The organism is Kitasatospora sp. NPDC059827, from assembly GCF_042731675.1.
Classification (GTDB): domain Bacteria; phylum Actinomycetota; class Actinomycetes; order Streptomycetales; family Streptomycetaceae; genus Kitasatospora.
The window spans coordinates 1-57,671 of record NZ_JBHWIV010000020.1; the positions used below are offsets into that span (position 1 = coordinate 1).

The 57,671-nt window shown below is 75.0% G+C and carries 45 protein-coding genes (1 of these 45 running past the window's edge); 25 read left to right on the forward strand and 20 right to left on the reverse strand.

Translation table 11 applies throughout. The features are described from left to right. Positions 1-102 precede the first annotated feature (102 nt). Together ACFV8H_RS15320 and ACFV8H_RS15325 are read right to left on the reverse strand one after the other, a co-directional pair. Positions 103-1,947, reverse strand: coding sequence for a peptidoglycan-binding protein (locus ACFV8H_RS15320; protein ID WP_380399865.1), 1,845 nt, complete (start codon positions 1,945-1,947; stop codon positions 103-105). Positions 1,948-2,025: 78 nt separating this feature from the next. After that, the gene (locus tag ACFV8H_RS15325) at positions 2,026-3,978 is read right to left on the reverse strand and encodes a PhoX family protein (RefSeq protein WP_380399867.1); all 1,953 of its coding nucleotides are present in this window, start codon (positions 3,976-3,978) and stop codon (positions 2,026-2,028) included. A 368-nt stretch (positions 3,979-4,346) separates the two neighbouring features. Here ACFV8H_RS15325 and ACFV8H_RS15330 point away from each other — a divergent pair, with 368 nt between their 5' ends. Further along, positions 4,347-4,742 carry a hypothetical protein gene (locus ACFV8H_RS15330; protein ID WP_380399869.1) on the forward strand — a complete coding sequence of 132 codons (396 nt, stop codon included), beginning with the start codon at positions 4,347-4,349 and terminating at the stop codon, positions 4,740-4,742. 91 nt (positions 4,743-4,833) lie between these two features. On the opposite strand, the gene ACFV8H_RS15335 is transcribed toward ACFV8H_RS15330, so the two are convergent. The 7 genes from ACFV8H_RS15335 to ACFV8H_RS15365 all read right to left on the reverse strand — a co-directional run bounded on the left by ACFV8H_RS15335 (position 4,834) and on the right by ACFV8H_RS15365 (position 9,418). Then, complete coding sequence (locus ACFV8H_RS15335; protein ID WP_380399871.1) at positions 4,834-5,199, reverse strand: peptidoglycan-binding protein; 366 nt, start codon at positions 5,197-5,199, stop codon at positions 4,834-4,836. A gap of 55 nt (positions 5,200-5,254) precedes the next feature. Next, the gene (locus tag ACFV8H_RS15340) at positions 5,255-5,626 is read right to left on the reverse strand and encodes a peptidoglycan-binding protein (RefSeq protein WP_380399873.1); all 372 of its coding nucleotides are present in this window, start codon (positions 5,624-5,626) and stop codon (positions 5,255-5,257) included. An 89-nt stretch (positions 5,627-5,715) separates the two neighbouring features. Then, positions 5,716-6,804, reverse strand: coding sequence for a peptidoglycan-binding protein (locus ACFV8H_RS15345; protein ID WP_380399874.1), 1,089 nt, complete (start codon positions 6,802-6,804; stop codon positions 5,716-5,718). 85 nt (positions 6,805-6,889) lie between these two features. Beyond that, positions 6,890-7,282 carry a peptidoglycan-binding domain-containing protein gene (locus ACFV8H_RS15350; RefSeq protein WP_380399876.1) on the reverse strand — a complete coding sequence of 131 codons (393 nt, stop codon included), beginning with the start codon at positions 7,280-7,282 and terminating at the stop codon, positions 6,890-6,892. Positions 7,283-7,307: 25 nt separating this feature from the next. Continuing rightward, positions 7,308-7,724, reverse strand: coding sequence for a peptidoglycan-binding protein (locus ACFV8H_RS15355; protein WP_380399878.1), 417 nt, complete (start codon positions 7,722-7,724; stop codon positions 7,308-7,310). 25 nt (positions 7,725-7,749) lie between these two features. Continuing rightward, complete coding sequence (locus ACFV8H_RS15360; protein ID WP_380399880.1) at positions 7,750-8,166, reverse strand: peptidoglycan-binding protein; 417 nt, start codon at positions 8,164-8,166, stop codon at positions 7,750-7,752. A 328-nt stretch (positions 8,167-8,494) separates the two neighbouring features. Next, entirely contained in the window at positions 8,495-9,418 is a 924-nt protein-coding gene (locus ACFV8H_RS15365; protein ID WP_380399882.1) for a hypothetical protein, read from the reverse strand. Positions 9,419-9,653: 235 nt separating this feature from the next. Here ACFV8H_RS15365 and ACFV8H_RS15370 point away from each other — a divergent pair, with 235 nt between their 5' ends. The 4 genes from ACFV8H_RS15370 to ACFV8H_RS15385 all read left to right on the forward strand — a co-directional run bounded on the left by ACFV8H_RS15370 (position 9,654) and on the right by ACFV8H_RS15385 (position 15,882). Next, positions 9,654-11,903, forward strand: a complete 2,250-nt coding sequence (locus ACFV8H_RS15370; RefSeq protein ID WP_380399884.1) for a heavy metal translocating P-type ATPase — start codon at positions 9,654-9,656, stop codon at positions 11,901-11,903. 360 nt (positions 11,904-12,263) lie between these two features. Further along, positions 12,264-13,316, forward strand: coding sequence for an iron ABC transporter substrate-binding protein (locus ACFV8H_RS15375; RefSeq protein WP_380399886.1), 1,053 nt, complete (start codon positions 12,264-12,266; stop codon positions 13,314-13,316). Further along, positions 13,313-14,851 carry an ABC transporter permease gene (locus ACFV8H_RS15380; RefSeq protein ID WP_380399888.1) on the forward strand — a complete coding sequence of 513 codons (1,539 nt, stop codon included), beginning with the start codon at positions 13,313-13,315 and terminating at the stop codon, positions 14,849-14,851. The genes ACFV8H_RS15375 and ACFV8H_RS15380 overlap by 4 nt, the downstream gene beginning before the upstream one ends. Next, complete coding sequence (locus ACFV8H_RS15385) at positions 14,848-15,882, forward strand: ABC transporter ATP-binding protein (protein ID WP_380399890.1); 1,035 nt, start codon at positions 14,848-14,850, stop codon at positions 15,880-15,882. The genes ACFV8H_RS15380 and ACFV8H_RS15385 overlap by 4 nt, the downstream gene beginning before the upstream one ends. A gap of 82 nt (positions 15,883-15,964) precedes the next feature. On the opposite strand, the gene ACFV8H_RS15390 is transcribed toward ACFV8H_RS15385, so the two are convergent. Further along, positions 15,965-17,764 (reverse strand): hypothetical protein, encoded by a 1,800-nt coding sequence (locus tag ACFV8H_RS15390; RefSeq protein WP_380399892.1) that lies wholly within the window; start codon positions 17,762-17,764, stop codon positions 15,965-15,967. A 211-nt stretch (positions 17,765-17,975) separates the two neighbouring features. On the opposite strand from ACFV8H_RS15390, the gene ACFV8H_RS15395 reads away from it, so the two are divergent. The 7 genes from ACFV8H_RS15395 to ACFV8H_RS15425 all read left to right on the forward strand — a co-directional run bounded on the left by ACFV8H_RS15395 (position 17,976) and on the right by ACFV8H_RS15425 (position 28,609). Continuing rightward, positions 17,976-22,205 carry a hypothetical protein gene (locus ACFV8H_RS15395; RefSeq protein WP_380399894.1) on the forward strand — a complete coding sequence of 1,410 codons (4,230 nt, stop codon included), beginning with the start codon at positions 17,976-17,978 and terminating at the stop codon, positions 22,203-22,205. A gap of 132 nt (positions 22,206-22,337) precedes the next feature. Next, the gene (locus ACFV8H_RS15400) at positions 22,338-22,763 is read left to right on the forward strand and encodes a hypothetical protein (RefSeq protein ID WP_375883557.1); all 426 of its coding nucleotides are present in this window, start codon (positions 22,338-22,340) and stop codon (positions 22,761-22,763) included. Then, positions 22,760-23,521: a nucleotide exchange factor GrpE gene (gene grpE, locus ACFV8H_RS15405; protein ID WP_380399896.1), complete on the forward strand. Its 762-nt coding sequence runs from the start codon at positions 22,760-22,762 to the stop codon at positions 23,519-23,521. The genes ACFV8H_RS15400 and grpE overlap by 4 nt, the downstream gene beginning before the upstream one ends. 31 nt (positions 23,522-23,552) lie before the next feature. Next, a complete protein-coding gene (locus ACFV8H_RS15410) occupies positions 23,553-26,153 on the forward strand; it encodes an Hsp70 family protein (protein WP_380399898.1) in 2,601 nt (866 codons plus the stop codon). Continuing rightward, positions 26,150-26,506 carry a hypothetical protein gene (locus ACFV8H_RS15415; protein WP_380399900.1) on the forward strand — a complete coding sequence of 119 codons (357 nt, stop codon included), beginning with the start codon at positions 26,150-26,152 and terminating at the stop codon, positions 26,504-26,506. Before ACFV8H_RS15410 ends, ACFV8H_RS15415 begins: the two co-directional genes overlap by 4 nt. A 92-nt stretch (positions 26,507-26,598) precedes the next feature. Further along, entirely contained in the window at positions 26,599-26,838 is a 240-nt protein-coding gene (locus tag ACFV8H_RS15420) for a chaplin (RefSeq protein ID WP_375883566.1), read from the forward strand. 139 nt (positions 26,839-26,977) lie between these two features. Beyond that, on the forward strand, positions 26,978-28,609 hold the full coding sequence (locus ACFV8H_RS15425) for an AMP-binding protein (RefSeq protein WP_380399902.1): 1,632 nt from the start codon (positions 26,978-26,980) through the stop codon (positions 28,607-28,609). A 79-nt stretch (positions 28,610-28,688) separates the two neighbouring features. Here the strand turns inward: ACFV8H_RS15425 and ACFV8H_RS15430 are convergent, their stop codons facing one another. Then, positions 28,689-29,120 carry a sortase domain-bontaining protein gene (locus tag ACFV8H_RS15430; RefSeq protein WP_380399904.1) on the reverse strand — a complete coding sequence of 144 codons (432 nt, stop codon included), beginning with the start codon at positions 29,118-29,120 and terminating at the stop codon, positions 28,689-28,691. A 327-nt stretch (positions 29,121-29,447) separates the two neighbouring features. Between ACFV8H_RS15430 and ACFV8H_RS15435 the strand changes: the two genes are divergently transcribed. The 4 genes from ACFV8H_RS15435 (at position 29,448) to ACFV8H_RS15450 (ending at position 32,836) form a co-directional block, all read left to right on the forward strand. Continuing rightward, complete coding sequence (locus ACFV8H_RS15435; RefSeq protein WP_380399906.1) at positions 29,448-29,909, forward strand: hypothetical protein; 462 nt, start codon at positions 29,448-29,450, stop codon at positions 29,907-29,909. Positions 29,910-30,166: 257 nt separating this feature from the next. Next, complete coding sequence (locus ACFV8H_RS15440) at positions 30,167-30,487, forward strand: chaplin family protein (protein WP_380399908.1); 321 nt, start codon at positions 30,167-30,169, stop codon at positions 30,485-30,487. Between the two features lie 49 nt (positions 30,488-30,536). Beyond that, the gene (locus ACFV8H_RS15445; protein ID WP_380399910.1) at positions 30,537-31,808 is read left to right on the forward strand and encodes a hypothetical protein; all 1,272 of its coding nucleotides are present in this window, start codon (positions 30,537-30,539) and stop codon (positions 31,806-31,808) included. After that, the gene (locus ACFV8H_RS15450) at positions 31,790-32,836 is read left to right on the forward strand and encodes a hypothetical protein (protein WP_380399911.1); all 1,047 of its coding nucleotides are present in this window, start codon (positions 31,790-31,792) and stop codon (positions 32,834-32,836) included. The genes ACFV8H_RS15445 and ACFV8H_RS15450 overlap by 19 nt, the downstream gene beginning before the upstream one ends. Before the next feature lie 50 nt (positions 32,837-32,886). Here ACFV8H_RS15450 and ACFV8H_RS15455 read toward each other — a convergent pair whose 3' ends face one another. From ACFV8H_RS15455 to ACFV8H_RS15465, 3 genes are all read right to left on the reverse strand, one after another. Continuing rightward, on the reverse strand, positions 32,887-33,699 hold the full coding sequence (locus ACFV8H_RS15455; RefSeq protein WP_380399913.1) for a sirohydrochlorin chelatase: 813 nt from the start codon (positions 33,697-33,699) through the stop codon (positions 32,887-32,889). Positions 33,700-34,157: 458 nt separating this feature from the next. Beyond that, positions 34,158-34,763 (reverse strand): hypothetical protein, encoded by a 606-nt coding sequence (locus tag ACFV8H_RS15460; RefSeq protein ID WP_380399914.1) that lies wholly within the window; start codon positions 34,761-34,763, stop codon positions 34,158-34,160. A gap of 257 nt (positions 34,764-35,020) precedes the next feature. After that, on the reverse strand, positions 35,021-36,397 hold the full coding sequence (locus ACFV8H_RS15465; protein WP_380399916.1) for a rhodanese-like domain-containing protein: 1,377 nt from the start codon (positions 36,395-36,397) through the stop codon (positions 35,021-35,023). A 496-nt stretch (positions 36,398-36,893) separates the two neighbouring features. Here ACFV8H_RS15465 and ACFV8H_RS15470 point away from each other — a divergent pair, with 496 nt between their 5' ends. Both ACFV8H_RS15470 and ACFV8H_RS15475 read left to right on the forward strand, forming a co-directional pair. Then, positions 36,894-37,643 carry a sulfite exporter TauE/SafE family protein gene (locus tag ACFV8H_RS15470; protein WP_380399918.1) on the forward strand — a complete coding sequence of 250 codons (750 nt, stop codon included), beginning with the start codon at positions 36,894-36,896 and terminating at the stop codon, positions 37,641-37,643. An 80-nt stretch (positions 37,644-37,723) separates the two neighbouring features. After that, positions 37,724-38,290 (forward strand): rhodanese-like domain-containing protein, encoded by a 567-nt coding sequence (locus ACFV8H_RS15475; protein ID WP_380399920.1) that lies wholly within the window; start codon positions 37,724-37,726, stop codon positions 38,288-38,290. A gap of 109 nt (positions 38,291-38,399) precedes the next feature. On the opposite strand, the gene ACFV8H_RS15480 is transcribed toward ACFV8H_RS15475, so the two are convergent. Both ACFV8H_RS15480 and ACFV8H_RS15485 read right to left on the reverse strand, forming a co-directional pair. After that, positions 38,400-39,641: a saccharopine dehydrogenase family protein gene (locus tag ACFV8H_RS15480; RefSeq protein WP_380399922.1), complete on the reverse strand. Its 1,242-nt coding sequence runs from the start codon at positions 39,639-39,641 to the stop codon at positions 38,400-38,402. A 122-nt stretch (positions 39,642-39,763) separates the two neighbouring features. Next, a complete protein-coding gene (locus ACFV8H_RS15485) occupies positions 39,764-40,933 on the reverse strand; it encodes an MFS transporter (protein ID WP_380400050.1) in 1,170 nt (389 codons plus the stop codon). 123 nt (positions 40,934-41,056) lie between these two features. Here ACFV8H_RS15485 and ACFV8H_RS15490 point away from each other — a divergent pair, with 123 nt between their 5' ends. From ACFV8H_RS15490 to ACFV8H_RS15510, 5 genes are all read left to right on the forward strand, one after another. Continuing rightward, positions 41,057-41,812, forward strand: a complete 756-nt coding sequence (locus tag ACFV8H_RS15490; protein WP_380400052.1) for an AraC family transcriptional regulator — start codon at positions 41,057-41,059, stop codon at positions 41,810-41,812. Positions 41,813-41,929: 117 nt separating this feature from the next. Next, the gene (locus ACFV8H_RS15495; protein WP_380399924.1) at positions 41,930-42,673 is read left to right on the forward strand and encodes an SOS response-associated peptidase; all 744 of its coding nucleotides are present in this window, start codon (positions 41,930-41,932) and stop codon (positions 42,671-42,673) included. Positions 42,674-42,852: 179 nt separating this feature from the next. Then, positions 42,853-48,927 (forward strand): tetratricopeptide repeat protein, encoded by a 6,075-nt coding sequence (locus ACFV8H_RS15500; RefSeq protein WP_380399926.1) that lies wholly within the window; start codon positions 42,853-42,855, stop codon positions 48,925-48,927. A 6-nt stretch (positions 48,928-48,933) separates the two neighbouring features. Then, complete coding sequence (locus ACFV8H_RS15505; protein ID WP_380399927.1) at positions 48,934-50,193, forward strand: CHAT domain-containing protein; 1,260 nt, start codon at positions 48,934-48,936, stop codon at positions 50,191-50,193. After that, on the forward strand, positions 50,190-51,242 hold the full coding sequence (locus ACFV8H_RS15510) for a hypothetical protein (protein ID WP_380399929.1): 1,053 nt from the start codon (positions 50,190-50,192) through the stop codon (positions 51,240-51,242). The genes ACFV8H_RS15505 and ACFV8H_RS15510 overlap by 4 nt, the downstream gene beginning before the upstream one ends. Before the next feature lie 36 nt (positions 51,243-51,278). Here ACFV8H_RS15510 and ACFV8H_RS15515 read toward each other — a convergent pair whose 3' ends face one another. Further along, positions 51,279-51,824, reverse strand: coding sequence for a hypothetical protein (locus tag ACFV8H_RS15515; RefSeq protein WP_380399931.1), 546 nt, complete (start codon positions 51,822-51,824; stop codon positions 51,279-51,281). Positions 51,825-51,976: 152 nt separating this feature from the next. Then, positions 51,977-53,218, reverse strand: a complete 1,242-nt coding sequence (locus tag ACFV8H_RS15520; protein ID WP_380399933.1) for a styrene monooxygenase/indole monooxygenase family protein — start codon at positions 53,216-53,218, stop codon at positions 51,977-51,979. Between the two features lie 301 nt (positions 53,219-53,519). On the opposite strand from ACFV8H_RS15520, the gene ACFV8H_RS15525 reads away from it, so the two are divergent. Together ACFV8H_RS15525 and ACFV8H_RS15530 are read left to right on the forward strand one after the other, a co-directional pair. Next, positions 53,520-54,587, forward strand: coding sequence for an alcohol dehydrogenase catalytic domain-containing protein (locus ACFV8H_RS15525; RefSeq protein WP_380399935.1), 1,068 nt, complete (start codon positions 53,520-53,522; stop codon positions 54,585-54,587). A gap of 195 nt (positions 54,588-54,782) precedes the next feature. Beyond that, the gene (locus ACFV8H_RS15530; protein ID WP_380399937.1) at positions 54,783-56,525 is read left to right on the forward strand and encodes a penicillin-binding transpeptidase domain-containing protein; all 1,743 of its coding nucleotides are present in this window, start codon (positions 54,783-54,785) and stop codon (positions 56,523-56,525) included. Between the two features lie 12 nt (positions 56,526-56,537). Here ACFV8H_RS15530 and ACFV8H_RS15535 read toward each other — a convergent pair whose 3' ends face one another. Further along, positions 56,538-57,089, reverse strand: a complete 552-nt coding sequence (locus ACFV8H_RS15535) for a hypothetical protein (protein WP_380399939.1) — start codon at positions 57,087-57,089, stop codon at positions 56,538-56,540. Between the two features lie 56 nt (positions 57,090-57,145). Continuing rightward, positions 57,146-57,671, reverse strand: partial view of an MFS transporter gene (locus tag ACFV8H_RS15540; RefSeq protein ID WP_380399941.1) — the 3' portion only. The gene runs 752 nt beyond the window's last position; only the last 526 of its 1,278 coding nucleotides appear in the window; its start codon lies off the right edge, out of view; it ends in the stop codon at positions 57,146-57,148.

A 57,671-nucleotide genomic window follows, 5' to 3' on the forward strand; every position in this document is an offset into this window, starting at 1 on the left:
GGGGGGGGGGGGGTTGGGGGGCGGGGGCCCCGGGCCGCCGGGGGGGGGGGGGCCCCCCCGGGCGCCCCCCCCCCCGCCTCCGGTACGGGTCGGGCCCCGGGGTCAGAACCGTCCCTGGTTCAGGGCGTTCTGCAGGGCCGAGATGGTGGCCGGGCCCCACTGGCCGTCGACGGTGAGGCCGGCGCCGCTGGCGTTGAGGAAGGTCTGCAGCGCCCGGTAGGTGGCCGGGCCCGGGTCGCCGTCCTCGACGAGTCCGGCGTTGCCCCACACGTTGAGGTGGTGCTGGAGCGAACGCTTGGAGTCGGGGCCCCACTGGCCGTCCGGGGTGGAGCCGCAGACCCGCTGGACGGCCATGATGGTCAGGGTGCCGAACTGGCCGTCGACGGTGAGGCCGGCGCCGTCGTCGATGTACGCGAAGTACGCGGACTCGGTGGCCGGGCCCCACTGGCCGTCGGCGTTGGTGCCGACCTTGCCCTGGAGCCAGCGCACGCCGGCGGCGGTCAGCGGGCCCCAGGCGCCGTCGACGGCCAGCGCCGGGCTGTAGCCCATGTCGTTGACCGCCTGCTGCTGGCGCGCTATCGAGCGCACGGACGTCATGGGGCCGCCGCCGGACGAGCCGCCCCCGAAGGCCTTGAACGCCGATTCGGTCCCGGGCCCCCACAGGCCGTCGGCGGTGACGCCGACCTTGTTCTGCAGCCAGCGCACGCCGGCGTCCGTCTTCGGCCCCCAGGCGCCGTCGACGTCCAGTGCCGGGCTGTAGCCCAGGCCGTTGACCGCCTGCTGCTGGGCGGAGACCGACCGCACCTGGGTCATGCCGCCGCCGCTCGCGCCGCTGGAGTCGGTGGGCGGCGGGGTGTAGCCCGAGCCCGCCCAGTCGATCGGGCGGACCTGCGCCGGCATGCCGTTCTGGACCCAGGCGCGCAGCTGCGCCCCCGGGCAGTCGGTGGAGTTGCCGGGGAGCATGCCGTGGTAGGTCTTGGTGAGGACGTGGCCGGCCATGTCGCAGGCCTTCTCGTACATCGACCGGATCGCGGACATCGCGATGTCGGTGGCGTCCCCGCTCTCGCCGATGAAGCAGACGCCGATGTGGGTGGTGTTGGCCCCGTAGGCGTGCGCGCCCTGGAGGTACCAGCCGCGGCCCTCGAAGATCCGGCCGCTGGTGTCGACCAGGAAGTTGTAGCCGATGTCGGACCAGCCGTTGGAGTCCATGTGGTAGTTCTGGATCGACCGGAGCGTCTGGGTGGTCGGCCCGTCCGAGTAGTGCACGGTGAACCCGGTGCGGTCGCCGATGGCCACCGGCGTGATGTCCTTCGCCGGGCGGGCGCCCCACTGGGCGCGGGAGTAGATGTGCAGCGTGTCGGAGTCGGGGCCGGCACCGGTGCCCGAGCCCCGCTGGATGAAGGAGCCGTCCTTGACGTACGGGTAGAGCTTCCCGGGGCAGTCCGTGTGGGTCACCGTGCGGACGTCCGTGTGCCCGACGATCCGGAGGCCCGCGCCCTTCTCGTTCTGCAGGTAGCCGCAGAGCGTCCTGATGCCCGCGACCATCTCCGGGGTCACGTCGTCGTCGGCGCCCATCAGGCCCATCACGGCGTAGTAGTCGGAGTTGGCCCCGGGCGACTCGGTGCCGTTCGCGCCGGACCGGTAGTTGAGCCCGCGCCCCTCGTAGATGGAACCGTGCTTGCAGACCAGGAAGTTGTACGGGATGTCGTCGTACTCGGGCTCCCCGTTGCCGGTCCACTCCCGGATGTCCTGGGTGAGGCCGTGGTGCATCGACTCGTCCTGGATCTTCCTGACCAGTGCGGCGCACTGGCTGTGGGGATCGACGGACTTGTGCCCGCCACCCTCGTGGTGGATGACGATGCCGCCGACCCACGGGGAGAAGGGACCGAAGTCGGTCGTCTTGGGCGGCTGGGCGCCCCATTCACTGCGCGAGATGATGGTGACCATCTGGTTCTCCGGAAGTCGTGCTGAGCTTGCTGACAGGACGGGTGGGGCGGGCGTCGGGTGAGTCGGGCCTCGGGCGTGCTACGCGGCCCCGATGACGCCCCCGTCCGTCCGCCGGATCACCAGCACGGCCGAGCGGGGCCGCCCGGCGGCGTCGTGGTCCGGCCAGTTGCTGACCGCGCGGGGATCGTCCTGGGTGGGCGTGCCCCAGGCGAGGGTGTGCTCGCCCGGGTGCTGGACGTTGACGAACATGGTGCGGCGGTCCGGGGTGGTGACCACGCCGGTGATCTCGGCGCCGCGCGGGCCGGTCAGGAAGCGGCGGACCTCGCCGGTGGCGGGGTCGGCGGCCAGCATCGCGTTGTTGCCCAGGTGCTCGTGGCCGGTCTCGGCCCGGTTCTGGTCGAAGGCCGGGATGCCGGTCCCGATCCACAGCCGGCCGTCGGCGTCGGACCACAGGTTCTTCGGCGAGGCGAACATGCCGGCGGCGTCCAGGTGGACCTGGTGGTCGTGGGCCGGGTCGCCGGCGAGCACGAAGACCTGCCAGTGGAAGCCGGTCGCCCGGCCGTCGCCCTGGTCGGCCGTCCCGTCCTCGCGCCAGCGGACGACGTGGCCGTACGGGTTCTCGGCGCGCGGGCTGACCGCGGCCCGGTGGGCGTTCGGGCCGGCGGCGCAGTGGCCGAGGCCCGGGCTGTTCGCGAGCGCGCAGAAGGCCGTCCCGTCGGGGCTCACCGAGGTCTGCTGGGGCCGCTCCAGCGGGGTGGCTCCGAGCGAGTCCGCCGCCAGCCGGGCCCGCAGCAGGACGTCGGCCTGGTCGGCCCACCCGTTGGCGACGGTCAGCGGGCCCTGGCCGTGGGTCAGCGGCAGCCACCGGCCGGTGCCGTCGTCCTCGAACCGGGCGACGTACAGGGTGCCGTGGTCCAGCGGGCTGCGGCCCTGGGAGCGCAGCCGCCACCAGCTGTCCGAACCGACGAACTTGTAGAGGTAGCCGCCGTTCTCGTCGTCGCCGCTGTAGACGACGACCCGGCCGGCGGACTCGGTCACGCTCGCCCCGACGTGCTGGAAGCGGCCCAGCGCGGTGCGCTTCACGGGTGCCGCCTGCGGGTTGGCCGGGTCGATCTCCACGACCCAGCCGAACCGGTTGGCCTCGTTGCCGTTCGCCGCGAGGTCGAAGCGCGCGTCGGCGCGGTGCCAGCCGTGGCCGTCGCCGCGGGCGCCGAGGCCGGCCCGCTTCTGGGCGCGGGTCGCCCGCCACGTCCTGTCGTCGGTGCCGAAGTAGCCGGCGGTGTTGCGCTCGCCGGCCAGGAACGTCCCCCACGGGGTCACCCCGTGCGCGCCGGTGCCGAGCGTGCCCGTGGCGGGCGTGCCGGTCCGCAGGGCCGGGTGGTCGGCGCCCACCGGTCCGGAGAAGGTGACGGGCGTGGCACCGGTGACGCGCACGTTGCGCGGCGAGTCGGCGAGCTGCCAGGTGCCGCCGGTGCGGCGCACCTCCAGCACGCTGACGCCGTGCGCGGCGAGCGCCTTGGCGACCTGCTCCTTGCTCACCTGTCCGTCCGCGGCCGCCGTGCCGGTGCGGCCGTACAGCAGGGCGGCGTCGGTGGACTCGTGGGTGAGCACCAGGGTGCCGTGGGAGTCGTCGGTGCCCGGGAAGAAGTGCAGGCCGGCGTGGTGGGAACCGACCTGCTCGGCCTGCTCCGCCGCGGTGTTGCCGCCGTCGGCGCGCCACTTCGGGCCGCTCTCGCGCACGGCCTGCCCCCACGGAGCGAGCACCTGCACGGAGTACCCGGCCGGCACGGTGACGGCGTCGGCGCTGCTCGCGGGTACGGCGGTGAAGCCGAGCGGGTGCGCCGCCGCACCGGCCGTGCCCGGCTGCCCGGCGGGGGCGGCGGAGGCGGGGGACGCGGAGAGGCCGAGGAACGCGGCGAGGGCGATGGTGCCGCCGGTCAGGGCCTGACGGCGCGACAGGCCGGCGGCCACCACCTCGTCGAACGTGCGGCGGGGTGCTGCCTCCGGTTGCGGAGTGTCGTGATCTGGCATGGTCGCCACCCAAGGGAAGTCGGCCCGCCGGGGCGGGGTGCGGGGCTGAAGAGGACCGGGTGCGTGCGCCGCGTCCCGTGCTCGGGGGCCGTGCGGCGACAGCCGGTCGGCCGGAGCGCGAGGCCCTCCGGAGCGAAAGGTCGGCCGGAGCGAACGGATCGCCGCGGGTCTCGCGGACCTGAACCTAGATCGACTTCGACCCCGTGGCCATCCTGAATCCGTCTCAGATGCTCCGGCGCCCCATCCCGGGACGGCGTGGGACGGCGGGGACGCCGGGGACGGGAACCGGAGCCGGGCCGACGGGCATCGTGGTACCGGAATCCGGCGATCCACGGTTCCGGACGGACGGAAGAGCACATGGAGGCGGCATGCGGTCAGCGCGGGAGCGGCGGAGCGGCTGGATCCGGCGGGCGGCCTGGACGGCGGCCGCCCTGGTCCTGGCCACGGGCGGCACGCTGTTCGGCAACAGCCGCGTCCTCGCGGCCTGGCGGTACTGCCTGGGCCAGGACCACGAGCCGAACCCGAACCTGGCGATGGCCACGGTGTCCTGGTGGACGGTCATGCTCGTCGCGCTCCTGGCGCTCGGCGCACTGCTGGGCCGCCGGCCGAGCAGCCGCCGGTACCGCCTGCCGGCCCTGCTCGCCGCCGCGGCCGTCCTGACCTGGCTCTACGTCACCGGGATGGGATCCCCCGCGCCGCTGCAACCCGGGCAGCCCCGGGACTCCGTGTGCCGGGTCCTGCCGCCCTTCCCCTTCACGGGCTGAGCGGCCCGGGAGCCGCGGACCGGCCGCACGCGAGAACGCCCGGCCGGGAGGTTCCGGCCGGGCGTTTCGTCAGAGCACTGTGAGACAGGCCCTAGCACCAGACCGGGCGGGAGCCGTAGTTGGCCTGGTAGTCCAGCTTGGCCCAGGTCAGCGGGCCGACGATGCCGTCGGGCTTGAGACCGGTGCAGGTCTGGAACTTCTGCACCGCGGCGAGGGTCTTGGGGCCGAAGTACCCGTCGACGTCCGGGCCCTGGTAGGTGAGGGAGTTGTAGAGCTCGCACTGCAGGGCCTTGACCGCGTCACCGCTGTCGTCCTGGGAGAGCTCCGGCTCGCTGGTGCTGTAGCCGCCGCAGAGCTGGCTCGGGGACGTCGCGGCCGAGGCGCTGCCGGCGGTGGTCACACCGAAGCCGGCGGCCAGGAGGGTGGCGACTGCAACGGCCGCAAGCTTGTTACGCATGGTTCTTCCTTCGGTACAGCGGTACAGGTGACGGGGAGGGCTCGGTCGGGCCGGGTCAGCAGAGGTAGTTCGCCGCGGTGTCGATGTCGCTCTGGTAGTCCAGCTTGGCCCAGGTCAGCGGGCCGACGATGCCGTCGGGGTCGAGGTGGGCGCACTTCTGGAACTTCTGCACGACGGCGAGGGTGTTCTTGCCGAAGATCCCGTCCACCTGGAGACCGGCGCCGCGCACGCTGTAGTTGAGCTCGCACTGCAGCGCCTTGATCTCCGGGCCGCTGTCGCCGAGGCTCACCTCCGCCTCGTTGTCGCTGTTGTAGCCGTAGGAGGCGCACACGGCGGGGGTGCTGGCGGACGCGGTGGTGGCGGTGCCGATTCCGAGGCCGGTGAGCATGACGGCTCCGGCGGCGATGGCAGCGAGCTTGGTACGCATGGGTGTTGTCCTTCACAAGGGTCAGGTCGATGGTCGGGGTGGGACGGTGAGGTCCCCGCCGGCAGGGCCGGGTGAACGGCCCCGGGCGGTCAGGCCGTGACGTGGTACCAGTAGCCGCCGGTGCGCAGGGTGACGTAGTGCACGTCGGTGCCCGTCTCCTTGGCCTCGTACATCATGTCCGCGCCGGTGGCGGAGTCGGTGCCGGCGTAGAGCACCACGTGGTGGGTGTTGTGGGCGTCGGTGCCGAAGTACTCGACGTCGCCCGGCTGCCGCTGGTCCTCGGTGATCGGGGTGAGGTGCTTGTCCAGGGTCTGCTCGGTGGTGTCGCCGCCGTTGGCGAGGTCGATGCCGGCGCCGAACCAGAAGGCGGCCCGGACCAGGCCCGAGCAGTCCACGCCGGCCGTGGTGTTGGCCGGGCAGGGCTGGATCGAGCCGGTGTAGCCGTCGCAGGTGCCCAGCGACGGGCCGGGGCCCTCGCCGCGCAGCGAGTGGCCGCCGCCCCACACGTACGGGACGCCCAGGTAGGACTTGGCCGCGTTCAGGACCTTGGTGGAGTCGATCGGGCCGCTGGGCAGCGGGGCGGGCGTGGCGGTGTAGAGGGCGTTCTTGACGCCGGCGCCGACGATCCCGTCGATGGCCAGGCCCTGGGCGGCCTGGAAGTTGCGTACGGCGGTGTCGGTGGCCGGCCCGAACTGCCCGTCCATGACGAGGCGCCCGGCGTTGAAGGTGTTCAGCATCGTCTGCAGGGTCGAGACGCACTGCCCGCTCGCCCCGGTCCGGAGGTCCCCGCACTGGGTGCGGAGGTCGACGGTGCCGGAGGCGGCGGTGGCCGCCGTGTCGAGCGCCGACTTGGTGGCCGGGCCGACGATGCCGTCCGCGGTGAGGCTGTGCGCGCCCTGGAAGGTGCGCACGGCGCCGTCGGTGGCGGGCCCGAACTGGCCGTCCACGGTGAGGTGGGCGCCGGTCAGGTTGAGCTCCGCCTGGAGCTGGGTGACGCAGCCGTCGGCCTCGCCCTGCTGGAGGTTGGCCGGGCAGGCCGGGGAGGTGATCGGGATCGGGGCCGGCGCGGTCGCGGCGGAGGCGGTGGAGGCACCGAGGCCGGTCAGCGCGGACGCCAGGGCCAGGCCGAGGCCCAGGCCCAGCGACAACCGGCGCCGGGCGGGGAGGAGGGTGCTCACAGGAGGGGTCTCCGGTTCCATGGTGATGCGTCAGGGAGGCGGGTGGTCCGTCTCCCTGACGTCCGGTGTGCTCGACGGGCGGGTGCTACTCGAACAGGCCCGAGTCGCTGGGTATGTAGGGGAAGCAGGCGCCGTGCTTCCCGCCGTACTGCGCATCACCGCGGTAGAGGAGGTTGTCGCCGGTGAAGGGGCCGACGATGCCGTCCGGCTGCACGTGGACGAAGGCCTGGAACCACTGGACCTGGGCCTTGGTCTTCGGACCCCAGATCCTGTCCTCGTCGATCTCCGCCCGGTTGTTGGCCCGGGCGACGTCGTTGAGCAGGTGCTGGACGCACCAGACGCCGGTGGAGTCGTTGGGCTGGTTGTCGCCGATGTAGCCGGCGGATTCGGAGGCGCCGGCGGTACCGGCCAGGCCCAGCAGGGCGGTTCCGGCCATGGCCACGGCCAGCACGGCGCGACCGAAGGACTTCGCGGTCATGGGTTGCTCCTCGCGGTACGGGTGGTCAGGGGCCGTAGGTGGTCGGGATGTACTGCCAGCAGTAGGCGTCGTAGCTGCCGACGTAGTACGGGTCGCCGTCGCTGATGATCGCGTTCCCGGTGAGCTGGCCGACGTAGCCGTCCTGGAGGAGCGACCGGCCGCTGAGGAAGGTGTGGGCCTGCAGCCACTGGACGGCGGACTTGGTCTGCGGGCCCCAGAACCCGTCCTCCGCCACCGGCGCGGGCTGGCCGGCCTGCGTGGTGTGGTTCAGGTAGTAGTTGAGGTTGTGCTGGACGCACCACACGGCATGGGTGTTGTTGGCGTAGCCGTCGCCGATGAACGGCGCGCTCTGGCTGGCGCTGGCCGGCCCGGCCACGGTGAGCAGAGCGGCACCGGCCAGGGCCAGTGCCGCCGCGGCGCGGCCGAAGGTCTTCGCGGTCATGTCTCTGCCCTCCCGTGGCGGACGATCAGGGGCCGTAGCTGGTGGGGATGTACGGCCAGCACGGGGAGTCGAACTCGCCGTTGCCGTACTGGTATCCCTCGCCCATGATCATGTCGCCGGTGAGCGGGCCGACGATGCCGTCGACCTGGAGCTTCTGGCCGCCGACGTAGGCGTCCTCCTGGATCCACTCGACGGCGGCCTTGGTCTTCGGACCCCAGTAGCCGTCCTCGTCCAGCGGGGCGGGGCGGTCGGTCTTGGTCGTGATCCCGATGTAGTGGTTGATGTTGTGCTGGACGCACCACACCGCCTGGCGGTTGTTGGCGTAGCCGTCGCCGATGTACGGCGCGCCCTGGGCGGCGCTGGCGGTGCCGGACAGGCCCAGCAGCGCCGAGCCGGCGAGGGCCGCCGCCACCACGGTGCGGCCGATGGTCTTCAGGGTCATGGGTCTCTCCTTGCGGGACGGTGGTCGGGGGCGGTGTGCCGTCGGGCAGGTACGGCCCCCGGGCGGTACGGGGTGTGAGGCCCGGGCGGGCTCCGCCGCGCGGGACCGGCCTCGGCGAAGGCCGGGAGGTGCTGCCGGTACGCGTCGGATCGGGTGGGCGCCGTCGGCGCGTGGCCACCCTGCTGCGGCGGGGACGCTGCCGTACTCTGCCGGACTCCGTGGTCCGTCCGGAAGATCTTCCGACGTCCCATCAGTCCCAGGGATGTGTCCCACGGTGCGGACCCGCTCCGTGGGACACCTTTCCCTCCGAGGGCGAGCGCGGGGCCGTTCAGTGCTGGTGGCCGACGGTCGGCTCCTGGGTCGCCGTGGTCGCGGCGGGGGCGGGCGCCGCGCTGCCGTCGGCCGTCACGGTGAAGGCGGCGGTGCGGACCGTGCCCTGGTGCCGGAAGTCGAGGAAGAGCCGGTAGCCGCCGCCGCTCGGGGCGGTGGTGGTGAAGCCGATGCCGGGGCCCGGGGTGGTGGTGTCCGGGTGGACGTGGAGGTAGGCGAGGTCGCCGGCGCGCAGGGCGACCAGGTGGCCGTAGGCGCCGAGGTAGGGCTGGAGGTCGGTGACCGGGGCGCCGTCCTTGCTGACGTCCAGGGTGAGGTGGCTGCTGCGGCCGGGGGTGAGGTCGCCGCCGAGGGTGACGGTGTAGCCGTCGACGGTGGCGGTCCGGCCGGTGTCGGGCAGCGGGGCGGGGCGCAGGTCGCCGGCGGCGTGGAGGTCGGCGCCGAGGGTGAGGCCCTCGCTCGCTCCGGCCGGGGTGAAGTCGGCGAACACCCGGTACTCGCCGGCGGCGGGGACGGCGGTGGGGGCGCTCCAGGTGCCGTCGGCGGCGAGGACGGGGTGCAGGTGCTGGAAGGTGGAGAGGTCGCGCGGGGCGACGATCAGGTGGAGTTCCTTCTCGTGCTGCTGCTGGTAGGCGGTGACGGGCTTGCCGTCCGCGCCGAGGATGCGGAAGCGCAGGTCGGTGGGGGAGCCGGCGGTGACGAAGGGCCGGTCGAGGCTGAGGGTGTAGCCGCGTTCGGAGACCTGGAGACCGCCGGGGAGGCGGTCGGCGGCTGCCTCGCCCGCTGGGTCGTGTCCGGCGTGTGCGGCGGCGGGCCCGGGCTTGGCGGGGCCGGTGCCGGTGGCGTGGCCGACGCCGAGGGCGAGGCCGAAGGCGGCGGCGAGGGCGGCGGTGAAGGCGGTGATGCGCAGGGCGGTGTTCACGGCGGGGTTCTCCTCGGTCGGGGTGAAGGGGAAGGAGTGCCCTGAGTGAATACCCCATGGGGGTATCAGGTCAAGCCGATCCCGCTTCGAAAAAATACCAGTGGGGGGTATCGCCCAGGGCTTGCCCTGCCTACCCCCCAGGGGTATAAATGAACCCGGCACCGCCCGATACCCCTCCAGGGTATGACGGCCCGGCCGGACGGACCAGGCGGAACGACTGTCACGAGGAGCAACGATGAGCACGCAGGCACCCGCCTCCACGGAGGTGGAACTCTCGATCGGCGGAATGACGTGCGCCTCGTGCGCCGCCCGGATCGAGAAGAAGCTCAACCGGATGGACGGCGTCGCGGCCAGCGTCAACTACGCCACCGAGAAGGCGAAGGTCACCTTCGAGGGCGAGGTCGAGGTGGCCGACCTGATCGCCACCGTCGAGGCCACCGGCTACACCGCCGCGCTGCCCAGGCCCCCGGCCGCCGCCGCCGACGGCGAGGGCGCCGAACCGGGCGAGCCCGCCGACGGACTGGCGCCGCTGCGCCAGCGGTTGTTCACCGCCGTGGCCCTGGCCGTCCCGGTGATCGCGATGGCGATGGTGCCGGCCCTGCAGTTCGACAACTGGCAGTGGCTCTCGCTCACCCTCACCGCCCCGGTCGTCACCTACGCCGCCTGGCCGTTCCACCGCGCGGCCTGGACCAACGCCCGGCACGGCGCCGCGACCATGGACACCCTGGTCTCGCTCGGTACCGGCGCCGCGTTCCTGTGGTCGCTGTGGGCGCTGTTCCTCGGTGACGCGGGGATGCCGGGCATGCGGCACGGCTTCGAGTTCACCATCGCCCGCAGCGACGGTGCCTCGAACATCTACCTGGAGGCGGCGGCCGGCGTCACCGCCTTCATCCTGGCCGGTCGCTACTTCGAGGCCCGCTCCAAGCGCACCGCCGGTGCCGCTCTCAAGGCGCTGCTGGAACTGGGCGCCAAGGACGTGACGGTGCTGCGCGGCGGCGCGGAGGTGCGGATACCGATCGCCGAACTCGCCGTGGGGGACCGGTTCGTGGTGCGGCCCGGCGAGAAGATCGCCACCGACGGCACCGTGGTCGAGGGCGCCTCCGCGGTGGACGCCTCGATGCTGACCGGCGAGTCCGTCCCGGTCGAGGTCGGGGTCGGGGACGCCGTCACCGGCGCCACCGTCAACGCGGGCGGCCGGCTGGTGGTCGAGGCCACCAGGGTCGGCGCCGACACCCAGCTCGCCCGGATGGCCAAGCTGGTCGAGGAGGCCCAGAACGGCAAGGCCGCCGCCCAGCGCCTCGCGGACCGGATCTCCGCGGTCTTCGTGCCGATCGTGATCACCCTGGCGGTGGCCACCCTCGGCTACTGGCTGGGCACCGGCGAGGGCTGGACCGCCGCCTTTACCGCGGCCGTGGCCGTGCTGATCATCGCCTGCCCGTGCGCCCTGGGCCTGGCCACCCCGACCGCCCTGCTGGTCGGCACCGGCCGCGGCGCCCAGCTCGGCATCCTGATCAAGGGCCCGGAGGTGCTGGAGTCCACCCGCAAGGTCGACACCATCGTCCTGGACAAGACCGGCACCGTCACCACCGGCCAGATGACCCTGCTCGCCGTGCACACCGTCGAGGGCGTCACCGAGGCCGAGGTGCTGCGCCTGGCCGGCGCCCTGGAGCACGCCTCCGAGCACCCGATCGCCCGGGCCATCGCCACCGCCGCCGCCAAGGCCGGCGAACTGCCCGCCGTCGAGGGCTTCGAGAACGTGCCCGGCCTGGGGGTCCAGGGCGTGGTGGACGGCCGTGCAGTGCTGGCCGGCCGGGAGGTGCTGCTCAACGAGTGGTCGCAGTACCTGCCGGAGAGCCTCGCCGAGGCCAAGCGCGCGGCCGAGTCGGCCGGTCGCACCGCGATCGCGGTCGGCTGGGACGGCGAGGCCCGGGCCGTCCTGGAGGTGGCGGACGCGGTCAAGCCGACCAGCGCCGAGGCCATCGCGAAGCTGCGCGCCCTGGGCCTGACCCCGGTGCTGCTGACCGGCGACAACCGTGCGGTCGCCGAGGCGGTCGCCGCCGAGGTCGGCATCGCCCCGGAGCACGTGATCGCCGAGGTCATGCCGCAGGACAAGGTCGACACCGTCAAGCGGCTGCAGGCCGAGGGCCGGGTCGTGGCGATGGTCGGGGACGGCGTCAACGACGCGGCCGCGCTCGCCCAGGCCGACCTGGGCCTGGCGATGGGCACCGGGACGGACGCCGCGATCGAGGCCGGCGACCTCACCCTGGTCCGCGGCGACCTGCTGGCCGCCGCCGACGCCATCCGGCTCAGCCGCCGGACCCTCGGCACCATCAAGAGCAACCTGTTCTGGGCCTTCGGCTACAACGTCGCCGCCCTGCCGCTGGCGGCCGCGGGCCTGCTCAACCCGATGATCGCCGGGGCGGCGATGGCCTTCTCCTCGGTCTTCGTGGTCGGCAACAGCCTCCGGCTGCGCCGCTTCCGCTGAGCTGCCGCTGCTGAGCCGCCGCCGCAGGGCCGAGGGCCCCGGAACCGTCGCCCGGTTCCGGGGCCCTCGGCCGTCCGGGGCGCTCCTGGGTTCGTTACTCATCGTGACGACGAGTCCAGGGCGCGAGGGATCCGGTTCGTCCGCAGATGCCACCTGTGACCCGTACTTGGTGGTTGTTTTGCCCGTACTTGGGAGTCCACTCACCGAAGTCCTACCCCGCCGCGACCGGGCCGAGATGTGACGCTCCGACACTTGTTAGGCAAGCCTTTCCTGCCCTAGGTTCTCGTGCCGTCGGGCCGCCGACCCTCGCTCTCCGAGGGCTCCGGCGGCCGTTCCCTGCCCTTCCGGAGGACCCTCACCATGCCCGGTACCGTGCGGCCCCTGGCCGGCCTGTCCCTCGTCGCCGTCTGCGCCCTCGCCCTCACCGCCTGCGGCAGCTCCGGCGGGACGGGAGGCGCGGACAGCGCCACCGCCGCGGCGGGCCAGACCATCACCGTCTACAGCGGTCAGCACGAACAGACCGTCAAGGCCCTCACCGAGGACTTCACCAAGCGCACCGGCATCAAGGTCGAACTGCGCTCCGGCGACGAGGCCGAACTGGCCAACCAGATCCTCCAGGAGGGCGACGCCTCCCCGGCCGACGTCTTCTACGCCGAGAACCCGCCCGCCCTCACCGTCCTCGACGACAAGGGCCTGCTCGCCAAGGTCGCCCCCGACACCCTCAAGTCCGTTCCGGCCAACGACAGTTCCGGCAACGGCGACTGGGTCGGCGTCTCCGCCCGCACTTCCGCCTTCCTGGCCGGCACCGGCAAGGCCGCCGACACCGCGCCGCCCGCCTCCGTGCTCGACCTGGCCAAGCCCGAGTGGAAGGGCCGTCTGGGCATCGCCCCCAGCGAGACCGACTTCGCGCCGGTCGTCACCCAGGTCCTCAAGGCCACGGGCGAGGACGCGGCCAAGCAGTGGCTCAAGGGCCTCAAGGACAACGCCAAGGTCTACGACAGCAACGAGACCCTCTCCGCCGCGATCAACAGCGGCGAGGTCGAGGGCGGCGTCATCGACCACTACTACTTCTACCGGATGCGCGACGAGAAGGGCGCGGCCGAGACCCACGCGACCCTGCACTACTTCCCCAAGGGCGACCCGGGCTCGCTGATCGACGTCTCCGGCGCCGGGATCCTCAAGCACGGCAAGCACCAGGCCGCCGCCCAGGCCTTCCTCGGCTACCTCGCCTCCGCGCCCGCCCAGACCGTCATCGCCGACTCCGCCAGCTACGAGTACCCGCTGGTCACCGGTGTCCAGGGCAAGCCCGAACTGCCCGCCCTGGCCGGCCTCGGCACCGTCGCCGACCCGGCCGCGCTCGGCGACGGCAAGCAGGCCCTGGCCCTGCTGCAGGACGCCGGACTGCTCCAGTGACGACCCCCCTGCCCGGGCGGCGGTGGCGGGCCGGCGGCCTGCTCGCACCCGTCGCCGTCGCCGTCGTCGCGGTGGTCGCCTCGCCGCTCGGCTTCGTCACCGCCCAGGCCGCCCAAGCCGGTTGGGACCAGGCCCGGCGGCTGCTCGGCCGCCCGCTGATCGCCACCCTGCTCTGGCACACCCTCGGCCTGGCCGCCGCCGTCACCCTCGCCACCGCCGTCCTCGGCTTCGGCGCCGCCTACCTGGTCGAGCGCACCACCCTGCCCGGCCGCCGGGCCTGGACCGTCGCACTCGCCCTGCCGCTCGCCGTACCGGAGTTCGTCCGCGGCTACTCCTGGGTCTCGCTGTTCCGCTCCGTCCACGGCTACTGGGGCGCCGTCCTGGTGATGACCTGCTCGCTCTACCCGCTGGTGTTCCTGCCGGTCGCGGCCGCCCTGCGGCACGGCGACGCCGCCGCCGAGGAGGTGTCCCGCTCGCTCGGCCGCGGCCGGCTCGCCACCCTGTGGCGGGTCACCCTGCCGCTCACCCGGCCCGCCCTGGCCGGCGGCGTCCTGCTGGTCTCGCTCTACCTGCTCGGCGAGTACGGCGCCTTCGCGATGCTGCGCTACACCACCTTCGCCACCGCCGTGTTCACCCAGTACAAGCTCGGCTTCGACGCGGCCTCCGCCTCCCTGCTCACCCTGGTGCTGGTCGGCCTCGCCCTGCTGCTGGTCGCCCTGGAGGCCTGGGCGGGCCGCCGGGCGCGCACCACCCGGCACGGCGCCCTGGCCCGCCCCGCCGTGCCCGTACGGCTCGGCGGCTGGACCGCCCCCGCCCTCGGCGCGCTGGCCGCGCTGGTCGGCGTCTCGCTCGGGGTGCCGCTGTACGCGCTGGCGTACTGGCTGGTCAAGGGCAGCTCCACCACCCTGCCCTCCGCCTCCGTGCTCGGCGCCACCCTGGCCACCCTCGGCTACGCGCTCGGCGCGGCCGTCGTCGCCACGGCCGCCGCCCTCCCCGTCGCCCTGTACGGCTGGCGGCGCGGCACCCGGCCCGCCCGCGCGGTCGAGCGGATCGCCTACCTCACCCGGGCGCTGCCCGGCATCGCGGTCGCCCTCGCGGTGGTCTTCTTCGCCGTCCGCTGGGCCCGGCCGCTCTACCAGCAGCCGCCGATGCTGGTCCTCGGCTACGTCCTGCTGTTCTTCCCGCTGGCCCTCACCGCCGTCCGCGCCGCCCTCGCCCAGGTGCCGCCCGGCGTCGAGGAGGCCGCCCGCTCGCTCGGCACCCGGCCGCTCGCCGTCCTCGGCCGGGTCACCCTGCCGCTGGTGCTGCCCGGCCTCGGCGCCGCCGTCGCCATGGTCGGCCTCACCGCCTCCACCGAACTCACCGCCACCCTGCTGCTGCGCCCCACCGGCACCCAGACCCTGGCCACCCAGTTCTGGGTCTACACCAGCGGCCTCGCCTACGGGGCGGCGGCGCCGTACGCGGCCCTGATGGTGGCGCTGTCCGTCCCCTCCGTCCTGCTGCTCACCCGCCGTATTTCAGGGAGCACCCCGTGACCGGACTCTCCGTCGTCGACCTGCACGCCGCCCACGGACGCAGCCCCGTCCTGCACGGCATCGACCTGACCGTGCCGGACGGCGCGCTCGCCTGCGTCCTCGGGCCCTCCGGCTGCGGCAAATCCACCCTGCTGCGGGTGCTGGCCGGCTTCCACCCGGCCGCCGCCGGGCAGGTCGTGCTGCACGGCCGCGTCCTCGACGACGGCCGCAGCAGGCTCGCCGCCGAACAGCGGGGCGTCGGCCTCGTCCCGCAGGACGGCGCGCTCTTCCCGCACCTCAGCGTCGCCGCCAACATCGGCTTCGGGCTGCCCCGTTCGCAGCGCCGCGCCCGGGTCGCGGAGCTGCTCGACCTGGTCGGCCTGCCCGGCCTGGGGGAGCGCCGCCCGCACCAGCTCTCCGGCGGCCAGCAGCAACGCGTCGCCCTGGCACGGGCGTTGGCGCCCCGCCCGCGCCTGCTGCTGCTCGACGAACCGTTCGCCGCCCTGGACGCGGCCCTGCGGGCCGACCTGCGCCGCGAAGTCGCCACCGCCCTGAGGCAGTCCGGCACCACGGCGGTGCTGGTCACCCACGACCAGGACGAGGCGCTCTCCTTCGCCGACACCGTCGCCGTCCTGCGCGACGGCCGGATCGCCCAGGCGGGCAGCCCCGAGGAGCTGTACCACCGCCCGGCCGACGCCGCCGTCGCGGGCGTCCTCGGCGAGGCGAACCTGATTCCGGCCGAGGCCAGGGGAGTCGAGGCGCTGACCGCCCTGGGCGCCCTTCCGCTGGCCGACCCCGCGGTCGATTCCGGTGGCGCGCTCGCGCTGCTCCGGCCGGGCCAACTGCGGCTCACCGCCGAGCCGGTGGCGGGCGCCGTCCCGGCGAAGGTGCTCGGCAGCGACTTCCGGGGCCACGACCACCGGGTCGAACTGCGGCCCGGGGCGGCGGGGTTGCCCGAGGTGCTGATCGTCTCCGCCGACCGTCCGTGGCCGGTGGGCGGTGAGGCCTACCTGGCCGCCGCGGGGCCGGTGCACCTGCTGCCGGGGGATTGAGAGTTCGGGCAGCGGCGGGCGGGGGATTGAGCGGTCGGGCAGCGGCGGGCGGTCGGTCCCCGGACCGTGCGGCCCGCCGTCGTCACGGCCCCTCGGGCAGGTCCACCGCCTGCCAGCGGTAGGCCGCGTCCTCCTGCCAGACCTGCAACTCGCCCTCCACCACGGCCGCCAGGCACAGGCGCCAGTCGTCCCCCATGGCGAGGGCGACCCGGGTGGCGGGGCGCAGGGTCGGCCGCCACCAGCGGGGGCGCCGGGAGGCTCCGCCGGGCGGCAGGCGCAGCCGGACACCGCCCGCGCCGGCCAGGGCGACGGTGGGGCCGCCGCGGTGGCCGACCATGGCGATGCCGAGCGAGGGTTCCCCGTCGCCGATCTCGATGGCGGGCGCGGTGGCGGTCGCCGAGCCGAGGGTGTGCAACTGGGCGGAGCCGTCCGTGCGCAGGGTGGCGGCCTGCGGTCCGGCGGAGGCGCGGGCCAGCGCGCCGGCGCGCAGGGTGCCGGGCGGGCCGAGCGGGACGGGTGGTTCGCCGGAGCCCGGCCGCCAGCTGAGCACGCGCTCGCGGTGCTCGACCAGGACCAGCCAGGCGCCCGGCCGTTCCTCCTCGGCGGCGAGCACCCGGTCGGCGGGGCAGCCGGGGTGCTCCTGGCCGGTGAGGGTGAGGCCGGGGGCCCAGCGGTAGGAGCGCAGGGCGCCGGCGGCGGCGGTCCACACGGTCAGCTCCCCGGCCGCGCCGACCGCCCCGGCCAGGCCGCTGACCCCGCGGGCGGCCTCCCACCAGCCGGCCGCGGTGCCGACCCACAGGGTGCCGGAGCGGTCCTCGGCGCAGACCACCAGCTCGCCCTGGCGCCCGGCCCAGCCCGCCGCCAACTCCCGTACCGCGCCGGGCCCCTGGCCGGCGGGCGGCCGCCGGCCGGTGCGTCCGGGGCCGGCCAGCGCGGTGCCGTCGGCGCCGGCCGTGACCACCAGCGGCCGGCCGGCCCGGTCCGGCAGTACGGCCAGGCCCGCGGTGCGCGCCACCGGGCGGTGGGCGCGCAGCAGTTCGCGGCCGCGGGCGGCCCAGGGGCCGAGCGGGGCGGGGCGCCGGTCGGGCTCGCGGGCGAGCGGTTCGCAGGCCCAGCGGGCCAGTTCCTCGCCGTAGCCGGCGGCCAGCAGTTCGGCGCGGGCCTGTTCGGCGGCGAGCCGGTGGTCGAGCCGGCCGTGGTCGGGCAGCAGCAGGGTGCGGGCGAGGGTGCCGACTGCGAAGAGGTCCTTGGCGGTGGTGGGGAAGCCGCCGACCTGCTCGGCCTCCGGCGGTACGTGCCCGGGGGTGAACACGGCGACGGTCAGGGTGTGGTCGAGCGGGGCGAGGAAGGTCAGGTCGATCAGTTTGACCAGGCCCTGGCCGTCCACCAGCACGTTGGCGGGGGAGATGTCGCGGTGGACCCAGCGCTTGCGGTGCAGCTCGTCGACGATCCGGCACAGCCGGGCCAGCACCTCGGCCAGCGCGGCCGGACCGCCGCGCTGGGCCCGGGCCCAGGTGTGCAGCGGCACGCCGTCGACCCAGGGCGAGATCTGGTAGCCGAGCAGCCCGCCGGAGGGCGCCGCGCCGGGCCGGTGCGGGGAGGGGCCGAGCAGGAAGCTGGGCACCACCAGGTCGGTGACGCCGAGCCGGTGGGCGTTGTGCGAGACGTCGTCCCAGCGGCCGAGCCAGCGCCGCACCTCGGACGGGTCGCGCTCCAGCATGATCTTCGCGGCGACGAGTTCCTTGATCCCGTTGTGCCCGGTGCGCACCGCCCGCCACACCTCGGCCTCGCCGCCCCGGTGGTGGAACTCCAGCAGCTCGTACTGTTCGGGGTCGAACTCGGGCCCGAAGCGGAGCCCGGGTACCCAACGAGACTCTGACACGCGACCCCCGACGCTTCCTCACCACTGCGGACGCGCGACTGCCGTACGGCCTGCGCGCTGCCCAGGATAGTGCGCATTTCTGTTCGTCCGACCGGAGGAGGGCCTATTCTGATGGGCGCCCGAGCAACATCACGAAACAACGTCAACTCATGGTCGTACGGGGAATGTTGATCATGGAGCGGGACGACATCGAGGCACAGGGGGACGGTGCATGCTGCAGCTTGCGGTGCTGCTGATCGTGGTGGCACTGGCCGGGGCGGCCGCCGTCCTGCTCGCCCGTAGGCGAACCACCCTGGACCCGGCCGGGGTCGCCAAGGCCCTGGCCGCGGCCGCCGGACAGCTCGCCGCCGGAAAGGCCCCCCAGGCCCGCCGCCGCTACGCCCGGCTGGCCCGCCAACTCGCCACCGGACCCGCCGAACTGCGCACCCAGCGCGGCCTCGCCCTGCTCGGCCAGGCCGAGGCCACCATCCCCACCGGCGACCAGCAGGCCACCCTCGCCCTGCACCGCGAGGCCTTCCCGCTGCTCACCGACCCGGCCCGGCAACTGCCCCGCTGGAGCCTGCGCCGGCTCGCCGAGGAGCGGACCCAGGCCCCGGACGGCGACCTCGGCCCGGTCCTCGCCTACCTCCGGGCCGTCGCCACCGCCGCCACCGCCGCCACCGGCACCGGCACCGGCACCGGCACGGGCACGGGCACCGAAACCGATTCGGGCGAGGACGCCGACACCGCCGCCCGCACCGTACGGTGGCTCCACCACCTCTGCCGCGAGGGCACTCCCGAGCAGCGCGACCACGCCACCGACCGGGCCCTCGCCGCCCTGCCCGGCCAGGACTGGCCGGTCCTCGCCCGGGCCGCCCTGCTGAACGCCACCGGCCGCGCCGAACAGGCCGAACCGCTGCTCGCCGCCGCGGCCCCCGGCGGCAGCGCCGAACTCTGGTTCCGCTGGGGCGCCCAGCTGTTCACCGCGCACCGGGACGAACCAGCCGCCGCCGCCTTCGACGAAGCCCTGCGCCGAGGCCCCGGCGACCCCGGCCCCTGGGGCCGCGGCCCGGCCCTGCGCACCGACAGCCTGCTCTTCCGCGGCCTCGCCCGGCAGCGCCTCGGCGCCACCGACGCCGCCTGGGCCGACCTCGCGGCCGCCGCCACCGAGACCCCCGGCGACCCGCGCCCGCGCTACGCCCTCGGCCGGCTCGCCCTGCTGCTCGGCGCCGACGACCAGGCCCGGGAGCAGTTCACCGCCGCACTCACCGTCCAACCCTCCTTCGCCCCGGCCCGGTTCGGCCTCGCCCTGGTCCACGAACGGGCCCAGCGGCACGCCGAGGCCGCCGCCGACTACCGCACCGGCCTCGGCCAGGCCCCCGACTGGCGCCCCGCCAGGGTCCGGCTCGGCGCCGCCCTGACCGCCGCCGACCGGGCCGCCGAGGCCGAGCCGCTGCTGCGCGCCGAGGCCGACACCGAACCCGACTCCCGCTGGAGCCGGATCGCCGCCTACCACCACGGCCTCGCCCTCGCCCGCACCGGCGACCCGGCCGGTGCCCTCGCCCGCTGGGAACCCCTGGACGACCCCGAACTGCACGTCCGCCAGGCCCTGGCCCGCGACCGGCTCGCCCGCACCCGGCTGGCCGCCGACCCGGCCGCCGCCCGCGCACTGTGGCAGCGGGCCGCCGCCGAACACCCCGGCGCCCCCGGCTACCGGTCCGCGCTGCGCGAGGCCGCCCTGCGCGAGGCCGCCCACCTGCTGGTCACCGGCCGCGACCGCGCCGAGGCGCGCGAGGCCGCCACCGCCGCGCTCGCCCTGGCCGACGCCCTGCCCGGCGCGCTCACCCACCGGCAGTCCCGGCTGCGCGCCGCGCTCGCCCTCGCCGAGGGCGCGACCGAGCGGGTCACCGCGCTGCTCGACCCCACCGCCGCGCCCCGCGACCGCTACCACCTGGCCGCCGCCGCCCTGCTGGCGGGCCGTCCGGTGCAGACCATCGCGCTGCTCGGTCCGCTCGACCCCGACCCGGCCGGCGACCCGGCGCTCGCCCGGCTGCGCGCCCTGCTGGCCGAACGGGCGGGCAACTGGGCCGCCGCACTGGACTGGTACCGGCACTTCCTCACCGCCCCCGCGGTTGGGTCCGCCGCCGGTTCCTACGAGGCCGGGTCCGCCGCCGACCCGGTCGGCGCCTGCGCGGCCTGCGCCCGCCCCGCCACCGGCGCCTGCGGAGGCTGCGGCCGGGAGGCCTGCGCCGAGCACCTGCACGCCCCGGCCGGATCCGCCTCGCCCCGCTGCACCCACTGCACCGGCCCCGTCCTGCGCGCCGTCCTGGACTGCGCCCGCCGGGCCGGCACCCCCGAACAGGCCGAACCCGTCCTGGCCGGCTGGGCCGAGGCGCTCGGCGACGGCGCCGCCGCCGCACCGGTACGGCTCGACCTCGCCCTGCTGCGCGCCGAACTCGGCCGCCTCGACGAGGCCCTGGCCGATCTGCCCGAGGAGGCCGGCCCGGCCCGGGCGGCCGTCCTGGTCCGCCGGGCTGGCGCCGCCCTCGCCGCCGAGCAGCACGGCCGGGCGGCCGGCGACCTGCGCCGGGCCCTCGCCCTCGCGCCCGGCCACCCGCAGGCCGCCGCCGCGCTGGTGCTGCTCGGCGAGCACGAGGCCCACCAGCACGCCGTCGAGGGCCGCCACCGCGAGGCCTACCGGGCCTACCGCGTGCTGCTGCTCGACGACCCGGCCCACCCCCGGCTGCTGCACGCCCTCGGGCTGGCCGGCTACCGCTTCGCGGCCTCCGCCGGGACGACGGCGGCGGGGGCGACGGCCGAGGGGACCCCGGCCGAGGCCGCCGACGAGCAGGCCTGGGCCTGGACGATCGGCTGCCTGGTCGCCGCCCTGCACCGCGAGGAGCTCTGGGCCGAGACCGCCCGGACCACCGGCCGCGAGGCCGACCCCCAGCGCACCGCCGCCGCCCGCACCGCGCTCACCGACCGCCTCCGCGAGGACCTGCGCGCCCTCGACCGGGCCGCCGGCCGCAGCGGCGACGAGACCACCGCGTGGACGCTGCGCCTGGGCATGGAGTCCCACGCCGCGGACGCCTTCGCCCAGGAGGACGTCCGGATGGCCCTGCCCGGCCGCCCGACCCGCCGGCTGGTCCTCGGCCCGGGCCTGGACCGGCTGCTGCGCGCCGAACTGGCCGGCTGGGGCGAGGCCTACCAGCAGGCCGTCGGCGCCTGGCGGCGCGGCCCCGGGGCCACCTCCGGGCCCGCGCTCGGCCGCGCCCTCGGCCTGTTCGGCGCGCTCGGCCCGCAGCAGTACCTGCACCTCCAGGGCCGGCAGGCGGCCGCCGTCGCCGCGCTGGACGCGGTCGCCGAGGGCGAGCGCGGCGCCGCCTGGCAGTCGCTGCTCGGCGCGGCCCTGGTCAGCCAGGCCCGGGAGCACCACCGCAACCAGGACTGGCGGGAGGCGCTGGACTGCCTCGCCCGGGCCCGGACCGTCCCCGGCCTGGTGCTGCCCGCCGAGGTGGCCAAGGTCGCCGCCGAGTCCGGGGTCCGGGCCGCCCGCGCCCTGTTGAAGAGCAGCGCGGACGACCAGGAGGGCGCGGCCGGACTGCTGGAGAAGGCCTTCGCGCTGGCCCCGGACGACCCGGAGGTGCGCGGCGACCTCGGCGCGACCTACGCCCAGTGGGCCCGCAAGATCAACAACGAGGAGAAGGACTACCTGCGCGCCCTCGAACTGCTGGCCAAGAGCGCCGAGCTCGCCCCCGGCGACCCGACCGCCCGGCACTTCCTCCGCGCCGCCCTCGGCAACCGGGCCGGTCAGCTCAGCCGGGTGGACGCCTCCGACGCGGAACTCCAGGAAGCCGTCGGGACGTGGAAGCGGCTGATCGAACTCGACGACGACCCGGAGAACCGCCGGGGCCTCGCCTTCGTGCTGCGCCAACTGGCCCGCTCCGCCGCCTTCGTCGACGACAGCGCCCGCGCCCTCGCCCGGATGCTGGAGGCGCTGGTCTGGGACCCGGACTGGGAGGGCGACGCCGCGAGCGAGGCGGGCCGCCGGGTCTCGGTACTGCTCGCCAACCACGTCATCGACCACATGCAGAACAGCACCTTCCAGGCCCAGGCCGCGATGCTCCACAAGGCCAGGTCCTACGACGACTCGGCCGAGATCCGCGGCCTGATGGTCAGCGTCTGGCGCGGCCGGGCGATCTCGTTCTACGAGGAGCGCCTCTACGTCGAGGCGATCGGCCTGCTGCGCGAGGCGCTCGAACTCGCCGTCGCGCCGGCGGACACCGCCAAGCTCAAGACCGAACTCGGCATCGTCCTCAGCTCGTTCGCCGTCGCCCGGGCCAATGCCGGCAACCACCTGGAAGCCCAGGGGGCGATGGAACTGGCCCTCCAGCACAATCCCCACGACCGCGAACTGCGCGCCCTGGCGGACCGGATCAACAAGCTCGGCCGCCGCTACTGACCGGCCCCGGCAACCGCCGGACGGCCGACGCCGTCGTAGCCCGTGCACCGCGTCCGCACCGACCGCACCGCCCAGCCTGCCACCCCCAACCCCCCTTCCCCGTCCGGACCGTGAGGAGAGAGACCGCCCGCCATGCCACTGCACGAACCGTCGCCGTACGAGGTCCTGGGCATCCCGCTCACGGCCGGGGTGCGCGAGATCAACCTCTCGGTCGGAAAGGCGCTCAAGGCGGGCCGGTACAGCCGCCAGCAGATCCAGGACGCCGCGGCCCTGCTGCGCAACCCGGACCGGCGCCTGGAGGTGGACCTCCAACAGCCGCTGCCGCCCGAACCGGTCGACCAGGCCGCCGAGTTGCTCGCCCCCGCGCTGGCCGAACCGCTGCTGGTGATCGAGCGCCCCGGCCTCCCGCCGGCCCCGGCCCTGCTCGCCCTGCACCGGGCCGAGGCCGCCGCCGACTTCGCCGAGCCCGCCCCCGGCGGCGCCGACCCCGAACCGCCCGTCCCCGCCCGCTACGCGGCCGACCTGTCCGTGCTGCCCCAGATCGAGGTCCCGCAATGACCGACGCACCGACCGCACCGACCGCATCGACCGCACCGGCTGGGCCGACCGCACCGACCGCAGCCCTGCTCGACGGCCACCGGCCGCTGGAGGTCCCGCCGGGCGCGGAGGCCGTCGACCTGGAGGCCAAGTTCACCCAACTGCTCTTCCGCTCCTCCCTGTTGGGCAACAAGCTGACCGAGCAGAAGCAGCAGGCCCGGGCCGAGCAGCGGGAACTGCTGGGCGTCCTGATCGAGGTGGACGACGCGCTGACCGCCCTCGGGCTGGACCGCGAGCTGGTGGCGCTCGGCCGCGGCGCCGGGCTGGAGGCGACCCGTCGGCGCCTGCTCGGCCGGCTCGCCAAGGCCGGGGTCCGGCCGATGCGGCTGGAGGGGCTGGCGGCGGACCCGGCGCTGACCGAGATCGTCGGCACCGAGGTACGCCCGGGGGTGGCGCCGGAGACGGTGCTGCAGACGGTGGTGACCGGCTTCTTCTGGGAGCAGGAGGTGCTGCGCCGGGCCCAAGTGGTGGTCGCCGCAGCGGAGTCGGTACCGGAGTCGGCGTCGGTCGAGGACCCGCGGATCGCGGCGCTCGAACCGGAGGAGTCCGAGAAGCCGGTGGAGCTGGAGAAGCCGGTGGAGCCGGAGGCGTCCGAGGTCGTCGAGCCGACCGGTGCCGAGCCAGAGCCCGACCCCGCCGCCAGGCCGGTGCCGCCCCGGGCCCGTCGGCACGCCAAGGCGCCGGGCCGGCCGGCCAAGCGCGCCAAGCGCAAGAAGTAGCCAGGACCACGAGGGGCAAGAGGGGAACGACATGTACCGCACACTCGGCATCGACCTGGGCACCACCAACTCCGTGGTGGCCCACCTGCGCCGGGGCGCGCCGGAGATCATCTTCAACCGGCAGAACCAGGAGGCCACGCCCTCCGTGGTCGGCAGCGGCCGCAAAGGCGAGCTGCTGGTCGGGTCGACCGCGCGCAGCCGGATCGCCATCGACGGCGCGAACGTGATCCGCTCGGTCAAGCGCTTCATGGGCCGCAAGTTCAAGGACCCGCAGGTCCAGGCGGCGCTCAAGGAGGTCGACTACAAGGTCACCGCGGGCACCGACGGCGACGTCAACGTCTGGTTCAACGGCCGCTCCTACACCCCGATCGAGATCTCCGCGATCATCCTGCACCGGCTCAAGCAGGACGCCGAGCAGCGCCTCGGGGAACCCTTCCACCGGGCGGTGATCACCGTCCCCGCGTACTTCGGCGAGCGGCAGGTGGCCGCCACCCAGGAGGCGGGCCGGATAGCCGGCCTGCACGTGCTGCGGATCATCAACGAGCCGACCGCCGCCGCGCTCGCGTACGGGCTGGCGAGCGACGCCGGGGACGAGGGCCGCACCGTCCTGGTGTACGACCTCGGCGGCGGCACCTTCGACATCTCCATCCTGCTGCTGGTGCCCGGTTCGGTCTCGGTGCTCGGCATCGAGGGTGACAACCTGCTGGGCGGCGACGACTTCGACCGGGCGATCACCACCGCGCTGCTGGAGGACATCCGCGAGGAGTACGGCTCCGACTACCAGCCGGACCTGCGGGACCGCCCGAAGATCGCCTCGACGGCCGAGACGGTCAAGATCGAGCTGTCCAACCAGCAGTCCTCCGAGGTGATCCTGCCCGGCCTGGGCGCCGGACAGCTGGTGCTGGAGACGGAGTTCGAGCGCGCCCGCTTCGAGGAGCTGATCGAGGCCCAGATCGAGCGGACCATCGAGCTGACCCACAAGGCGATCATGCAGGCCAACCTGACCGTCGGGGACGTCGACGAGGTGGTGCTGGTCGGCGGTTCGACCGCGATCCCGCTGGTCGAGCGGCGCCTCGGCGAGGTGTTCGGGACCCGCCGGATCAAGCGCGGCGTCAACCCGATGCAGTGCGTGGCGCTCGGCGCGGCCGTGCAGTCCGCCCTGGTCGGCGAGGTGGAGTGCCCGGAGTGCCGGGCCCCCGGGGACCTCTCGGCCTCCAACTGCGCCAACTGTGCGACCTCCCTGCTCGGCGGCGACCGGGTCTCCTGCCCGACCTGCCACGTCCCGGTCGGGGCCGGGGTGTCGGCCTGCCCCAAGTGCGGCCAGGAGATGGACGGTTCGGCCGCCGACGGCTCGGCCGGGTCCGGTTCGGCCGGCTCCGGCGCGAGGATCCCGCAGCAGTCCCAGGCCACCACCGCGCTGCGCGCCGACAACTGCCCGCGGTGCGGCACCCCGGCCGCCCCCGGCGTCACCGCCTGCGAACTGTGCGGTGAGCCACTCAACTCGGCCGCCCCGGGCCACACCAAGGTGTCCTCCACCGCCGCCGAGGACGTCGGCCTGCGCTGCTCCTCCTGCGCCACCGTCAACCCACCGGGCAGCGAAGTCTGTTCCGGCTGCGGCGAGTTGATGCAGGTCACCAACCCCTTCGACATCACCCCGAAGAACCTCGGCATCGAGCTCAACGACGGCCGGCTGGCCGTCATGATCCCCAAGAACACCAGCTACCCGACCAGTTCGCCGGTCGGCCGGGAGTTCGCGGTCTCCGGCAGCGGCCGCCAACGGCTGGAGATCGCCGTCTACGAGGGCGAGCACGAGATCGCCCAGCAGAACGAGCTGATCGGCCACCTCACCCTCCGCCTGCCCGAGGGCCTCGGCGGCCGCACCCCGGTGGAGGTCTCCTTCGGCCTGGACCGCGACCGCACCATCACCCTGTCGGTGCGGATCCAGGGCGGCGCCGAGAAGACCGTCAAGCTGGAGCGGGTCACCCTCGACCCCGAGTTGAAGGTGCAGGTCGAGGAGCAGCAGCGGCAGATCGAGTCCTTCACCGACCGCTGGGGCGGCGAGCTCACCGAGGCCGAGATGCGCGAGGCGCAGCGGCTGATGGAGGCCCTGGACGACCTGGCGGCCGGGCAGACCCGCGGCCGGTCGGTGGACGAGGCGCTGGAGCGGGCGCAGCGCCAGCTCAAGGCGCAGCGCTGGGTGCGTGGCTCGGAGGCCTACCTGAGCCTGTTCATCCACTACTGCGAGAAGCACCTCGACCCGAGCGACCTGGACCGGCTGCGCTCGGTGGCCGCCGAGCTGCGCCTGCGCCGGGAGGCGGCCGACTGGGAGGGCGCGATGCGCGCGGCCCAGAAGGCGGACGAGCTGTGCGACTCGCTCGGCCACACCTTCCGGATGCTCACCATGTGCAACATCTACGTCAACCAGAACATGGTGTCGCCGGCCCTCGGGCAGCGGATCATGGCGGAGCTGCGCGGCCTGGACGAGGCGGTGGAGGCGCCCAACATGGAGGCGGTCAACACCCACATGTCGAACCTGCTGGCGCTGTACGCCCAGGCGCAGCGGGAGCTGGGCAGTGAGCCGGCCGCCGAGTCGCTCGGCCCGGTGCGCCCGGAGGAGGCCGGTCCGCGATGACCACTCCCGACGTACCTGCCGTGCCCGGAGCGCCCGAGGAGCCGGACGTCCGCTGCCCGCTGTGCAAGGTCCCGGCGGACCGGCGGTCGCTGGGCTGCCCGTCCTGCCGGGAGGACCTGGGCGTGCTGTTCCGGCTGCGTTACGCCGGTCGGATCGACTACAACCGGGCCCTGGCGGCGCTGGGGGCGGGGGAGCGGGCGCTCGCGCTCGGCCTGCTGCACCGCGCGCTGGAGGCCGAACCGGGGCTGGAACCCGCCCGGGAGCTGCTGGGATCACTGAGCGTGCCCGGCTTCGGCGGGCCGGGCGCGGAGCCGGGGGAGGGCCGGCGGGAGGGCGACACGCCCTCGGGGTGACCAATTCGGCCGCTTCCGGCCTGCCGTGGAGTTCGATCGGTGCGAGTGTGATCGTCACACGGAGTTCCGCCACCCTCTCAAGGAGTGACGCAATGCGTATTCGCACCACCCTCGCCGCCACCGCGCTCGCCGCGGTGGCCGTCATCGCCGGTGCCGGCACCGCCGCCGCCAGCGGCGCGACCGCGAACGGTGTCGCCTTCGGTTCGCCCGGTGTGCTCTCCGGCAACCAGATCCAGATCCCGATCAACCTCGAGGCCAACGTCTGCGGCAACTCGATCGGCGTCATCAGCATCCTCAACCCGGCCTTCGGCAACACCTGCATCAACGCCTGACCCGCGCACCGGGGCCGTCCGTCGCAGCCGACGGGCGGCCCCGGTGCCGTGCCGGTACCCCCGTTCGGGGGTGGCGGCGCGGGCCGGGGACCGCGAGCATGGTCCCCTGTCCCGCACCGCCGCACCCAGGAGCCCGCCCGTGCCGACACCGCCCGCCCAGCGCAGCTACGCCTCCGGGGCCTCGGACGTCCCGCTGCTCGGCGACACCATCGGGGAGAACCTCGACCGCGCGGTGCGCGCCTTCCCCGACCGCGACGCCCTGGTCGACCGCCCCACCGGCCGCCGCTGGACGTACGCCCAACTCGCCGCCGACGTCGACGCGCTGGCCCTCGGCCTGCTGGAGCTCGGCATCGCCAAGGGCGACCGGGTCGGCATCTGGGCCCCCAACTGCGCGGAGTGGATGCTCACCCAGTACGCCACCGCCAAGCTCGGCGCCGTCCTGGTCACCGTCAACCCGGCCTACCGGGCGCACGAGCTGGAGTACGTGCTGAACCAGGCCGGGATCCGGCTGCTGGTCGCCGCCGAGCGCTTCAAGACCTCGGACTACGCCGGGATGATCGGCGAAGTCCGGCCCCGCTGCGCCGGGTTGGAGCGGGTGCTGCTGCTCGGCGGCCCCGCCTGGGACGAGGTACTGGCCGTCGGCCGCGCCGCCGACCCGGCCCCGCTGGCCGCCCGCCAGGGCGAGCTGGCCCCCGACGACCCGATCAACATCCAGTACACCTCGGGCACCACCGGCTTCCCCAAGGGCGCCACCCTCTCGCACCACAACATCCTCAACAACGGTTACTTCGTGGGCGAGTTGCTCGACTACACCGAGCAGGACCGGATCTGCGTCCCGGTGCCCTTCTACCACTGCTTCGGCATGGTCATGGGCAACCTCGCCGCCACCTCGCACGGCGCCTGCGTGGTCATCCCGGCGCCCTCCTTCGAACCCGGCGCCACCCTCGCCGCCGTCGCCGCCGAGCGCTGCACCTCGCTGTACGGCGTGCCGACCATGTTCATCGCCGAACTCGCCGACCCGGACTTCGACCGCTACGACCTGGGCAGCCTGCGCACCGGCATCATGGCCGGCTCGCCCTGCCCGGCCGAGGTGATGAAGGAGGTCATCGAGCGGATGGGCATGGCGGAGGTGTCCATCTGCTACGGCATGACCGAGACCTCGCCGGTCTCCACCCAGACCCGCACCGACGACCCGGTCGAGCGCCGGGTCTCCACCGTCGGCCGGGTCGGCCCGCACCTGGAGGTCAAGGTCGTCGACCCGGCCACCGGCCGCACCGTCCCGCGCGGCGAGCCCGGCGAGCTGTGCACCCGCGGCTACTCCGTCATGCTCGGCTACTGGGACGAGCCCGAGCGCACCGCCGAGGCCGTGGACGAGGCCCGCTGGATGCACACCGGGGACCTCGCGGTGATGGACGCGGACGGCTACCTCGCCATCACCGGCCGGATCAAGGACATGGTCATCCGCGGCGGGGAGAACCTCTACCCGCGCGAGATCGAGGAGTTCCTCTACACCCACCCCGACGTCCTCGACGTCCAGGTGATCGGCGTCCCCGACCCCAGGTACGGCGAGGAGCTGATGGCCTGGATCCGGATGCGCGAGGGCGCCGAGCCGCTCACCGCCGAGGCCGTGGCCGCCTACTGTGCCGGGCGGCTGGCCCACTTCAAGGTCCCGCGCTACGTGCACGTGGTCGAGGAGTTCCCGATGACCGTCACCGGCAAGATCCGCAAGGTCGAGATGCGCGCGCAGGCGCTGCGCATCCTCGGCCTCTGACCCCGGGAACGCCCGCGGCCCGCCCCCGGACGGGGACGGGCCGCGGCGTCGCCGATCCGCCGCCCGTGGGAGGCGCGCGTTACGCGGTGAGGTCGGCGTAGAAGATGATGTTGTCGGTGCGGTGCCCGTGCTCGATCCCGCCGCCGCAGGTCAGCAGGCGGAGTTCGGCGTGGTCGGTCGCACCGTAGACCTTGTCGGTCGGGAAGTCCTTCTTGTTCACGTTCTGGATCTCACGGATCCGGAACTCCGCGGTGCTGCCGTCCTCGCGCGGGACGACGACGGTGTCGCCCAGCTTGACCTTCTCGACGTCCTTCATCAGGGCAGGGCCGTGCTTGGTGTCGAAGTGCGCCACCAGGACGGCGATCCCGGTCTCACCCGGGGTGACGCTCCCGGTCCACCAGCCGGGGCTGTTCGCGTCGGTGTCGGGATCCGGAACACCGAGCTCGCCCGTGGCGTCGAGCTTGAGGTCGACCATCTTCCTGCTGTCGACACCGGCCGCCTCGATCCTCATCCCGGTAGGGCGCGCCTTCGGCAACGCCCGTGCGACGGCACCGGGGGTCGAAGCGGCCGAGGTGCTGGTGACCTTGGGCTCCGGGGGCAGGTCGGCACGCTGGCTGCAGGCGGCCGTGGCACCGAGGGCGACGAGACCGGCGGCCGCGGCAGCGAGGAGCCTGGCGCGGCGGCGGGGACGGACACGGGTACTGGGGATCACGGGTGGCTCCGGGCAGCAGTTGGAGCCCTGGCCGCCGGGGGCCCCCCCCCCGGGGGGGGGGGCGGGGGCGGCCCCCCCCGCCCCTCCGCCGTATCCCCCCGCCCCCCTTTCGCAACGGACCACACCATGATCGATCTCTCCTTCTCCCCCGCCGGGACCGGCGGCGCCGACCGGGGCCCGAACGCCACCATGGACTTCGCGACCGCCGACCTCTACGACCTCACCTACGAGGCCTTCCGGGGCCCGTACACCTTCCGCCTGGACGGCGCCGATTTCAGCGGCACCGGCCCGGTCCTGGACCTCGCGCTCGGCCTCTTCGACGCAGCCCGGGCCCTCGCCACCGCCAAGCGCGCCCGCTACTCCGCCGCCGGGGGCGCGGGCGAGTACCGCTTCGAACGGCGGGACGACACCGTCCGGATCCGCCAGGAGCGCGGCGCGACGGGCACCGTGGCGTACGCCGAACTCGCCGAGGCCGCACGGATGTTCCTGGCCGAGGTGGTGCGCGAGCTCTGCGCCGGGTTCCCGGACCTGCGCCGCAACCCGGAGATCCGCCGCCTGCGCACCGCCGCGGAGACCGGCACCCCCTGACCACCCGACGAACGGGCGGCGGCAGGCAGTCCCGGTCCACCCCCTCGGCCAGGATCCTCACCCCCTTTCGCGCCCCCAGCGTCCGACGGGGGCGCGCAGCAAGGCCACGCGCCCTTCCCGGACCGGCCGACGCCTCGATCGTGCGTATCCGGACGGAAGTTCCCTCGTTGGGCCGAGCAGTGGTCCCGGGTGATCTCCCGGGCGTCCGCGTGGACACCGCGCCGGCCTTCGCCGGGGGCGGTCGAGGAGGGAGTGCGATGAGCAAGGTCACGGGTGCGGGACGGCAGGGCACGGGGCACGGCGGGTACAGCACGGGCAGGCGTCTCGCCCTCGCGGGAACGGCCATGGGTGCCGCCCTGGTCCCGGCCGGCGTCGCCCACGCCACCGTCCTCGGCGCGGGGAACGCCGTGTTCGACAACTCCTGCACCACGTACGGGGGGACGACGGCCGTCGGCGACACCGCCACCCAGAGCGGGGCGGCCACCGGCAACCAGCTCGGCCTGCCGTTGAGCCTGCCCCGCAACCACTGCGGGAGCACCGGCATCGTCTGCACCGCCGTCTTCATGTCCAGCGTCTGATCCGGCCGGTCCGACGGTGCGTGGAGCGGACGGTGCCAAAGTGGCGGACGTGACCTTGGACGACCTCCCGGTCCGGGAGTTGGCGGCGCTGAGCGGCCGCGCGGTGCCGATGGTGCGGGACTGGGTGGCCGAGCGGCCCCGGCTGGGTGTGGCGCGGGCCCTGCTGGTGCTGGCGACCGGCGCGGGCCTGAGCGACGAGGCGCTGCGCGAGGAGTTGGTGACCGCGTACCAGGACGCGCAGGCCGCCGGCCCACGGTCGGCGAGCCTGGTGTACGGGATCTTCCTGTACACCCACCGGCAGTTCCGGTTGACGGCCGATCACCTGGTCACGCACTTCGGGTGCTGGCCCGGTGACGAGGTGGCCTCCCTGCTGCTCGACGCCTTCCACGCCTGCGGGGACGCGGACTACCGCGCGTACGGCGATGCGCTGGTCGAGCGGCAGTACGCCCTGGCCGGTGCGGACAGTTGGCCGTGGGCGGGCCGGTTGGCGTGGGTCCGGGCGGAGCAGGGCCGGGCCCAGGAGGCCCTGGAGCTGGCCGAGCGCACCTTGGCCGGCCACCCGCGCGCGGGCCTCGCCGTACACGCCCGCGCCCATGCCGAGCACGAGTCGGGAGCAGGCCCCGCCGCCACCGCGTTCCTCGATCGGTGGCTGGCCGCCGACCCGCACGCGGTGCAGTTCAAGCACCTCAACTGGCACGCGGCCCTGCAGTCCCTGGCCTGCGGGGACTTCGCGGACGCCCGCCGACGCGCCGACCTGGTGCTGGGGCGGGCGGACGTGGGCATGCGGTCGGCAACGAACTGGCGCCTGCTGCTGGCCGGCCAGGAACCCGCCGGGCGCTGCCACCTCGACCACGTACGGGCCCTGCTCGCCGGGCCCGGTGGGACGGCGGAGATCTTCCACACCTTCAACCTCGCCCTGGCCCTGGCCGTCGAGTCGGCCACCGAGGAACTGGAGACCCTGGCCCGGCGCGCGGCCGACGACGAGCGCCCCGACTACCGCGAGGTCCTCGCCCCGGTCGTCCGGGCCCTCGCCCACGTGACCGCGGGCCGCGCGCAGGAGGCCGTCGACCTGCTGACCCTCCTGGCCGAGCGCGTGGAGCGGATCGGCGGCGTACGGGTGGAACGCGAGATCGTCCAGGACACCCTCGCCCGCGCTCTGGTCGACACCGGCGAGCACGCCCGCGCGGCCGCCCTGCTGCACGACCGGGTCCGCACCCGGCGCCACCACACCTACGAGGACCTGCTCCTCACCCCGCGTTCCGCCCTCCGCCCATCCACCTCCTCGCCCCAGGGAGACCTCCCGTGTCCGCGCCCCAGCTGATCGTCGTCTCGCTGCGCGGCAGCGGCACCCCCCTGCTCGCCCGCATCACCACCGCACTCGGGTACGCCCCCCAGGGCACGATGGCCGGCTTCCCGCACGACGGCGATGACGCGGGGCCCGGCCCCGGGGAGGTCTCCCCCGTGCTCCGCGCCGCCTACGGTCAGACCGAGGCCGCCCGACTCCTGCGCGGGCAGCACGACCACCACCAGGAGCTCGAAACCGCCTTCCAGCTGGCGGTGGCCGCCCTGTGGCGGATCTGGTGGACCCGTCTGGGCCAGCCGGTCACTGCCGTGTCACCCGTCGACCCCGTCCTCCAGGAGCGCCTGTCCCGCGTCCCCGACACCGACCTGCACCGGCTCCTGCCCGGCCGCGGCTGCTGGTACGTCAACAGCCTGGACCTGGAACGCGCCGACGCCGACCTCCTGCGCACGTGGCACGCCCGCGCACGACCGCCGATCGTCTACCACCACCGCGACGTACGCGACCGCATCATCGAACTGATCCGCATGCTCTCCCACCCCGCCGGCGACGTCGGCACCCTGCCCGAACACCTCGTCTACCGCGACATCGTCAACGCCCTGCCCGGCATGGACGCCAGGATCACCCTGGCCCTGACCGACCCCGGCTTCCCCGGCATGAGCGAAGCCCGGCGCTGCGGGTGGCTGCTGCACCACCCCGCCGTGTGCGTGCTCACCCACGAGGAACTCACCGGCTCCGCACAGGGCGGCACGGACGGTGCCCGCGACCGCGCCCTGTACCGCCTGCTGGCCGCGATCGGCCACCCGCACCCGCCCGCGGCCCTCACCGCCCTGCCGGAGCCCGCGAGCCGTGACCTCCCCGTCGGCATCTGGCGCAGGTACTTCAACCCCGAGCACGAACGCCTCCTCGAGCGGCACTACCCCGACCTCCTCCCACCGGCCCCCGACGCCGCTCGGCACCCCGTCGACCCGGCACGCAAGGACGTCCCGCCGGCTCGTCGCCGCGGTGAACCCGTGGTCGACTCCCGGTCGTCGCCCGGCGGCCCGTGAAGCCGCTCGCGCTCAGTCGGTCCCGCCTCCCCCGCAGCCTCGGTCCCGACTCACCCCACCGCCTCCTCCGCACCGGCGGCCTGTGACCGGAGGTGGCCCGCAGCGGCGCCGGAGACCGCGCCGTGGAAGCGTTCCAGGACGAGTTCCACCAACTCGGGTGCGTCGCCCAGCGGCTGGGTGACGCCGACGGCGCCGGCCGCGGTCGACGCGTCGGCGGTCACGCGGTACAGCAGGCCGGCCGCGAGGCAGAAGGACGCCACCGCGATCCGGCGCGCGCCGTCCCGGCGCAGCTGTTCCATCGCCTCGCCGGGAGTCGGCGGCGTCGTCGACGCGAAGGCCGCGCGGCAGGGCAGGTCGAGCTCCGCGCCCAGCGCGGAGGCCGTGGCGGTCACCGCCGCATGCGCTCCGAGGTCGCTGCTGCCCGCCGCCGCCAGCACCACGGCGTCGAACTCCATGCCCAGCTCGGCGAGTCGGCGCCGTAGGGCCCTGACCACCCGCTCGTCGGGCGCCCCGGAGGCTCCGCCCAGCACCGGCGTCACGATCGGCGCGCGGGCCGGGGGCTCGGACAGTGCCTCGGGCAGGTCGACCCGGGCGTGGTAGGCGGAGGTCAGCAACAGCGGCACCACGACCACCTGCTCGTGTCCGTCCTCCGCCAGGGTGTGCAGTGCCTGACGTGCCGTCGGCTCGGCGTGGCGGAGGAACGCGGCCTCCACCCGGATCGCGCGGGAGCGGCCGACCGCGCGGGCGAGCGCCAGGGTCGACTCCCGGGACCGGGCGTCGAGGCTGCCGTGCGCTAGCAGGACCAGCGCGCTCGGAGCCGGGTCGGCGATCGGTCGGGACGGCGTTTCGAGGACATCGGTCACAGTGGTACCACCCTCGTCGTGCGGTGCGGGGAGAGGTCAGCTGCGCGAAAGCTACCGTACGTGGTCGATCTTTCTTGAGACGTCACACCGCGTGGCGTCCGCGCCCGCGCCGAACGGCCGGTTCGACCGCGGCACCGCGCGGGTCACATCACGTCCCCGGTGCGACTCGAAGCAGGGAGAACGGCAGCTGGAGAAGGAGTAAAATTGCTGCAGGGAACAATATTTGACGCTATTTCAGATCGTGGCGATGGTGGGTCGGGCGCAGTTCGGAACGCCGAACCCTCACGATCACCGCTTTCGGAGAAGCCACAACGACTGCCTTCGACCGAGCGCTCGCCGACCTTTCCGACCAGACAGCAATCGCGACAGGCATCACGCTCCAGCCCGAACCGGCGCGCATTGGCAGTTGGGCCGCCAGCACATGAGAACCGGGCGCACTCGGGGTCCCCGACTACCTCTCAGGCATAGGGGTTCCAGCGGCCGAAGCGGTGCAGCAGACGGCGGGCGTCGGCTTCGTTGAGGCCGAGGGCGGCGGCGATCTGTTCAGTGCTGTTGTCGTTCCAAGCGTTGCGGGCGGGCCAGAAGGCAACGTCCCCGGCGGTAATCTCCAGCTTGCGGGCCGCGCGTACGGCCGCCAGCGGCTGGGTGTTCCCCAGTTTCTCGATCTCCTCTCCCAGCTGGCTCAGCAGATCGGTGATCGTCTCGGGCAGAGGCACCGCAGACGCCTCCACCTCGACAAGGTGCGTGTCCCACCAGTCGCTCTCGCACTGGATCGCCACGCCGACGCGCGCCCGGTCCAACTTCGGGTCATCGGTGTCGTCCCAATCCAGCAGGTGCTCAGGGCCTGTCCAACCGCAGGAGCACACTCCGCGCAGCGCGTGCGCCCGTGGCGCGCGGAGAGTGCCGTCGTAGACGCTCCACTGCGAAACGGAGTGCGCTACCCCACTGCTGCCCGTGTCGTAGACCACCGGGCGGGGGACAGTGCCGTCAGCCAGGAGCACACCAACCGCGCCCTTGTGCAAATCACCGAACTCGCCCGTCGAAAACGTCCGCCGCTCATCCATGACGCTCCTCCAACAACCTTCTACCCCGAGCCTCTTCGAGGGGCATTGGGAACGACGATCCCGCAGCCCCCGGTCGTACGCCACCGAATCCGCGAAACGCCAGCCCCACGAGGTGGTCTTGCCCATCGGACCGTGCTCGCCCGGACGGTCCGTGCAGACTCGCCCAGGCCGTGCCCGTGAGGGCAGACCCCCCGCGCGTTCTACGGGCCAGGCCCTTCGCACCCCCGGGCAGTCCCCCGGTGCCGAAGTGGCTGCGGTCAGGGGTGGGTGAGGGTGTGCCAGGCGTGGTAGCCGCCGAGGAGGTCGGAGACGTCGGGGTGGCCGTGGTGGCGCAGGAGGCTGGCGGCGATGGAGGAGCGGTGGCCGCTGGCGCAGTGGATGACGAGGGGGTGGTCGGTGGAGATCTCGGCGAGGCGGGTGGGGAGTTCGGTCAGGGGGATGTGGAGGGAGCCTTCGATGAATCCCGTTTCGCGTTCGCCGCAGGTGCGGACGTCCAGGACGGTGGGGGGCTGGTCGGTGGTGAGGGCGGTGCGGAGTTGGTCGGCGGTGAGGCGGCTGGCGGGGGTGAGGTGGTCGGCGAGGGCGGGTAGGGCGGTGTCGGGGTTGCGCAGGTAGCCGGCGATGCGGTCGAAGCCGATGCGGGCGAGGCGGGTGATGACCTCGTTCTCGCGGTCCTGCGGGGCGATGATCGCGATGTCGCTGTCGGGGGTGAGGACGGTGCCGGCCTGTTCGGCGAAGCGGCCGTCGATGGGGACGTTGACGGCGCCGCGCAGATGTCCGGCGGCGAAGTCCTGGGGGTTGCGGGCGTCGAGGACGACGGCGCCGGCGGCGCGGGCCTCCTTGAGGCCTTCGGGGCACAGCGGGCGGGCCGCGGTGCCGGGGTCGAGCAGGGGGTGGTCCTGCCGGTTGAGGGCGGCGTCGTGGCCGAAGTAGGCGGGGGCGGTGGACTGGCCGGCGGTGACGATGCGGACGAAGGTGTCCTGGTCCATGGGCCGGCAGGCGTAGTTGGTGCGGCGCTGGGTGCCGATGGTGGAGCGCTTCTCGGTGGAGAGGTTCTTGCCGCAGGCCGAGCCGGCGCCGTGGGCGGGGAAGACCAGGGTCTCGTCGGGCAGGCCCATCAGCTTGCGGTGGACGCTGTCGTACAGCATCGCGCCGAGCTCCTCGGCGGTGACGCCGGTGGAGGCGAGCAGGTCAGGGCGGCCGACGTCGCCGATGAACAGGGCGTCGCCGGTGAGCACCCCGTACGGGACGGTGTCATCGGGCTGCTCGAAGACGAGGATGCTGATCGACTCCGGGGTGTGGCCGGGGGTCTCCATGATCTGCAGGGCGACGTCGCCCAGTTCGATCCGCTCGCCGTCGCTGAGCTTGCGGATCGGGTACTCGGTCTCGGCCCGCTGCCCGTAGCCGATCCAGGCGCCGGTGCGATCGGCCAGTTCGAGGTGGCCGGCCAGGAAGTCGGCGTGGAAGTGGGTGTTGATGACGGCCTCGACGGTGAAGCCGTGGGCCTCGGCGTCGGCGACGTACTCCTCCACGTCACGGCGCGGGTCGACGACGACGGCGCGGCCGGTGCGCTCGTCGGCGATCAGGTACGAGGCCTGGGAGAGGCAGTCGAGGTAGAACTGGGCGAAGTACATGGGGTTTTCCTCCTGGGCGACGCCGGGCGCCACGGTGCGGGCGCGGTTTCTCAGATACCCCCCTCGGTATTTCTATCAGCATACGGCCGCCATGGCCGAATACGGACGGGGGTATCGCCGAAGCATTTCGATAATACCCCCGGGGGTACTATGGTGGGCGTCGACGGGGGAACCGGCCCGCCGCCTCCCCGGGCATCATCGCCCGGGCCCGGCCGAGCCGACGAGAGACCCGCACCACCTCGCGCACCACCGCCACCGCCCGCACCGGGCGGCGGCACCGTGCGACCGCGGCACCCCCGACCCGCCGGACCACCGCGGCCCGGCCCGCACCACTGGAGAAGCCCGTGCCCCAGCTGCCGCCCACCCCTGACCTGCCCAGCCCCGGCCTGTCCACCCCTGACCTGCCCACCCCCGGGCCGAGCGCCCCCGCGCGGCCCGCGCCCGCCCGGGCCGGCCTGCCGGCCACCACGCCCAACGGCCCTACGGGGCACGTGATATGACCACGCTCCTGCTGGCGCTGGCCGCCGGCGCGGTGGTCGGGCTGGCCCTCGGCGGCCTCGGTGGCGGCGGCAGCATGCTGGCCGTGCCCGCCCTGGTCTACCTGCTCGGCTTCTCCCCCGCGCTGGCCACCACGGCGAGCCTGGTGATCGTCGCCGCGACCTCGCTGACCGGCCTGCTCGCCCACGCCCGGGCCGGACGGGTGCGCTGGCGCACCGGCGCGCTGTTCGCCGCCGCCGGGCTGCCCGCCGCCGCGGCGGCCGGGGCGCTCTCGGCCCGCCTGCCGGGCGCGTTGCTGACCGGCGCCTTCGCGGTGCTGGCCGCGCTGGCCGCCTGGCGGATGCTGCTGCCGGCCAGGACCGACCGGCAGGAACGTTCCGCCGCCGGGCCGGGCCGCTCGACCGCGGCGGGCGCCGGCCTCGGCGCCGTCACCGGACTGCTCGGCGTCGGCGGCGGCTTCCTCGCCGTCCCCGCGCTGGTCTCGGTGCTCGCCTTCACCATGGCCGAGGCGGTCGGCACCAGCCTGCTGGTGATCACCGCCAACTCCCTCGCCGCCCTGCTGCCCCGCCTCGGCGCCGCCGGCTCGATCGACTGGGCCGTCGCCGCGCCCTTCACCGGCGCCGCGATCCTCGGCGCCTGGGACGGCAAGCGGCTCGCCGACAAGCTCAGCGGACGCGCCCTCCAGCGGGCCTTCGCGATCGCCCTGTTCGGCGTCGCCGCCCTGATGCTGGTCACCACGCTGACGTGACCGGCCCTCCCGCCCCGGCCGCCTCCCCCGGGCGCGCCGGTCCCCCCACCCCTCCCGTCCCGAGAGGACACCGCTTCCCCATGACCACCCCACTCACCGTCGACCAGTTGGAGCCGCGCCTCGGCCGGCTCACCCTCATCGACGTCCGCTCCCCCGGCGAGTACGCCGCCGGACACATCCCGGGCGCCCTGAACATCCCGCTCGACCGGCTCGACCACGCGCTGCCCGCCCTGCGCAGCGCGGCCGGACGGACCGAACTCGCCGTCGTCTGCGCGGCCGGGCAGCGGGCCCTGAACGCCTGCGCGCGGCTCGACGAAGCCGGGATCACCGCCCTCGTCGTCACCGGCGGCACCAACGCCTGGACGGACACGGGCCGTCCCGTCGACCGGGTGGCCGGCGCCCGCCCGGTGTGGGCGATGGACCGTCAGGTCCGGCTGGTGGCCGGCTCGATCGTGCTGCTCGGCCTGCTGGCCGACCGGGCCCGGCCGGGCGCCCGCTGGATCTCCGCCGCGGTCGGCGGCGGGCTGGTCCTCTCCGCGCTGACCAACAGCTGCGCGCTGGGGACGGCACTGGGCAGGCTCCCGTACAACCGCCCCCGCCCGGGCACGCCGACCCTCGACGACACGCTCGCCGCGCTCGGCGGCTGAGCCCCTGCCCCGGTGGGCGGCCGCGCCCACCGGGGCCCGCCAGGCCCCGGCCCGCCAGGGCCCGCCGGCCCGAGGACCCCTGCCCACCCCAGGACGGGGGCCCTCGTCGTCAGGCGCAGGCGCCCTGCTCCACCACCACGCCCACCCCCGGCCGATGCCGCGCCAGGTCCGCGAAGAACCGCTCCGCATCGACGGCCGTCTCCGGCGGGTGGACGCCCGGTGTGCGCACCGTGCCGTCCAGCAGCTGGGCCAGCCCGAGCGCGGCCGGGACGCCGGTGCCCTCGGCCATGTCGGCCAGCAGCGCGTCCGCTCCGGTCAACCGGGCCAGGGCGCTCGCCCGACGGCCGTCCGCCGTCCCGGTCGCGGCGGCGAAGAAACCGGGCAGGCTGCCCGGGGAGCCGAAGGGGGCCGCCCGGGCGCCCGCCCGCAGCATGCGGCGCAGCGAGGGCCGGTCCAGGGCGAGGGCGGCGGTCTCGTTGCTGAGCCGCCCCGCGTCGAGGTCGCGGCGCAGCACGTCCAGGTAGGCGGCGGTGCCCGCCCTGACCACCATCAGGCTGGCCGCGTCGCCGCCCGGCCGGAGGGTGCGGTGCAGGGTGACCGGCTCCGGGTGCCCGACGGTGTACGCGGTGCCCCGGTGGCCGCCGGGCAGGTCGAGCGCGACCTGTTCGAGCGGTGGCCGCCGGGTGAGCCGCCCGCCGCGTACGACGGCGACGGTGCCGCTGATCTGCTGCATCCAGTGCACGGCGGCGGCCGCCGGGGCGCCGTCGCGGTTCAGCAGCGGGGTGTCGCCGGAGCCGGCGCCCGAATCGGTGACGGAATCGGGGCCGACGTCGACGGGCCAGGCGGTGTGGAGGTCGGTGAGGGTGTCGAGGAGGGCGGCGGCCCGGACGGCAAGCAGGTTGCTGACGCCGGGGCTGGCGCCCATGCCGATCACCGCGCGGACTCCGGCGGCGCGCGCCTCCCGGTCCAACTCCAGCATGGCGACGGTGGGTTCCCAGTCGTCGCAGATGTCGAGGTAGTCCGTCCCGGTGCGGATCGCGGCGCGCAGCACGTCGAGCCCGAAGCGGTAGTACGGCCCGACGGTGTTGAGCACCACGTCCGCCCCGTCGAGGGCGGCGTCCAGTTCGGCCCGGTCGGTGACGTCGACCCGCCGGGCCCGGACGGTCACGCCCACACCCGAGGCGTGGGCGGCGAGCCCGGCGGCGGTTCGGCGGGCGGCGTCCGGGTCGCGGTCGGCGATCACCAGTTCCCGGACGCCGGGGAGCCGGGCGGTGACCCTGGCGGCGACGCGGCCCATCGCACCGGCTCCGCCGAGGGCGAGCACCTTCATGTCGGTCGTCCCTTCCGTCACTGAACTATCTTTTCAGATACGAACGTATCATCTACGAACGTTGTGACTGTGAACGATAGCCGCGTCGATACGGGCCCGGCCCCGGCACCGCCCGCCGGGGCACGCCCGCCGGGACGCGACCGTCAGGAACCCGCCTCCGCCCCGGTGGGCTCCGGCAGGACGGGCTCCGGCAGGGTGCGGAACAGCGCCCAGCTGAGCAGCGGCATCGCCACCAGCGGCACCAGCGCCGTCCGCAGCGAGGTCGCGTCCGCGAGGCCGCCGATCAGCGGGCTGGCCAGCCCGCCGATGCTCACCGTCAACCCGAGGGTGATCCCGCTCGCCGTGCCGATCCGCGAGGGCAGGTAGTCCTGCCCCAGCGTGACCTGGAGCGAGAACGGCACGTACAGGCCCGCCGAGGTAAGCGCCACGCACCCGTACAGCCCGGGGCCGGGCACCACCAGCACCCCGGCGACCGCCACCGCCGCCACCAGGTACGACCAGCGCGACACGGCGACCCGCCCCCACCGCTCGGCCAGTGCCCCGCCCAGCACCGAGCCCACCGCGCCGCCCGCGTACAGCACCACCAGCGCCGCCGTGCCCGCCGCCGAACCGCCGCCGAGGCGCTGGGTGGCGTACAGCGACAGGAAGGTGCTCAGCCCGGTGAAGGCGATCGAGCGGCAGACCACGGCCAGCGACAGCCGGACGAAGGCGGCCCGGTCGTCCCGGCCGGTCCGCTCCACCGGGCCCGCCCCGGCGGCCCGCTGCCGGGCCAGCTCCCGCAGCACCGGCAGGCACAGCAGCGCCCCCGCCAGGGCCGGCAGCAGGAGCAGCGGGCTCAGCCGCAGCCCGCCGAGGCCGACCACGCCGGCGACCAGCAGCGGGGCCGCCGCGAAGCCCAGGTTGCCGCCCAGCGAGAACCAGGCCATCCCCCGGTGCCCGGACCCCCGGGCCACCGCCCGCGCCACCCGGGCCGACTCCGGGTGGTACGCGGCCACCCCGACGCCGGACAGTGCCACCCAGGCAAGCGTCGGCCCGTACGCGTCGTCCAGTCCGCAGAGCGCGATGCCCGCGCCGCCGACCAGGGTGCTGACCGGCAGCAGCCAGGGCAGCGGCCACCGGTCGGTCAGTGCCCCGAACAGCGGCTGGGCCACCGAGGAGAGCAGCGAGGCGGCCAGCACCACGCCGGAGACGGCGGCGTAGCCGTAGCCGCGCTCGGCGACCAGGAAGGGGACCAGGGCCGCCACCGCGCCCTGGTAGACGTCCACGCAGGAGTGCCCGACGGACAGCAGGGTGATCGAGGTCCGCCCCGACAGCCCTCCCGTCGGTCCGGCCGCCCGCTTCGTCGGTGTCGTTGGAGTCGTTGGTGTCGTTGGAGTGCTCACCCGGACATGCTGGAACCGGAACCTCCTGTCGGACTTCCGATAATCTGCCAGGTGATGCCGAAAATCCGCCACGATCCCGTCGCCCCCACCCGGGCCGAGCTGCTCGCCCCCGGCACCGGGATCGACGCCCACCGCCACGACGACCACCAGATCGCCTACGCCGCCCGCGGCGTGGTCGCCATCACCACCGACGCCGGATCCTGGGTCGCCCCGAGCACCCGCGCACTCTGGATCCCGGCCGGCACCGTGCACGCCCACCAGGCGCACGGCGAACTCGAACTCCACCTCGTCGGCCTGCCCGCCACCGAGAACCCGCTCGGCCTCGACCGGCCCACCGTCCTCGCCGTCGGCCCGCTGCTGCGCGAACTGATCGTCGCCTACACCCGCGCCCCGGCCCAGGACGGCCCCGAACGCTCCCGGCTGCGCGCCGTCCTGCTCGACCAGCTGCGCGCCTCCCCCCAGCAGCCGCTGCACCTGCCCACCCCCGCCGCGCCGCTGCTCCGGGCCCTGTGCGCGCTGCTGCACGCCGACCCCGCCGACCACCGCACCCTCGCCGAACTCGGCCGGGCCGTCGGCGCCAGCGACCGGACGCTGTCCCGGCTGTTCCGCGCCGACCTCGGCATGACCTTCCCCCAGTGGCGCACCCAACTACGGCTGCACCACGCCCTGGTGCTGCTCGCCGAGGGGCAGCCGGTCACCGCCGTCGCCCACCGCTGCGGCTGGTCCTCCGCCAGCGCGTTCATCGACGTCCACCGCCGCACCTTCGGCCACACCCCGGGGCACGGCCCCGACGGCCGTCCGGCGCGCTGACCGACCCCTGACCGACCCCTGACCTGGCCCCTGCCCGGCCCCTTGAGCAAGCCCCCTGACCGGCCACCGTCGTGCGCCGAGCGCCCAATTGTCCGTGCCGGGTGGCAGGCTGGGGGCATGTGCGGCCGCTTCGTCTCCACCACCACGCCCCAGGACCTCGTCTCACTGCTCGGAGAACTCCGGTGGGACCCGGCCGAAACCCTCGCGCCGAGCTGGAACGTCGCCCCCACCGACGCCGTGCCGGCCGTCCTGGAACGCGTCGACCGGGAGACCGGTGAACTGCTGCGCCAGCTCCGCCCGCTGCGCTGGGGCCTCGTGCCGTCCTGGTCCAAGGACCCGTCCGGCGGCGCCCGGATGATCAACGCCCGCTCGGAGACCGTCGACAGCAAGCCCGCCTTCCGCAAGGCCTTCCGGGCCCGCCGCTGCGTCATCCCCGCCGACGGCTACTACGAGTGGCGCGAGGTGCCCGCCACCGCCGACCGCAAGAAGTACAAGCAGCCGTACTTCCTCAGCACCGGCGCCACCATGCTGATGGCCGGCCTGTACGAGTTCTGGCGCGACCCCGCCCGCGCCGAGGACGACCCGCTCGCCTGGCTCGCCACCGCCACGGTCGTCACCACCGACGCCACCGACTCCGCCGGGCGGGTGCACGACCGGATGCCGCTCACCGTCGCCCCCGACGACGTCCCCGCCTGGCTCTCCCCCGACCGCACCGACCCGGCCGAACTCCACCACCTGCTGCGCCGCCCCGCCGACGGCGCGCTGCGGGTGCGCGCCGTCCCACCCGTCGTCAACAGCGTCCGCAACAACGGCCCCGAGCTGCTCGCCACCGCCCCGGACCCGCTGGGGCTCGCCGACTGACCGCCGCCCGCCCGGTTTCCGCTGACAGCGCGTCCGACGGACCGCCCGCCCGGTTTCCGCTGACAGCGCGTCCGACGGACCGCCCGCCCGGTTTCCGCTGACAGCGCGTCCGACCTGCACTACGGTAGGCGGGCAGAGCAGCAGGGCACGGGGGCGAGGGCGGCGCAGTGTTGATGTCCATGACGGCACACGGGCGTCCCGAGAACGGCATGCCCGGCCCGGAGCCCTACGAGCAGCGCCGCCGCCCCGGCTCACCGTTCGCCGGCGGCGACGACCCGCATGTCGCCGTCCTCCCGCCCGAGGCCGCCCGGGCCGCGCTGACCGTCCGGGCCACCACCCCGACCCCCAACCTCCCGCCCCGGGCCGCCGGCCGACTCATCGGCCGGGAGGGCGAGTTGCGCGCCGTCGCCGACGCCCTCGGGCACGCGGACGGCGGCGGACTGGTCACCCAGGCCACCACCCTGCACGGCCTCGGCGGCGTCGGGAAGACCAGCCTGGCCCTGCACCACGCCTACGCCCGGGCCGGGGACTACCGGCTGATCTGGTGGATCACCGCCGAGTCCGAGGGCCAGCTCGCCGAGGCCTTCGCCGGGCTCGCCGTCCACCTCCACCCCTCCTGGGCGCTCACCGCCCCGCCCGGCCAGCAGGTCGAGTGGGCCATCGCCTGGCTGCGCGCCCACGACCGCTGGCTGCTCGTCTACGACAACGCCGAGGACCCGGCCCACCTGACCCCGTACGTCGGCCGACTCCTGGGCCGCGGCCACCAGTTGGTCACCAGTCGGCGCGCGAGCGGCTGGCACCCCGGGATCCGGCCGGTGCGCGTCGACGTCCTCGACGCCCCCGAGGCCGCCCGGCTGCTGTGCGCCACGGCCTACACCGGCGACACCCTGGACGCCGCCGAGCAGGACGAGGCCCGGGCGCTGGCCGACGAACTCGGCCACCTGCCGATCGCCCTCGCCCAGGCCGGCGCCTACGTCCAGCAGACCGGCACCACCTTCGCCGCCTACCGCGAACTCCTGCGCGCCACCGGCCCGGTGGGGCCGGGCGCCGAGTCCACCGTGGCCCGGCTCTGGCGGACCACGCTGCGCACCGTCCAGCACACCGCGCCGTTCGCCGTCGAGCTGCTGCGCACCCTCGCCTGGTACGCCCCCGAGGCGCTGCCGCGCGAGGTGCTCACCCCGTACGGCTCCCGCCGGCCCGAGGAGGTCGACCGGGCGCTGCGGCTGCTCGCCGACTACCACCTGATCACCCTCGGCGAGACCGTCGCCGTCCACCGGTTGCTCCAGGCCGTGCTGCGCGAGGCCGACGGCGACCGCACCTTCCGGCAGCGGGCCGAGCACCACCTCGCGGCGGCCGCCACCCGGCTCTGGCCCACGGGCGGCCCCGGTCTGCGCCGGGCCCTGCTGCCGCACGTCCGGGGGCTGGCCGACAGCGGCCCGTCCGACCGGCCGACGGCCGGCACCGTCGCCCTGTACGCGCTGGCGGCGGCCGAACTCACCGACCGGGCCCAGCGGGTGTACGCCGTACGGCTGGTCGAGGCGGTGGCGGACGGGCAGCGGCGGCTGCTCGGCGAGGACCACCCGGACACCCTCACCACCCAGGGGCGGCTCGGCCGGCTCCAGGCCAAGACCGGCGACCCGGCCCGGGCCGTCGAACTCTGCCTGGACGTCGTCGCCCGGCGCACCCGCCTCCAGGGCGCGGACCACCCGGCCACCCTCACCGACCGGCACAGCCTCGCCGAGAGCCACCGCCGGGCCGGTCAGCACGAACTCTCCGTCGCGGAGTTCCGCGCCGTCGTCGCCGAGCGGGCGCGGGTGCTGGGGGCAGACCACGCCCACACCATGCACAGCCGGGCGAGCCTCGCGTACGCCCTCCAGATGGCGGGACGGCACCGGGAGTCGATCGCCGAGTACGAACAGCTGGTGGCGGACGCGACGCGGATGCGGGGACCGGGCCACCGGATCGTGTCGACCCGGCGCAGCGGCCTCGCCTTCGCCCGGCTCGCGGCCGGACACTACGACCTGGCCATCGCCGGGTACGAGCAGGTGGTCGCCGACCGCACCCGGCTGCTCGGCGCCGACCACCCCGACACCCTGAACAGCCGCGGCTGGCTCGCCGCCGCCCACTCCGACGCGGGCGACCACCTCGCGGCGGCGGCCGGCTACGAGGCGCTCGTCGCGGACCGCGCCCGGGTGCAGGGCCCGGAGCACCCCCAGACGCTGTTCGCGCGCAAGCGCCTGGCCTCGGTGCACCGCAAGTCCGGCCGCGCGGCCGTCGCCGTGGCCGATTTCGAGGACCTGGTGCCCGCGTACACCCGGGTGCTCGGCCCGGACCACCCGCACACCCTGAACGCGCGCAGCGGCCTCGCCCGCGCCCACCGGGAGGCGGGCACGCCCGACCGCTCGGTCGAGCAGCACCGGGCGCTGGTCCGCCACCGCGCCCGCGTCCAGGGCGAGAACCACCCGGACACCCTGGAGGAGCGCAGCTTCCTCGGCTACGCGCTGCGGGTCGCCGGCCGGCCCGAGCTGGAGGTCGAGGAGCTGGAACGCCTGGTGGCCGACCGGGTCAGGATCCAGGGCCCCGACCACCCGGACACCCTGGACGAGCGCTCGGGCCTCGCCCGGGCGCTGAACGCCGCCGGCCACCCGCGCGCGGCGCTCGCCCTGCGCGAGCGGCTCGTCGCCGACCGGCAACGGGTGCACGGCGCGGAGCACTTCGAGACCTTCGACGCCCGGCTGCGGCTGGCCCGCTCCCTCGACGAGGCCGGACAGCGCCAACGGGCGGCCGAGGAGTGCGACCGACTGGTCGCCGACCGGCAACGGGCCGTCGGCCCCGACCACCCGGACGTGCTCACCACCCGGTGGTGGCAGGCCTCGATCCGCTCCAACGCCTGCGACTACCGCAGGGCGCTGACCCTGTTCCGGCTGCTGCTCGCCGACCGGACCAGGCTCCAGGGCCCCGACCACCCCGCCGTGCTCAACACCCGCTTCTGGCTGGCCACCACCCACCGCAACCTCGGCCGGCACCGCGAGGCCCTGGCCCAGTACGAGGCGCTGCTGACCGACCGCGTCCGCATCCAGGGCCCGGACCACTCCGACGTCCTGAACACCCGCTTCTGGCTGGGCCACAGCCACCAGTCCCTGGGCGACCACCGCCGCGCCCTGGAGGTGTACGAGGCCCTGGTGGCCGACCACGTCCGGATCCTCGGGCCGGACCACCCGGACAGCATCGACGCCCGGGTCAGCTGCCTCGCGCTGCACCTGAACACCAGGGACCACCGCCGGGCGGTCGAGCTGGCCGAGTCCCTGGTGCGGGACCGGACCAGGCTCCAGGGCGCCGACCACCCGGAGGCCCTGACCGCCCGCCACTGGCTGGCGACCGCGCACCAGAACGCGGGCTCCCACCGCCGGGCCGACCGGCTGTTCGCCGCCCTGGTCGAGCACCGCACCCGCGTCCAGGGCGCCGACCACCCCGACACGCTGCTGGCCCGTCACACCCGCGCGTCCGCCTGCCAGACCGCCAACGACCCGCAAAGCGCCGTACCGCTGTTCGAGGCGCTGGTCGCCGACTGCGAGCGGGTCCTCGGGCCCGAGCACCCGGACACCCTCAACATCCGCATCGGGCAGGCCCTCAGCTGCCACGAGGCCGGCGACCACCCACGGGCGGCCCTGCTCTTCGAAGCGCTCGCCGCCGACCTCGTCCGGGTCCTGGGCCCGGACCACCCCACCACCGTCCGGTGCCGGCGCGAGCGGGCCTCGGCCTGGCGGGGATCCGACGAACACCCCAGCGCCATCGCCGAGTTCACCTCGCTGGTGGCCGACCTCACCCGGGTCCACGGACCGGACCACCCGCACACCCTGGAGCTGCGCCGGGAGCTGGCCCGCTCGTACTCCCGGGCCGGCGACCACCGCCGCGCCGCGGAGTCGTTCGCGGCTCTGGTCGCCGACCGCACCCGGATCCTGGGCCCGGACTACCGGGACACCCTCGACGCCCGCTGGTGGCAGGCCCTCGCCCAGAGCGAGGCCGGCCACCACCGCAGGGCGGGCGACCTGTTCGCCGCCCTGGTCGCCGACCGCGCCCGGGTGCTCGGCGCCGACCACCCGGACACCCTGAACGCCCGCTGGTGGGAGGCGTCCTCGCGCCGCTCGGACGGCGACCTCGACCGGGCCCGCCAGCTGTGCGAGCAGCTGCTCGCCGACCGCCTACGGCTCGACGGCCCCGACCACCCGGAGACCCTCGACGCCCGGCTCCTCCTCGCCTGGGCCCACCGGACCGCCGGCGACCACCTGCTCAGCATCCGGCTCAGCGAGGCCCTGCTGCTCGACCGGATCCGGATCCACGGCCCCGACCACCCGGCCGTGCTGACCGCCCGGAGCATCCTCGCCGCCGACCTCGCGTACGCAGGACTGCGCCGGCGGGCCGCCACCGACCGGGAGCAACTGGCCGCCGACCACGACCGCGTCCTCGGGCCGGAGCACCCCGACACCCTCGCCGTCCGCTCCCTGCTCGCCCAGGAGCTCGCCAAGACCGGCGAACTCGACCGGGCCACCGCGCTCCTCACCGACCTGGTCGCCGCCCGGCGCCGCCTCCAGGGCCCGGACCACCCGGACACCCTGGAGGAGCGGGACGAACTCGCCTACACCCACCGACTCGCCGGACGCCACCGCCAGGAGATCGCCGAGGTCCGGGCGCTCCTCGCCGACCACGAACGCGTCGACGGCCCGGACCACCCCGCCACGCTCACCGCCCGCCACCGCCTGGGCCACGCCCTGCGGCACGGCTGGCAGCACGACCGCGCCGACGCGCTCTACCGGGCCCTGCTCGCCGATTGCGACCGGATCCTGGGAGCCGACCACCCCGACGTGCTGGACGTCCGGGACAGCCTCGCGCGCAACCTCGCCGCGGCCGGCCGCCACCCCGAGGCCACCGCCGCCTACCGCGACGCGCTGGCCCACGCGCTCGCCGCGCACGGGCCCGCGCACTCCTTCGTCCGCGAGCTCCGACGCGACCTCGCCAGAACCCTGCTGCTGGCCGGGGAGAGCGCCGCGGCCGTCGCCGAACTCGCCCCGCTGGCAGCGGACCGGACCCGGCTCACCGGCCCCGGCCTGCCCGAACTGGTCCACGCCGGCTGCGTCCTCGCCTTCGCCCAGCACCTGGACGGGCAGCGCGAAACCGCACTCCGGCTGGCCGGCGACCTGGTCGCCACCGCGACCGCCGCCCTCGGTGACCCGGACGACGCGACCGTGCCGGCCCGGCTGACCGAGGCGCTCCTGCTCGCCGACGGCCCCCGCCCGCTGCGGGCCGTCGTCCGGCTGGAGGAGCTGGCGGAGGCCTGCGCCGAGAGCCGGGGCCCGCGCAGCCCGCTCACCCTGGAGGTCCGCCAGGGCCTCGCCCACGCCCGGCTGCGCGCCGGGGACGCCGGCGGGGCGGTCCGGGTGTACGAGCGGATCGTCGCCGACCGGCTCCCGGCCGGGGACTCTTCGCCGACCGCCGCCCTCCTGGCCGGGCACGCGAGCGCCGACGACGTGGCCGTCAGCCTCGGCACCCTGCGCACCGGGCCGGTGCCGGTCACGCCCAGCCTCGCCGTCGGCCTGGCGGCGGCCCTCGCCGCGGACGGGCGCCGCGACACCGCCCGGGAGCTGCTGGCGGCGGTCTGCGTCGGGCGCGAAGCCCTGATGGACCCCGGCCACCCGCTGGCGGTCGAGGCCCGTGCCGCACTGACCGGGCTCGACCGCGCCGAGCGGGTGCCCCTCGGGGCGGTCGCCGGCGTGCCCATCCCCGGCGCGCCCGCCCAGGCCGGCCTCAGCCGGGGTGCGCCGCAACTGCTCCCCCGCCGGACCCGCGGCTCGGTGCACCGCGCCGTCGACCCACCCGCGCCCCGGCCCGCCTGGCGGCCCCGGCTCACCCTCGTCGAGGACCCCGCCGTGGGCGTCACCACCCACCTGGAGTTCCACCTCGAGCCCGCCGACGGCTCCGTGCCCGCCGCCCTCCCCGAGCTGCGCCTGGTCACCGCGGTGTCCCCCGACGCCGTGCTCGACCCGCCCGTCGCCGACCACGTCCCCGCCGGTGCGCCCGCCCGCTTCGCCCTCACGCCGGCCGTGGCCGGCCCGCACACCGTCCGGATCACCGTCTTCGACCGGGGCCACGGCGCCGTCCTCCAGGACCTCTCCGCCGTCCTGGACGTCCCCACCGACAGTCCCGCCGAGGCCGGGGCCGCCGTCCCGACCGAACCCGAAGACCAGGAGCAGGAGTAGATCGACGTGCCCCGGGACCTCCAAGTCGCCGTCCGCCAGAACCCCTCGGCCGACTACACCCGGCTGCCCCGGCAGCTCGGCCCCGCCGACGGCCTCCCGCTCAAGGGCCCGGCCCCGCTGGACCTGATCGTCTCGCTCCGCCGGCACGGCGACGAGCTCCACATCAGCGCCTTCCGCCCCGGCGAGCGCACCCCCGGGAGCCGGATCCACCGGGCCCGGCTGGCCGTCTCCGCGCCGACGCTCCTCGCCAAGGCCGCCCGGCTGCGCTCCATCTGGCGCGACCGGCTGATCGGCTACGACCCCGACCCGTACCACCCCTACCCCTTCGCCACCGCCGTCGACTTCACCCCGCTCGCCGAGGTCGCCGAGCGCAAGGTCGCCGAACTCGCCGAGGAGGGGCGGTACTTCCTGGAGACGATGTTCGAGGGCGGCGACCGCAGCCTGGTCCTGTTCCGCGAGTACCTGAACCGCACCCTCACCGAGCACGGCTCGCTGCGGATCAGCTTCGACTCGGACCTCCACCTCCCCTGGCCGATGCTCGCCGTCGAGGGCCACCAGCCGGACGACTGGGCCGACTTCCTCGGCCACCGCCACCAGGTCGAGCAGACCGGCGCCGCCTACCCGCCGATCCAGCCGCCCTCCGCCCCCCGCACCAAGCCCGTCACCAGTCTCAACACCGACGACCAGCTCACCGGGATCGGCCGGGCGCCCGAGGTCCGCAAGCTGTTGGAGGACCGCTCCCAGCTGACCGTGCGCACCGAGTCGGACCGGCTGCTGGAGGCGCTGTCCGCGGCCGTACTGGACGAGGACGTCATGTACTTCTGGTGCCACGGCCAGTTCGTCGCCAACGACTCCCCGTACGAGCAGCTCGCCGTACGGCTCTCCGACGACCGGCACATCGACGCCGAGCTGGTGCGCCGCCACCGCCGCCGCCACCTCGACCGGCCGGACGCCGTGTTCCGGCCGTTCGTGCTGCTGAACGCCTGCCACACCGGGCAGTCCGCGGCCGCCGAACTCGACCACCTGGGGCGGGCGTTGGTCGACCTCGGCGCGGACGGCGTGCTCGGGCCGCAGCTCCAGATCCCGCAGGAGTTCGCCGCCGAGTACGCCTTCGCCTTCCTCGACCACTACCTGACCGGCGAGTTCACGGCCGGCGAGATCACCCAGCAGCTGGTGCGGTGGTTCGCCCGCGAGTACCGCAACCCGCTGGCGCTCGCCTACTCCCTGCACTGCGGCATCGACAGCATCCTGGAGCTCAACCCGTGACCGCCCCCCTGCACCCGGCCTCGACGGCCACCGTACGGCCCGCGACCGTCGACCTGGACGAGCACGGCCGGCTGCTCGTCCCCGGCACCACCACCCCCGTCCCCGAGGCCCGGATCGCCGACCACCTGGCCCGCCACCTGCGGATCCCCGAGTGGGCGACCGACCTGTACGTCTACGTGCACGGCTGGCAGACCAGCCCGGCCGCCGCCGACCGCTCGGCCGCCGCCCTGGTCGAGCGGGCGGCCGCCCTGCACCGCGCCGCACCCGCCGGCTACCCGGGGCTGGCCGCCGGCTTCCGCCCCTGGTGCGTGGTGGTGCGCTGGCCGTCCTCCAGCCTGCCGACCCTGCACGGCTACCGGCGGATCCGCGAGCGGGCGCACGCGATGAGCGCCCGGGGCCAGGCCGGACGCATCCTCGGCCACCTGCTCGGCTACCTCGACACCGGCCGGGGCCGACCGGACGCCCCGCGGGTGCTGGCCAACCGCCACGGCCAGTACCTCCACCTGCTCGGGCACTCCTTCGGTGGCCGCTTCCTCTGCGAGGCCGTCCAGTACGCGGCCGACCGCCCGGCCGGGCCCCCGGTGCTCAGCTGGACCGCCCGGCCCGGCGACCCGGGCCGCCCGTTCACCGTCGACAGCGCCCTGGTCTTCCAGATGGCCGCACCCCGGGACGCCTTCACCCGGCTCTTCCCCCGGCTGTTCCTCGGCCCCGGCCGGGCCGGCGCCCCGCTGCGCGGCCCGCTGGTGCTCACCCACTCCCGCTGGGACCGCGCCACCGGCTTCTGGCACCTGCGCGCCGAGGGACACCCGGGCATCGGCCACTCCGGCACCGGCGCCGCCCCCGTCCCCCAGTTCACCACCCGGCTGCGGCCCACCGACTCCCCGTACCCGCACACCGACCTCGACCACCCGATCGTCAACATCGACGCCGGCCACCGCTACCGCGGCAGCCTCGCCACCCGCCGCCTCCACCCCTCCGGCGCCCACTCCGACTTCCAGCACCCGGAGTCCGCGCACCTGCTGCTCAGCCTGGCCTCGCACTCCCGATAGGCCCTGTCCGGGCGATCTGCCGCGATCCGGCGCCGGTCAGCGCTGGCGGACGGCGGTGAACCCGCAGACCGGTGTGCAGAGCGTGACGATGCCGCTGTAGCGGTAGTTGGTGCGCCCCCGCGAGACGGTGTGCATCGTCAGCTTCTCGCGCAGGGTCAGCTGGTGGCAGCGCGGGCAGGCGGCGTCGACCTGCTTGCCCCAGGGGCGGTTGGGGTTGAGCTTGCTGATCGCCACCCCCATCAGGACCACGGACAGGCCGGTGCCGATGAAGCCGACCGCCTGCCACACGCCCTTTCCGGACTCCCGGCGGTCGATCATCTCGTCGTAGCTGAACGTGCCCCCGCCGCCGCGGTTGGAGATGATCTGGCAGGTGTTCTGCCTGGTCATGGTCTGGCCGTCGCAGTCCGGGGCGCTGGTCGGATCGGCCTTGCCGACGACCAGCGCCAGGAAGAGACCGAGGCCGGCCAGCAGGACCAGCAGCACCAGCGCCGTGGTCCGGCTGCGCCCGGTCTGCAGACGCGTGCGCTCCTTCACCGCCGTCTCCATCACCGCGTGCGCCATGTTGCCGCCGTCGACCGCCACCACGTGTCTCCTGTTGTTCGCGTTCCGTGCTCCGTCATTCCCCGGCGGACCGGGGCCGACACGAACCCACCATCATCAGGTCGTTCCCGTGCGGTACTTGGGGAGAGCTTGACCCTGTCGTGACCCCTTCGACGCCGGGGCGGGGCCGGGGCTCAGCTCCGGACCGCCAGGGACGCCAGGTAGGTGGCGGCCTTCCCCGGGTCGAGCAGCCACTCCTCGACGTCCTCCGGGTGGTCGAAGCAGTTGGCGAACCGGTCGGCCACGGCCCGGAACCGGCCGGCCGCGCCGAACAGTTCGACGGCGTGCGGGGGCGCGGGGCGCAGCATCGCGTTCGACCAGTCGGTGACGGCCCGGCCGGTCTCCGCCCAGAAGCGGTCGAAGGCGGCCTGCTGGAAGTCCCGGTCGAAGGGCTTGTCACCGTGCGCGAGGATCGCCTCCAGGTACCGGGCGGCGCACTTGGCGGCGGCGTTGGCGCCCTGCCCGGTGATCGGGTCGTTGGTGACGACCACGTCGGCGACGCCCAGCACCGCGCCGCCGCCCGGCAGTTCGCCGACCGGCCGGCGGACCACCGGGGCGAAGCGGCCCGCCAGGGTGGCACCTGCGTCAGTGAGTTCGACACCGGAGCGGGCGCGGTTGTACTCCCAAGGCGTGAAGGCCTTCATCAACTCCAGCGTCACCCGCAGGTGTTCACCGGGTGCGCGGAGCCCGTCGAAGGCGTCCGCCGGCCCGCCCGGCTGGGCCTCCCAGAGCAGGATGTCGCAGGGCCCGGCGGCCGTCAGGGCCGGCACGACGAAGAACTCGCCGACGCCGGGCACCAGGTTGCAGCGCACCGCCGGGAACTCCTGGTCGGGGCGCGGCGCCAGCCCGTACACATAGCTCGCGGCGAGCGCGCGCTGCGGACGCCGGAACGAGGAGCGTTCCTCGTCGCGCTCGAACAGCGAGGCCAGTCCGCCCTTTCCGGAGGCGACCAGCACCAGGTCGTAGGAGCCGGCGAGGTGTTCGACGTCGGCGGCGCTCACCTGCCGCACCTCCATCCGGCCGCCGCGCTCGGCGTAGAGCTCCAGCCAGGTGGACATCTTCAACCGCTGGTCGACGGACTGGGCGGGGGCCGCGAGCTGTCCGGTCCAGTCGATCACCCTGGTCGCGTCCGGGCCGCCGACCGACAGGCCGATGCCCTCGATCCGGGGCGCCGCAGCGGCCCACAGGTCCAGGCCGAGGGCGCGCTCGTGGCGCAGCGCGGAGTCGAACATGCACTGGCTGGACAGCACCCGGCCGTCCCGTACCTCCTGGGCGTCACGGTCGGTCAGCAGCGTGACGTCATAGCCGTGGGACTGCAGTCCGAGGGCCAGTTGGAGGCCGGCCTGCCCGGCGCCGATGATCAGAATCCTGCGCATCGCCCCTGCTCTCCTGGTGGTCCGTCCGGCCCGGACCGCCCGTCGGCCCGGCTGCCAGGGTTTGGATATCAGTCCGGAGCGTCCGCGTCCACGGCGCGGACGGGACGGGCGCGCGCCGGGCGGGGGCTCGGGAGCGAACGGAGGCGCGGGCGCAGGCGCGGGCGCAGGCGCGAACGGAGGAGCGAGCGCAGGCGCGGGCGGCGACAGCCGGCGCGGGAGCGGACGGCGGGAGCAGGCGGCAAGCTGGTGGGGACAGCGCGTGCGGGCCCGCCCCGCGCCGACCTCCCGCCGAAGGATCGCCATGGCTGCCACCCCTGCCTCCACCCCCGCGCCCGCTCCCACCCCGGCCGACGGCGTCGTGCGGGCCGTCCACATCGCCGCCCCGGGCGGGGCTCCCGAGCTGGTCGAGGTCCCGCTGCGCACCCCCGGCCCCGGTTCCGTCCGGATCACCGTCGAGGCGTGCGGCGTCTGCCACTCGGACCTGCTGATCGCGGCCGGCCAGCTGCCCGGCACCACCTTCCCGGTCACCCCCGGTCACGAGATCGCGGGCCGGATCGACGCCCTCGGCGAGGGCGTCGAGGGCTGGCGGGTGGGCGACCGGGTCGCGGTGGGCTGGTTCGGCGGCAGCTGCGGGCACTGCGAGGCCTGCCGCGACGGCGACGCCATCCTCTGCCCCCAGCTCCAGGTCCCCGGCGCGGCCTACCCCGGCGGCTACGCCGACTCCGTCATCGTGCCCGCCGACGCGCTCGCGGCGGTGCCCGACGGACTGACCGCCGTCGAGGCCGCGCCGCTGGCCTGCGCCGGCGTGACGGTGTTCAACGCCCTCCGCCGCTCCGCCGCCCGCCCGGGCGACACCGTGGCGGTGCTCGGCCTCGGCGGCCTCGGCCACCTGGGCGTCCAGTTCGCCCACGCCATGGGCCTGCGCGCGGTCGCCGTCGCGCGCGGCGCGGAGAAGGGGCCGCTGGCGTACCGGCTCGGCGCGGACCACTACGTGGACAGCACCGCCGGGAACGTCGCCGAGGCCCTCCAGGCGCTCGGCGGGGTCAAGGTCGTGCTGGCCACCGTCACCGACGCCGACGCCATGTCCGCCACCGTCGACGGCCTGGGCCGCCGCGGCGAGCTCGTCATCGTCGGGGTGTCCCCCGCTCCGCTCGCGATCAGCCCGCTGCAACTGATCGCCGCGGACCGCAAGGTCTACGCCCACTCCTCCGGCGCCGCCCTCGACACCCGGGACACCCTGCGCTTCGCCGAGCGCACCGGCGTCCGGGCCTGGGTCGAGGAGCTCCCACTGGAGGAGACCGCCGCCGCCGTGGCGAAGATGACCAGCGGGCGGGCCCGGTTCCGGATGGTCGTCACCACGGGCCGCTGACCCGACGGCCGCCCCTCGGGTAGGTCAAGCGTTGGCAAAGACCCCGCCGTCGAACGCCCGATCGGCGACGCTTAGGCTGGTCCGCGCCCGAACGACCCGCCGGGCGGCCGCCCGGGCACCCGGCCGGCCGCGTCGGTGCGTCGGCGGGCCCACGAACACCGGAAGCCACAGGACGTACCAGGGGGACGCAGCAGCATGCACCGGGACCACGAAGAGTACGAACCGTACGAGCCGTACGGAGAAGACGGGTACGACGATCACCTCGTCCATCCCGACGGCCACCCGCAGGCCCCGCAGCGCCGGCGCTCCCGCCGGATCTGGCTGGTGGCGGTCGGCGGGCTGTTCACTGCGCTGGTCGTCGTCGCGGGCTACGGCGCCTACAACGTGCTGAGCGCCGTGTCCGGCGGCTCCACCGACACCGGCGGCGGGGCCGCCTCGACGGCCGCCAAGGAACCGCAGGCGCCGCCCACCGCCGCACAGGCCGACGCCGTGGCCAAGGACTTCCTGGCGGCCTGGGGCCGCGGCGACCTCACCGTCGCGGCCGGGCTCACCGACCGCCCGGAGGCCGCCCGGATGGCGCTCGCCTCGTTCCACGACAACGTGTCCGCCCGCACCCTCACCCTGACCGGGACGGGCCCCGCGCCCGCCGGCACGCCGAGCGAGCCCGCCGTCGGCTACCGGGTGCGGGCGGAGTTCGACGGCACCACGCAGGCCTGGGAGTACGAGAGCGCCCTCGGCGCGGTGCGGGCCTCCGACGGGCGGGTGCTGGTGCGCTGGGCGCCGACCGTGGTCCACCCCAAGCTGGCCGCGGGCCGGACCCTCGCCGTGAAGGCCCTGCCGAACCCGGTGTCCAAGCCCACCGACCGCAAGGGGCGGCCGCTGGACGCGTTCCCGTCGCTCCAGTCCGTGCTGCCCCAAATCGCCCCGCCCGACGGCGCGAAGGCCGTCACCGGGCAGGCCGTGGTGCTCTCCGGCGGCGGGCAGGAGGCGGAGGAGCTGTTCGTGCTGACCCCGCCGAGCGCCCCGCAGGTCAAGCTCACCCTGGACGCCGACCTTCAGCAGGTCGCCGAGGAGGCGGTGAAGCAGCAGTCCGCGAACGGCAAGCCCGCCTCGCTGGTGGCGGTCCAGCCGAGCACCGGCAACATCCTGGCGATGGCCTACGCCCCGCAGGGCGGCTTCAACCGCGCGGTCGGCGGCGGGCAGGCGCCCGGTTCGACGATGAAGGTGATCACCGCGGCCGCGCTGCTGGAGGCCGGGGTCACCCCGGACACCGCGGCGCCCTGCAAGGAGACCACCAACTCGCCCAGGACCTGGCACAACGACGAGTCCGGCAACCACCTCGACTACAGCCTCAGCGACGACTTCATCCACTCCTGCAACACCGGCTTCATCGACAAGGGCCTGGAGAAGCTCCAGCTCGGCACGCTGAGCTCGGTCGCCCGCGACCAGTTCGGCCTCGGCCTGCAGTGGCGGATCGGCATCCCGAGCCGCGACGCCACCATCCCGGTGCCGGGCAACAAGGACGAGGCGGCGGCCGCGTACATCGGCCAGGGGCAGATCCAGGTGAACTCGCTGCTGATGGCCTCCGTCGCGGCCACCGTGCAGAGCGGAACCTTCCGTCAGCCGGTGCTCCGCGAGGACGTCAAGCGGGTGACGGCCCCTGGGAAGCTGCCCTCCGAGGTCGCCCAGGGGCTGCGCTCGATGATGGCCAGGACCGCGACCCAGGGCACCGCGCGCACCCCGATGTCCGGCCTCGGCGGCCAGATCGGGGCCAAGACCGGCACCGTCGAGGCCGGCTCGGGCCAGGCCACCAACAGCTGGTTCATCGCCTACCGCAACGACCTCGCCGTCGCGGCCGAGGTCGAGGGCGGCGGCCACGGCAACAGCGCCGCCGGCGTCGCGGCCGCCCAGGTGCTCAAGGCGGGGGGCAAGGGCTGACGGGGCCCGCGCTCAGAGCCGCTCGACCTGGTCCGGGGTCACGCAGTGGGTGCGGTCGCCCACCTCGACGGTGTACCCCTTCGGCGGCTCCAGCCGGCTCTCCCACCACAGTCCGGTGACCTCCCCGACCGCGGTGACCGGCGAGCTGCCTGCGACCGACCCGGCCGGCCCGGCCCCCGTCGTCCCGGCTCCGGTCGGCCCGCCCTCCGGGGCCGGGTCGACCGGGATCCGCACCCGGGTGCCCTCCGGCAGGTCGCCGCGGTGGCGGGGCGGCAGGTCCGCCGGCTCGCCGCCCAGCGCGCGCAGGAACTCCGGCCGCAGCCGCCAGGGGCTGCCGTCCTCGGTCACCACCCCGTACACCGGCCCGAGCCGGCCGTCGCGTTCGTCGCGCTCGACCTCGCAGTCCACCACCACGCCCCGGCTGCCGACCAGTTCCGCACCGAGCCACCCCAGCTCCGGCACCGGCGGCTCGGGCGAGGTCAGCTCCACCCGTGCGCCGTAGGCCAGTTCGGCCCGCTCCGGCCAGGGCGTCCCGTCAAGTGCCTGGCGGTGTCCACCCGTCACGTCCGTGCTCCCGTCCTCGCCGGATCCCCAGCACCCGGCTGGATCGGCTCCACACGCTAACGGTCGGCCTCCACCGGCGCGGACCCGGCCTGCGGGCGAGCGGTCTCGGGTGCCCCGGGGCGGCTCCGCTCGGCCCAGGCGGCCACCGGTGGTCCGGCCGCGCCCAGGGCGGCGAAGAACACGCCGAGGAGCAGCCAGCCCGGCTGTCCGAGCGTCAGGACCGCGCCGGTCAGGACCGCCGGGGCGAGCGCCTGGCCCGCGTTGAAGCCGATCCCGAACAGGCCCTGGTACTGCCCCTGGGCGTGGTCGGGCGCCAGGCCGAAGGCCAGCGTGTAGCCGCCCGAGGACTCCCACACCTCGCCGACGCTGTGGATGCCCACCGCGAGCACGGCGAGCACCGGGGCGACCCACACCGGGACGTCGGCGGTCAGCGCCATCAGCGGACAGCTGACCAGGAACAGCAGCCCGGCGAGCCGGAAGGCCCGACCGCCCTGCCGCGGGGTCTCCACCGTGGCGCCGAGCCTGCTCTGGAGCAGCGCGCAGACACCGCTGTTGACGGCGTAGACCGCCGCCACCGTCCAG

What these genes read in the sequence shown, in the direction of transcription:
- ACFV8H_RS15410 (WP_380399898.1), top strand. Translation starts at nt 23,553, where the DNA reads ATGTACCGCACACTCGGCATCGACCTGGGCACCACCAACTCCGTGGTG.
- ACFV8H_RS15525 (WP_380399935.1), top strand. Translation starts at nt 53,520, where the DNA reads ATGGCTGCCACCCCTGCCTCCACCCCCGCGCCCGCTCCCACCCCGGCC.
- ACFV8H_RS15520 (WP_380399933.1), bottom strand. Translation starts at nt 53,218, where the DNA reads ATGCGCAGGATTCTGATCATCGGCGCCGGGCAGGCCGGCCTCCAACTG.
- ACFV8H_RS15340 (WP_380399873.1), bottom strand. Translation starts at nt 5,626, where the DNA reads ATGCGTACCAAGCTCGCTGCCATCGCCGCCGGAGCCGTCATGCTCACC.
- ACFV8H_RS15495 (WP_380399924.1), top strand. Translation starts at nt 41,930, where the DNA reads ATGTGCGGCCGCTTCGTCTCCACCACCACGCCCCAGGACCTCGTCTCA.
- ACFV8H_RS15375 (WP_380399886.1), top strand. Translation starts at nt 12,264, where the DNA reads ATGCCCGGTACCGTGCGGCCCCTGGCCGGCCTGTCCCTCGTCGCCGTC.
- ACFV8H_RS15420 (WP_375883566.1), top strand. Translation starts at nt 26,599, where the DNA reads ATGCGTATTCGCACCACCCTCGCCGCCACCGCGCTCGCCGCGGTGGCC.
- ACFV8H_RS15400 (WP_375883557.1), top strand. Translation starts at nt 22,338, where the DNA reads ATGCCACTGCACGAACCGTCGCCGTACGAGGTCCTGGGCATCCCGCTC.
- ACFV8H_RS15440 (WP_380399908.1), top strand. Translation starts at nt 30,167, where the DNA reads ATGAGCAAGGTCACGGGTGCGGGACGGCAGGGCACGGGGCACGGCGGG.
- ACFV8H_RS15435 (WP_380399906.1), top strand. Translation starts at nt 29,448, where the DNA reads ATGATCGATCTCTCCTTCTCCCCCGCCGGGACCGGCGGCGCCGACCGG.
- ACFV8H_RS15330 (WP_380399869.1), top strand. Translation starts at nt 4,347, where the DNA reads ATGCGGTCAGCGCGGGAGCGGCGGAGCGGCTGGATCCGGCGGGCGGCC.
- ACFV8H_RS15320 (WP_380399865.1), bottom strand. Translation starts at nt 1,947, where the DNA reads ATGGTCACCATCATCTCGCGCAGTGAATGGGGCGCCCAGCCGCCCAAG.
- ACFV8H_RS15470 (WP_380399918.1), top strand. Translation starts at nt 36,894, where the DNA reads ATGACCACGCTCCTGCTGGCGCTGGCCGCCGGCGCGGTGGTCGGGCTG.
- ACFV8H_RS15335 (WP_380399871.1), bottom strand. Translation starts at nt 5,199, where the DNA reads ATGCGTAACAAGCTTGCGGCCGTTGCAGTCGCCACCCTCCTGGCCGCC.
- ACFV8H_RS15475 (WP_380399920.1), top strand. Translation starts at nt 37,724, where the DNA reads ATGACCACCCCACTCACCGTCGACCAGTTGGAGCCGCGCCTCGGCCGG.
- ACFV8H_RS15460 (WP_380399914.1), bottom strand. Translation starts at nt 34,763, where the DNA reads ATGGATGAGCGGCGGACGTTTTCGACGGGCGAGTTCGGTGATTTGCAC.
- ACFV8H_RS15395 (WP_380399894.1), top strand. Translation starts at nt 17,976, where the DNA reads ATGCTGCAGCTTGCGGTGCTGCTGATCGTGGTGGCACTGGCCGGGGCG.
- grpE (WP_380399896.1), top strand. Translation starts at nt 22,760, where the DNA reads ATGACCGACGCACCGACCGCACCGACCGCATCGACCGCACCGGCTGGG.
- ACFV8H_RS15430 (WP_380399904.1), bottom strand. Translation starts at nt 29,120, where the DNA reads ATGAGGATCGAGGCGGCCGGTGTCGACAGCAGGAAGATGGTCGACCTC.
- ACFV8H_RS15415 (WP_380399900.1), top strand. Translation starts at nt 26,150, where the DNA reads ATGACCACTCCCGACGTACCTGCCGTGCCCGGAGCGCCCGAGGAGCCG.
- ACFV8H_RS15370 (WP_380399884.1), top strand. Translation starts at nt 9,654, where the DNA reads ATGAGCACGCAGGCACCCGCCTCCACGGAGGTGGAACTCTCGATCGGC.
- ACFV8H_RS15350 (WP_380399876.1), bottom strand. Translation starts at nt 7,282, where the DNA reads ATGACCGCGAAGTCCTTCGGTCGCGCCGTGCTGGCCGTGGCCATGGCC.
- ACFV8H_RS15360 (WP_380399880.1), bottom strand. Translation starts at nt 8,166, where the DNA reads ATGACCCTGAAGACCATCGGCCGCACCGTGGTGGCGGCGGCCCTCGCC.
- ACFV8H_RS15465 (WP_380399916.1), bottom strand. Translation starts at nt 36,397, where the DNA reads ATGTACTTCGCCCAGTTCTACCTCGACTGCCTCTCCCAGGCCTCGTAC.
- ACFV8H_RS15325 (WP_380399867.1), bottom strand. Translation starts at nt 3,978, where the DNA reads ATGCCAGATCACGACACTCCGCAACCGGAGGCAGCACCCCGCCGCACG.
- ACFV8H_RS15500 (WP_380399926.1), top strand. Translation starts at nt 42,853, where the DNA reads ATGACGGCACACGGGCGTCCCGAGAACGGCATGCCCGGCCCGGAGCCC.
- ACFV8H_RS15490 (WP_380400052.1), top strand. Translation starts at nt 41,057, where the DNA reads ATGCCGAAAATCCGCCACGATCCCGTCGCCCCCACCCGGGCCGAGCTG.
- ACFV8H_RS15355 (WP_380399878.1), bottom strand. Translation starts at nt 7,724, where the DNA reads ATGACCGCGAAGACCTTCGGCCGCGCCGCGGCGGCACTGGCCCTGGCC.
- ACFV8H_RS15530 (WP_380399937.1), top strand. Translation starts at nt 54,783, where the DNA reads ATGCACCGGGACCACGAAGAGTACGAACCGTACGAGCCGTACGGAGAA.